Source organism: Actinomyces urogenitalis (genome assembly GCF_002861525.1).
Lineage (GTDB): Bacteria > Actinomycetota > Actinomycetes > Actinomycetales > Actinomycetaceae > Actinomyces > Actinomyces urogenitalis.
In genome coordinates this window covers 114,577-172,247 of record NZ_PKHA01000005.1, presented here as the reverse complement: position 1 = coordinate 172,247, position 57,671 = coordinate 114,577, and the positions used below count along the sequence as shown (strand labels likewise).

Sequence of the window (57,671 nt, the reverse complement as noted above, 5' to 3'; positions counted from 1 at the left end):
TGCCACCTATGCCGGAGCAGTGACTGGTCTGCGCCGTCGTCCCCTGCGCTCGGCCCTGTCCTCGCCTGCCGACGACGTCCTCGGGCCTGCGCGTGTGGCGGCGGGACTGCCCGTGGCCGGTTTCGGTAACGCCCTGCTCACGCGTCTGCCCGTGGAGTCCTGGTCCGTGCAGCGGCTCGGGCGCGGACCAGCACTGGTGACCCGACGCGGTGAGCCGTGGTGGGACCCACGCTCCTACAAGGTCTTCACTGCCACGGCGCGGGGTCAGCTGGCTGCCACGGTTCGGGTGCCGGGATGGCGTGAGCCTCTGACCGTCTCGACCGCCCACCTGGCCACACGCGGGGACGTCGCCGCGCGTCAGCTGGCCGCTGCCTGGGCGGCACTAGCGACGCGTCCGGGCGCGCACGTGCTGGCCGGCGACCTCAACCTGCGCAGCTCCCGGCTGCGAGAGCTGGGCCTGGCGCGCGAGGTCGGAGAAGGCCCGACCTATCCCTCCGGTCGGCTGAGCCACCGCATCGACCACCTCCTGACCGATCCCTGGCCGGTGGGGGCTGACGGGAGCCCGCTGACGGCGTCGCACCTTGGCGGGGCCGGAGGGGCACAGTCAGGGGCCGGTGAGGCCGGGGCTGTGGGGGTAAGGCCGGTGCTGCGCGCGGTGGCCTGGAGCGTGCGAGAGCTGGTCGTCTCCGATCACGCAGCAACCTGGGTAGACCTGGAAGCGGCGGGGACACGTGCTTGAGGTCGTGACGGGACTGGCCGTCTTCGCCGTCGTCATCGCCGTGGGCTGGCTACTCGTACGAACCGGGGGCGTGCCGGCTGGAAGCGACACGGTGCTCACCCGCGTGTGCTTCTACGCCGCCACCCCGGCGCTGCTGGTGACCACCATTGCCGGTGCGGACCTGGCCACCGTCGTCTCGCGTGACACCCTGGCCGGGCTGCTGGCCGAGGTCATCGGCGTCCTGAGCGCCTGGGCGGTGCACCGCCTCGTCCTGCGTCGCTCGGTCGCCGAGTCCACGATCGGGGCGCTCGCGGCCGGCTACGTCAACGCGGCCAACCTCGGGATCCCGGTGCTCATCGTCCTGCTAGGAGACGCCACCGCCATCGCCCCGATCCTGCTGCTGCAGCTGCTCATTCTCGCTCCCGTCTCCTTCGCGATCCTGGACTGGAGCACCCAGGCCGGGCAGGACGGCGTCTCGCGAGCCTCGTTGTGGGCGGCGCCGCTGCGCAATCCCCTGCTGATCGGTGTGCTCACCGGGCTCGTCATCAACCTGGTGGGCTGGGACATGAGGCCGTGGCTCGGCGGACTGGTAGTGAGCAGCCTCCACTCCCTGGGCGCGTTGGCGGTGACCGTCATGATGCTCTCACTGGGCATGAGCCTGGCGGCTTCCTCGCCCAAGGTCACCCGGCGACTGACAGTCCAGCAGGTCACCCGGCTCACGCCGTCGGCGCAGGGACCGTCGGGCGAGGCCGGGGCGCGGCGTGTGGCGCCACCCGCCACCGACGAGTTCGATGACGTCAGTGAGCGGGGCGCTGCGCTGTGGGTCTCGGTGGGCTGGAAGCTCGTGCTCGTGCCGCTGCTGGCTGCAGCCCTGGGATGGGCGCTTGGGCTGCGCGGCGAGGCCCTGCTGACTCCGGTGACCACCGCCTCGCTGCCCTGCGCCCAGAACGTCTTCATGTACGCCACCCGCTACGGGGCAGCCAAGCCACTGGCACGCGACTGCTGCCTCATCACCACGGCGGGCTTTGTGCCGGTGGTGCTGCTGGCCGCCGCCATCCTGCGCTGAGTGACCGGTTGTGAGCTTTGAGCGCTCAGTGGGGGCTCCGACCCGGGGCAGGCCGTGAGCGAGAATAGGGACGTGGAGAGACTGATCTCGCGCCTGGGTGCGCACCTGCGCCGGCTGCCGGCACCGCTGCTCGTCATCGGCTCGGGTGTGTCCAGCTACATGGGTGCAGGCTTCGCCGTCGCCCTGTTCGCTCTGATGCCTCCGACGACGGTGGCGTGGTGGCGAGTGACGATCGGCGCCCTGGTCCTCCTGGCGTGGCGCCGGCCGTGGCGCAGGGCGTGGACACCCCGCACACTGGTTGTTGCCGCGCTTTTCGGGGTCGCGATGGCCACGATGAACGTCATCTTCTACGCCACGATCGACCATCTGGCGCTGGGGACGGCCGTCTCCCTGGAGTTCCTCGGCCCGGTTGCCGTGGCTCTGGCCACCGGGCGCGGATGGCGACCCCGCGTGGCAGCCGTGCTGGCGCTGAGCGGGGTGGCGGCGATCAGCGGTCTGGGGCTGGACCTGAGCGACCCGCGCCAGCGGGTCGGCGTCGTGCTCGCGATCGGTGCCGGCCTGGCCTGGGCCGCCTACATCCTGCTGGGGCGGCGCGTGGCCTCGGCAGGATCAGGCCTGGACTCCCTGGCTGTGGCCTCGGTGGCCGGTTCTCTGGTCTACCTGCCCCTGGCTGCCTCGACGGCGGGGGCGGCGTTCAGCTCGGCGGGGACCTTCCTCAAGGTGCTCGGCGTGGCGGTCCTGTCCACCGTGGTGCCCTATGTCCTGGACCAGGTCAACCTGGGCCGGCTCAGCTCGGCGGCCTTCTCGCTGCTGTCGGCTTTGATGCCGGCGACCTCGCTCGCCGTCGGGATCGTCATGCTGCGGCAGATGCCGAACGTGTGGGAGGTGGCGGGGCTGGTGCTGGTCTCGGTGGCTGTGGCCCTGGCCGGATCCGGCAGCGGAACAGGACGGGTGCGCCGTCACCTGCCCCGGCGCCGGCGCCCTGAGAGCGACTGACCCTCTGGCCGGGCCCCCGGCCTTGGCCCCTCGCGAGGGTGCAGGTGGGGCAGGCCTGGGTGGTCGGGGCTCGCGACGGGTGAGGCATGAGGGCTGGCGTCGATTTTGTGATCGTGGCTGGCGCTGGCACACTCAGGTACCTGGTCCGGCTCCCGCCGGCCTGGCTGGTGCCCTGGCTCCGGCGTCCCCTGAGCTCTCTCGGGCGGTCCATACGGGCCGGTGCGTCGTCGAGCCTCGAACGCCGGCACCCACGCACCGTCGCGCAGACCGCTGGCTGGCTCGCGCCGGAGCGGTCAGCGCACGGATCTGACTGACAGGACCCTTGTGGCTACCACGACCTCTGCGCCGCGCGCGCCTTTTACCTCCTCCCGGCTTGCTGGCGAGGACGGCCCGACCTTCGCCTCGCTCGGGATCGACCCCGAGCTTGTCTCGGACCTCGACTCCCGTGGCTTCACCACTCCTTTCCCCATCCAGGCTGCGACGCTTCCTGACACGCTGAAGGGGCGTGACGTGCTCGGGCGCGGACGCACCGGCAGTGGCAAGACGCTGGCATTCTCCCTGCCCCTGGTTCAGCGTCTGGCGGATGAGGACACGCCGCGTCCGGGGTACCCGCTGGGCCTGGTCCTGGCGCCGACGCGTGAGCTTGCTCTGCAGATTGCTGACACCATCCGCCCCCTGGCCGGTGCGCTTGATCTCAAGGTCACCACCGTCTTCGGTGGGGTGTCCCAGAAGCCGCAGGAGAAGGCGCTGGCGGCTGGTGTCGACATCGTCGTAGCGTGCCCTGGGCGCCTGCTGGACCTTATGGGGCAGGGCGTCGTCCGCCTCGACGACGTCGCGATCACGGTCCTGGACGAGGCTGACCACATGGCGGACCTCGGCTTCCTGCCCAACGTCCGTCGGATCATGCGCGCCACCCCGCCCCGTGGTCAGCGCATGCTCTTCTCCGCCACCCTGGACAACGGCGTGGACAAGCTCGTGACCGAGTTCCTGCACAACCCGCTTCGCCACAGCGTGGACCCCGCCAGCTCCCCGGTGCGGGACATGGACCACCGGGTGTGGATGGTGGCGGACAAGACCGCCAAGGACGGCCTCGTCATCCGTCTGGCCTCGGGAACGGGGCAGCGGATCCTGTTCACACGTACCAAGCACCTGACTCGTCGGCTTGCCCGCAAGCTGGTCGCAGCCGGGATCCCCGCCGTTGAGCTGCAGGGCAATATGAGCCAGAACGCGCGCGAGCGGGCGATGGGCGCCTTCTCCGCGGGGCAGGCGCACGTCATGGTCGCCACTGACATCGCGGCGCGTGGTATCGACGTCTCCGGCGTCGAGCTCGTGGTGCACGTGGACCCGCCGGCTGAGCACAAGGCCTACCTGCACCGCTCGGGACGCACCGCCCGTGCTGGGGCCTCGGGCACTGTGGTGACGCTGGTCCTGCCTGAGCAGAAGCACGACGTCCAGGTGCTGCTGAAGAAGGCCAAGATCAAGGCAGATATCGAACGGGTGCGTCCGGATGACGACGTCGTTGCCGCGCTGGTGGGCGAGGTGGCTCCGAAGGTGGCGGTCGAGGACATGCCAGAGGGTGTGGCGATCAAGGGGGGAGCCCCTGCGGCCCGTCGCGGTGGAGCACGTCAGGCAGGCGGGGCCGGGAAGGCTGGCGGTGCCGGCAGGTCTCGCGGCGGCCGCCAGTCGGCCTCACGAGGCTCGGGGCAGCGGGCCTCCGCTGGCTCGGGAAGGCGGCAGGCGCCGGTGGGCACGACCTCACGGCGCGGTTCTCGCGGGCGCCGTCGGTCAGCCTGAGACGGCGTAACGCATTAGAGGCATCTCTTCAAATTGGGTCATCAACAAGGGCCTGCTATAATTTGGGGAGCAGTTGCGCTCGCACTGCCGTGGAGCTCCGCGGACCTCGCGTCGAGCCCTCGTTTGTCTTGAGTTAAGGAGATCGCATGTTTGAACTGATTGGCATGCTCGTCTTTGGAGGCGTCATCGGCGCCCTGGCCCGCCTGGTGATGAAGGGGGAGCAGGACCTGTCCATCGTGTGGACCATCATCCTGGGCGCGATCGGTGCGTTCCTCGGCGGTTCGATCGCCGGCCTGCTCGGTGTTGCTCAGACGCCCGGCATCGACTGGATCCGCTGGATCGTCTCGGTGGTCTGCGCCGTCGGCGTGATCAGCGTCTTTGAGACCGTCACCGGCCGCAAGAAGTAACGCCTTCATCGCTACCCCTTCGCCTCGGTGGCTACCCCAGAATGCAGGTTCTTGGGGTAGCCACCGAGGCGAAGGGGTAGCGGCAGTTGTCAAGGGGTAGCGGTCAGGGGCGCAGTGCGGCGGCCCGACGAGCCAGCTCCTCGATATGGTCCCAGTCACCCGCCTCAACGGCGTCGCGAGGCGTGAGCCACGAGCCGCCGACGCAGGCGACGTTGCCGAGGGACAGGTAGTCGCGCGCGTTGGAGGGGCTGACCCCACCGGTCGGGCAGAACCGCACGTCGGGGAAGGGACCGCCGAGCGCACGCAGCATCGCTGGGCCGCCGACGACGCTGGCCGGGAAGAGCTTGGCCCGGGTCAGGCCTCGTTCCAGGACGCTCATGAGCTCGGCCGGGCCGCTCACGCCGGGCAGCACCGCGAGTCCTGAGGTCACCATGGCGTCCAGCAGCGCCGGGGTCGTGCCAGGGCTGACGAGGAAGGTCGCTCCCACCTCGGCGCAAGCCTCGACGTCGGCCGGGCTGAGCACCGTTCCGGCGCCCACCCGAGCCTGGGGTACCTCGGCCGCGACGGTGCGGATCGCCTCCAGGCCCGCCGGTGTGCGCAGCGTGATCTCCAGGGAGGTGATGCCGCCGCGCACGAGAGCCTGTGCAAGCGGGACGGCCCGGTCGGCGTCGTTGACGACGATCACCGGGATCACCGGCGCGGCGCTCATGACGGCGTCGACGGTGCTGGTCGCCGCATCTGACGCTGAGGGCTGGACGGGCTGGGGGGACTGCTTGGACTGAGCGGACATGGTTACTCCTGACGGTGAGAGGGGGATGAGGGTGCGTGACGGTGTGGGCAGGAGCGGTTACAAGGCGGTCTGCAGGGCCGCGGTGCCCACGCCGGCGCCCTGCTCGGCCGGTGCGAGGGCGGCGCGCAGGGCCCCCATGAGTTCGCGTCCGACGCCGTAGGCCACTCGCTCGGCTCGCCAGCTCAGCTGGGGCGTGCGGGAGGAGAGCTCTGCCTCAGGCAGATCCACCTCTAGCGTGCCGTGTACGGAGTCCACCCGGATGAGGTCCCCGTCGCGGACCAGGGCCAGCGCGCCGCCGTCGGCCGCCTCGGGACTGACGTGCATGGCGATGGGCACGCGCCCGGAGGCGCCGGACATCCGCCCGTCGGTCACGAGCGCGACGCGGTGGCCGCGACGCTGCAGGATCCCGAGCAAGGGCGTGAGCTTGTGCAGCTCGGGCATGCCGTTGGCGCGTGGTCCCTGCTCGCGAACCACTACGACGACGTCGCGCTCCAGCTCCCCGCGGGTGAAGGCGGCGTGGACCTGCTCCTGGTCATCGAAGACGCGGGCCGGGGCCTGGATGACGTGGTGGTCCTCGTCGAGCGAGGAGACCTTCATGACGGCGCGGCCGAGGTTGCCGCCAAGGATCTTCAGCCCGCCCTCGGCGGTGAAGGGGTTGGTCACCGGACGCAGGACCTCGTGGTCCAGGCTTTGGGTGGGGGCCTCCACCCAGGCCAGGGCGTCACCGTCGAGCCGAGGCTCGTAGCGGTAGCGGTCAAGGCCCGCGCCGGCCACGGTGAGCACGTCGGGGTGGAGCAGCCCGGCGTCGAGCAGCTGGCTGATCACGAAGCCCAGACCGCCGGCCGCCTGGAAGTGGTTGATGTCCGCGCCGCCGTTGGGGTAGACGCGGGCCAGCAGCGGCACGGCGGTGGACAGGGCGTCGAAGTCGTCCCAGGTCACGCGGATGCCGGCGGCGGCCGCTACGGCAACCAGGTGCATCGTGAGGTTGGTGGAGCCGCCCGTGGCCAGGAGGGTGACGATCCCGTTGACGATCGCCCGCTCGTCCACCAGGCGTCCGACGGGAGCGAAGTCGGGGGAGGAAGGATCGGCGATCTCCACCGCGCGCCGACCGGCACACTCGGTCAAGGCCTGGCGCAGGCAAGTTCCCGGGGTGATGAAGGTGGATCCGGGCAGGTGGAGACCCATGGCCTCCAAGACCATCTGGTTGGAGTTTGCCGTGCCGTAGAAGGTGCAGGTTCCCGGCGAGTGGTAGGCCTTCGACTCAGCCTCAAGCAGCTCGCGGCGGCTGACCTCGCCGGCGGCGAAGTGCTCGCGGATCCGAGTCTTCTCGGCGTTGCCGAGCCCAGAGGGCATCGGGCCGGAGGGGACGAACAGGGTGGGCAGCTCGCCGAAGGACAGGGTGCCGATCAGCATACCGGGGGCGATCTTGTCGCATACGCCCAGCAGGAGGACGGCGTCGAAGAGCTCGTGGGACAGGGCTACCGCGGTGGACATGGCGATGATCTCGCGGGACAGGAGCGAGAGCTCCATCCCGCGGCGCCCCTGGGTCACGCCGTCGCACATGGCCGGTACGCCTCCGGCCACCTGTGCCACGCCGCCGGCCTGAGCTACTGCCTGGCGCAGGATGGCGGGATAGGTCTCGAAAGGCTGGTGGGCGGACAGGACGTCGTTGTAGGCCGTGACGATGGCGACGTCGGCCGCGGGCGAGTCCGCCATGAGCAGCTTGTGCTCGGGGGAGCACGCTGCCATGCCGTGGGCGAGGTTGGGGCAGCCCAGTCCTGATCGACGACGTCCCTGGCTGGCGCGCTCCAGCTCGCCGTCGAGTCGTTCCAGGTACGCGGCCCGCGTCGTGGTGGAGCGGGCTCGGATCGCCTCGGTCACCGTGGCCACGGTGGCATTGAGAGGTGCCGTGGTGCGGTGGGTCAGAGGTGGGTGGGTGGTCGAGATAGTGAAGGACGGCACGAGATTCCTTGAATCAAATGACGATAGAACTAATGAGGTAGTACTTAAGGGGGTAGGGGTTGGCTTTGCTGCGGGCTTGCTGCCGCTATGCTGGTCCCTGTCGCTGCCATGGCGGCGCGCCCCCTTAGCTCAGTTGGTCAGAGCTGCGGACTTTTAATCCGAAGGTCGTGGGTTCGAGCCCCACAGGGGGTACCAGTCGCGAGGGCTGGGAAGCTTCTAGAGCACCCCGAGGATCAGGGCGAGCACGGTGATGACCGCCAGCGCCACCACGGACAGGATGGTCTCCATCAGCGACCAGGTCTTGAAGGTCTGGCCCACGCTCATCCCGAAGTACTCCTTGACCAGCCAGAATCCGGCGTCGTTGACGTGGGAGAGGAAGACTGACCCGGCTCCGATCGCCAGTACGAGCAGGGTGGACTCGGTGGCCGGCATCGACGCCGCCAGCGGGGTCATGATGCCCGCCGCGGTGATGGTGGCCACCGTCGCTGAGCCGGTCGCCAGGCGCACGGCCACGGCCACGAGCCAGCCGGCGATGATGGCGGGAACTGCCGCCTGCTGGATCCATGAGGCGATGACGGTGGCGATCCCGGAGTCCACCAGGGTCTGCTTGAAGCCTCCCCCGGCCCCCACGATGAGCAGGATGCCGGCGATCGGTGCCAGCGAGGCCCCTACGCGCTCAGAGACCTCCTGGGGTGAGCTGCCCAGGCGCGTGCCCAGGGCTGCCATGGTCACTAGCACCGTGAGCAGCAGAGCGACCACGGGCTGGCCCAGGAAGAGCGCGACGGTCGTCAGTGCGCCGTCGTCTCCCGGTAAGGCGGTCTCGACCACGGTGCGCGCCAGCATGAGGATGACCGGCAGCAGGATGACGCCGATCGCGCAGGCGAAGGACGGGCGCCGCGCGCTGGCCTCCTCCTCGCTGGCTCCCAGCGGCTCGGGCGCGGGGATCGGCGCCCAGCGCACCATGAGCCGGGCGGCCAGCGGTCCGGAGACGATGACGGTCGGCACCGAGACGAGCAGGCCGAAGGCGAGTGTCAGGCCCAGGTTGGCGCCGACGGCGTCGATCGCGATCAGCGGACCGGGGTGCGGTGGCACCAGGCCGTGGAGGGCCGAGAGCCCGGCCAGGGCTGGGATGCCGACGAGGACGAGGGGTTGGCGGGAGTGACGCGCCACGATCATGACCACCGGGATAAGCAGGACGATCCCCACCTCAAAGAACAGCGGGATGCCGATGAGGAAGGCTGCCAGCGCCATGGCCCAGGGCAGTCGTGCCGGCGCGGTGTGAGCCAGGATCGTGTCGACGATCTGGTCCGCGCCGCCGGAGTCGATGAGCAGCCGCCCGATGATCGCTCCGAAGGCGATCAGCAGACCGACTCCACCAATGGTCGAGCCCAGTCCGTCAATGAAGGGCGTGAAGGTCTGAGCCAGTGGGATCCCGGCTACGACGGCGAGCACGGCTGAGCCGAGCGTGAGAGCCAGGAAGGGATGAAGCTTCTTCCAGGCGATGAGGATGATGATCGTCGCGATGCCCGCCAGTGCGGCGGCGACCAGGCGCACGGGGGTGTCAGAGTGCGTGATCGCCTCAGTGGCGGTGGCGAGTGCTGTCAGAGCGGTGGGGTACGTCATTGTGGTTCTCCTCCGGACGGGTGGGAGAGGTGGGGGCGTTGGAAGGTGGGTTCAGGTGCAGGGTGGGGCCTCAGCGAGGCTGGGAGGCGTGCTCCAGCGCGGCCAGGATGGCGTCCAGGGTCTGCTCGGGCGTGGGCTGGGAGACCACGGTCACGCCGTCCTCGTCTAAGGCCAGCGGCTCCAGCGTGGCCAGCTGAGAGGGCAGGAGGGTCGTGGGCATGAAGTGGCCGTCGCGGTGCTGCATCCGGTCCGCCAGCTCCTCACGCGGGGCCACGAGGTGGATGAAGAACACCCGCCCCTCGGCGGTGCTGAGCAGGTCGCGGTAGGAGCGCTTGAGGGCGGAGCAGGTGACGATCGTCTTGGTGCCCGAGGCGGCCTGCGAGCTCATCCAGTCACGCAGGGACTCCAGCCACGGCCAGCGGTCCTCATCCGTCAAGGGCGTGCCGGCGGTCATCTTGTCGATATTGGCCTGGGGGTGGAAGTCGTCTGCTTCGGCAATGGGCCATCCCAGCGCCTGGTGCAGGTTCTCAGCCGCCGTGGTCTTGCCGCAGCCGGCAACTCCCATGAGGACGAGGTGCTCGACGGACTGGGGGGTGGTGCTCATCTCGGGCCTCCTGACGTCGTTGTCTTGGTATGTGCTACGAGAGTAGCAGTTACATAGTACGTAATGGGTGGGTATGAAGTCCCTGACGTGATTGAGGCCTTCGTCTCGTTAAGATCAGGTGTCTTGGGTCGGGACCGCGCCCTCGTGCCTCAGCGCCTGGCCTGCCGGTCTCACCCGCCAGATACGCTGACCAACCCCTCCCTTCGGAGTACCTATGCCTACGCCAGCCTTACGCACCGACGTCCTGGACGCCCTCGGACGCGAGATCGTCTCCGGCCGGCTGCGTCCGGGGCAGGCGCTGACGCTGGAGGAGGTCCAGAAGCAGTACGGCGTCTCGCGCACCCTGGCTCGTGACTGCGTGCGCACCCTGGAATCGCTCCACCTGGTCCGCTCGCGTCGCAGGGTCGGCATCGTCGTGCTGGAGCGCGAGGACTGGTCCGCGCTGGCCCCCGAGGTCATTCGCTGGCAGATCCAAGAGGACCCGCAGGGTCCCAAGATCGGTGGGCTGACCGAGCTGCGCGCCGCCGTCGAGCCAGTGGCTGCCGCTGCCGCAGCGCGCCGGGCCACCGAGGCTCAGCGCACCCGTCTGCTAGAGCTGGCCGCCTCGATCCGCAGCGTGGGGGAGGAGGGGAGCGTCGCCTCCTACCTGGAGGACGACGTCGCCTTCCACTGCCTCATCCTCCAGGCGAGCCAGAATGACGTCTTCGCGGCGCTGTCCGGCGTCATCGCCGAGGTCCTGGCCGCGCGGGCCCGCATGGGCGGGGCCAGCGACATCCCCAAGTCCGAGGCTCTCGACCTGCATGACCGCGTGGCTCGGTGCATCGCCGCCGGTGACGCCGCAGGGGCCGAGGAGGCGATGCGCGCCCTGGTCTCCGAGGTGCGCCGGGTGCTGCTGGAGCGAGGCCTGCGCGGTTACCTGGAGGCCTGAGCCGGCAGGCCGCTGCCGGCGGGCCGGCTCAGAAGCCGCGGGTGCGCTCAATGAGATCGGCTCGTGAACGGCGGGCGGCGGCCTCGGCGAGCTCACGCGGCGCCACCCACACCAGGCCCTGCTCGTGGGCCGACGCCGCAGCCTCCCTGGTCCTCGTCCCGCCCCTTGCCCCGTGGCCGGGCTCCAGGTCCGCCAGCGCGCGGTCGAGGGCTGCGAGCAGCTGTGGCAGAGCCGTGAGGTTCTCGCGGCCTCCCGCAGCACGCAGGACACGCGCGATCATCGTCATGCGGCCGTGTGCCCAGCCTGCCGAGGCTGTATGCCGTACGCGCAGCAGCGCTGGGCCTCGGCGCGGGGCGAGTGAGCCGGAAGCGGGGCCGCCGGGCATCTGCACCGCTCCGGTGGCCACCACGTGCAGATGCGCCCCTGTGGGCCACTGGCTCGCCAGCTCGGTGAGGAAGCCCTCCCAGCGGGCATTGACCTCCTTGGCGAGCTCCTCGGCGTGATGAGGCGTGGCCGGTTGCCGCGCGGGCTCGGCCAGGTAGTGCGCACGCAGCAGGTCCACGGCGCCCATGGCGGCCACGAGGCCACCTGGGCAGGAGCCGCGCATGTGGGGGCCTCGCCGTGAGCGCAGGAAGACCGCGTTCGTCGCCGGGTCCAGCGCCACGGCGACGGCGGCGAGCTCGCGCGCCACGAGCACCCCCACCACCTCCACCAGGTGGTGGCGCGGTGGCGGAGACGATCCCTGGCCAATGCGCAGGTCGGCCCGCACCCGGGTCAAGGTGGAGGCGGACACCCCGAGGCGGATGGCGAGGGCCCGCGAGGACAGGGGCTGGCGTGAGTGCTCGTTGCGGGTCAGGGCGTCTGCGACGCGGGCCAGCTCCAGCCCAGGGATCGATCCGGGCCGCCCGCTGCCGGAGCGGCGCAGCGCCAGGCTGGCCAGACCATCGGCAGCCATCTGGCGGCGCCAGGCCAGGGTCGTCGTCGGCGAGGCACCTGTCTGGCGAGCCAGGGTCGCGTTGCTCACACCCTGGGTGGCGAGCAGCAGCGCGCGTGCGCGCCGGGCGTCACCGGCACGGGTAGCTTCCTCGTTCGCCACGTGCTGGAGCACCTCGGCCTGGAGGGTGGAAATGCCTGCGATTGCGGGGGTCTTGGTGTGGCGCGGTGTCATCGAGGCCCCAGGGGTGCCGAGCCAGGAGAGGCGGCCAGTCTGGTGCTAGGTGACCAGTTTTTTGCCATGCATCCGACCCTACGCTTCTTTTTTCGTGCTCACAGTTCACGCACCTGCTGCCACCTCGGTCCGCGACCGGCTCGCCCCGGGCGAGCGCGCCTCCTACGACGCCCTCGCCCAGGCCCTGCGTACAGGTATGGCCGGGACCCAGCGCCTGGGAGTGGCCTACTCCGGGGGCGTGGACTCGGCCCTGCTGGCCGCCGTGGCCGCCGAGGTCCTTGGCCGCGAGAACGTGGTCGCCCTGCTCGGCGTGTCTGCCTCACTGGCCGCCTCCGAGCACGCCATCGCCCGTAAGGTCGCCACGCTGATCGGCGTCGAGCTCGTCGAGTTCGATCCGGGCGAGCAGGACCTTCCCGGATACCGCGCCAACGGCCTGGACCGCTGCTACTACTGCAAGTCGGCCCTGTTCACCGCCATTGACGAGCGCATCGTCGCCGAGCACCACCTGGACGCCGTCGCCTACGGAGAGAACGCTGACGACTCGCGCCGCCCGGACCGCCCCGGTGCCCGGGCGGCGACCGAGCACCGCGTGCTGCGCCCGCTGGCTGACGCCCACCTCGCCAAGCCGCAGGTCCGTGCCCTGGCCCGCGCCCTCGGCCTGCCGGTGGCGGACAAGCCGGCGTCCCCGTGCCTGGCCTCGCGCATCCCGCACGGCGAGGAGGTCACGCCCACTAAGCTGCGCCAGATCGAGGACGCCGAGTCCGTGGTCCGCGCCCAGGGCTTTAGCGACTGCCGCGTGCGCCACCACGGCACGGTGGCCCGCATCGAGGTCCCGGTCGCCCAGATCGGTTGCCTGGCTGATGAGGAGGTGCGCCACGCCCTCATCGCCGGGGTGCGCGAGGCGGGCTTCCTCCACGTCGCGCTGGACCTGGCCGGGCTGCAGTCCGGTCTGTTCAGCCTCTCGCTCCTGCGGCAGGTGCCCCGTGACTGAGACGCAGCCAGGAATGCCGACGCCGACCCCGCGCCCGGGTGGACAGAGCGCGCCTGGGACCACGGCGAGCAGTCGGACGCAGGCGAGCGACGGCGTCGTCCAGCTCGACCTGGACCGCGCCCAGCGCCGCGGCTATCCCGAGGCCATCTACTGCGAGGGCAAGTCACCTGCCGACCTGCGCACTATCGCCGCCCTCGTGCGTGAGCACCCGCAGATGCCGCACCTGTTTACGCGCGCTGACTGCGAGCGCGCCGAGGCGGTGCTGACCGAGCTGCCTGACGCCGCCTATGACCCTGTGGCGCGTCTGGTGGCCTGGCCGCCCCAGGTGCCTGAGCCAGCCGGGGAGAAGGTCGTCGTCGCCTGCGCCGGGACCTCCGACCTGCCGGTGGCCCGTGAGGCGCTGCTGACCGCCCGCTACCTGGGGCGCCAGGCCGAGCTCGTGGCCGACGTCGGCATCGCGGGTCTGCACCGCACCCTGGCCAGGCTGGAGACCTTCCGCTCGGCCGGCGCCATCGTCGTGGCGGCCGGGATGGACGGGGCCCTGCCAGGCCTGATCGCAGGGCTGGTGTCCTGCCCGGTCATCGCCCTGCCGACCTCGGTGGGCTACGGCGCCGCCTTCGAGGGACTTGCCCCGCTGCTGACCATGCTCAACTCCTGCGCCCCCGGCGTGGGCGTGGTCAACATCGACAACGGCTACGGGGCTGCCCACCTGGCAGCGCAGATCACCGCCCCGCGACCAGCCAGCTAGCCCGGCCCACCGCGCGCGGCGCCGCCTGGCTGCGCCGTCGTCCTCGCCCCAGACCTCACCACCCTGACACGAAGAGAAGGAACCATGCCCACCTTCAAGCTCCCCTACGACCACGGCACCATCGAGGCCACGATCCCGGAGAAGAGCTTCGCCGGCCTCATCCAGTCCGGGGCGGAGGACTACCACAACCCGCTCACTGAGGCACAGACGGTCGAGAAGTCGCTGGACAACCCCATCGGCTCTCCCACGCTGGAGGAGCTGGCCCGGGGCAAGAAGGACATCGTCCTCATCTCCTCCGACCACACCCGTCCCGTCCCCAGCCACATCATCACCCCCATCATCCTGCGTCGTATCCGCTCCGTCGCCCCCGACGCCCGCGTGCGCATCCTCGTGGCCACCGGCTTCCACCGCCCCTCCACCCGGGAGGAGCTGGTGAGCAAGTACGGCCAGGAGATCGTCGACAACGAGGAGATCGTCATGCACGTCTCCACCGACGACGACGCCATGGTCAAGATCGGCCAGCTGCCCAGCGGCGGGGACGCCATCATCAACCGCATCGCCTACGAGGCTGACCTCCTTCTGGCTGAGGGCTTCATCGAGTCCCACTTCTTCGCCGGCTTCTCCGGCGGGCGCAAGGCCGTCCTGCCGGGCGTTGCCTCCTACAAGACGATCATGGCCAACCACTCTGGGGAGTTCATCAACTCGCCCCAGGCCCGCACCGGCAACCTGCAGAACAACCCCATCCACAAGGACATGGAGTGGGCCGCGCGCACCGCGGGCCTGGCCTTCATCGTCAACGTGGTGCTGGACGGGGAGAAGCACATCATCGGCTCCTTCGCCGGGGACATGGTCGAGGCTCACAAGGTCGGATGCGACTTCGTGCGCGAGCTGGCTTCCGTGCCGGCTGTGCCCTGCGACATCGCCGTGTCCACCAACGGCGGCTTCCCCCTGGACCAGAACATCTACCAGGCGGTCAAGGGCATGACCGCGGCCGAGGCCACCAACAAGGAGGGCGGCGTCATCATCATGGTCGCCGGCTGCGCCGACGGCCACGGGGGCGAGGGTTTCTACCACAACATCGCTGACGTCGCCGACCCCAAGGAGTTCCTCGACGCCGCGATCGCCACCCCGCGTCTGGAGACCATCCCGGACCAGTGGACCAGCCAGATCCTGGCCCGCATCCTGGTCCACCACCACGTCATCGTTGTGTCCGACCTGGTCCAGCCCAACCTCGTCACGGACATGCACATGGAGCTGGTCCCCACCTTCGAGCAGGCGCTTGCACGTGCCCTGGAGATCGAGGGACCTGACGCCAAGGTCGCCGTCATCCGCGACGGCCTGAGCGTCATCGTCCAGTAACCCACCCCACCACAAGCGCGGGTGCGTCCGGCAGACCAGTTCCCTGGCCGGCCCTGACCGTCCCCGGCAGCTCCCTGACTGGGCTGACCGGGCGCACCCGTCCCGACCCACCACCCTCACCCTTCCACCTCCAACCCACAGGAGTACCGCCATGTGGCAGCACCTTCTCTTTGAGTTCCTGGGAACCGGCCTGATGATCCTGTTCGGCGTCGGCGTCCACTGCGACGACGTCCTCAAGCGCACCAAGTACGCCGGTTCTGGTCACCTCTTTGCCATCACGACCTGGGCCTTTGGCATCAGCGTGTGCCTGTTCATCTTCGGCGGCGTGTGCATCAACCCTGCCATGGCTCTGGCCCAGGCCATCCTCGGCATGATCCCGTGGTCCTGGTTCGTGCCTTACGTCATCGCCGAGTTCCTCGGCGCCTTCGTGGGGGCCTGCCTGGTGTGGTTCATGTACGCCGACCACTTCCGCGCCTCCGAGCAGGAGGTGGACCCCATCAAGATCCGCAACATCTTCTCCACCAACCCCGGTGAGCGGAACCTGCCGCGCAACTACCTCGTGGAGGTCGTGGCCACCACGATCTTCCTCACCGCCATCTTCGCCGTGGCCAAGAACTACGAGTCCCAGCTGCCCATCGGCGTGGGCCTGATCGTGTGGGCCATCGGTATGGGTCTGGGCGGTACCACCGGATTCGCCATGAACCAGGCTCGTGACCTGGGCCCGCGCCTGGCCTACCAGGTCCTGCCCATTGGCAACAAGACGGACAACGACTGGGCCTACGGGCTCATCGTGCCGGGGACCGCTCCCTTCGTCGGTGCGGCGCTCGCGGCCCTGGCCGCCTCTGCCATGCACTTCGCCTGACCCTCACTGTCGGGTGACCGCTTCGTCGCTACTGTCCAAGGAGACCTCATGACCACGCTCTGGATCGATGCCACCGCCGGAGTTGCCGGCGACATGCTGCTGGGTACCTTGATTGACGCCGGCGCCCCGGTGGAGGGGATCCAGGCGGCCCTGGACGCCGTGGCCCCAGGAGCGATTCAGCTGCGGCGCGAGGAGGTGGTGCGTGGTGCCATGCGCGCCACCCATGCTCGCGTCATCCAGGTGGGGGAGCAGACGGTGGAGCGGACCTGGTCCGCGATCCGCTCGTTGCTGACTCGCGCCGCGCTCGCCGAGGTCACCCGACGTCGTGCCCTGGCTGCCTTTGAGCGCCTGGCCGTGGCGGAGGCCCATGTTCACGGGATGAGCGTGGCAGACGTCCACTTCCACGAGGTGGGCGGCCTGGACGCGATCGGGGACGTGGTGGGTGTGTGCGAGGCGCTGCGCCTGCTGGGAGTCGATGAGGTCGAGGCCTCCTGGGTCGCCCTGGGCAACGGCCGGATCAAGGCCGCCCACGGCCTCATGCCGGTGCCGGCCCCAGCCGTGCTGGAGCTGACCCGAGGCTGGCAGGTGCGCTCACTCCCGGGGGAGTACGACCCGGCGGCGCACCACCACTCCCACGACCACGGTCATACGCACGCGCACGACCATGCCCACGATCACGATCACGGTCATGGCCACGTGCACGACGCGGCCCAGGCCGGTCACGAGCACGCCCATACGCACGGGCACGAGGAGGGGCCGGCCGCCGTCGCCGACCGCCGCGATATCGGCGAGCTGGCCACGCCGACGGGGCTGGCGCTCATCCGGGCCCTGGCCTCACGCTGCACGGACATGCCAGCCGGTGTGCCCTCCGTGGCTGGCGTGGGCGCCGGCGGCAAGGACTTCCCCGGCTGGGCCAACGTGGTGCGGGCCGTGCTCACGGACACGACCGCGATCGCACCGGCTGACCGGCCCCAGGACGTCCCGGCAGGCGGGCAGGGGCAGGTGAGCTCCGCCGTCGGCCCTGACGGGACGACCCCCACGGTGCTCACCGAGGTCGCCGCCAACGTCGACGACCTCGACCACCGGCTCGTTCCCGGCGTCATCGACGCGCTCCTGGCGGCAGGCGCCGTCGACGCCTGGGCCACCGCCATCCACATGAAGAAAGGGCGGCCGGCCCTGACCCTGAGCGCGCTGACCGACGCCGGCCACCGCGACGCCGTCGTCGAGGTCCTGCTGACGCGCACCACGACGCTGGGCGTGCGTGAGACGGCCGTGACCCGCACGGTCCTGAACCGCACCTGGGCCACCGTCAGCCTGGACCTGCCCGGCGGGGCCCAGGCGCTGAGCGTCAAGATCGGTCACCGTGACGGGCGGATCGTCCATGCCCAGGCCGAGTGGTCCTCACTGGCCCAGGCTGCGGCCGCCAGCGGTCTGACCGAGCGCGACGTCGAGCAGCGTGCCGCCGCCGCCATCGTGGCCGCCGGGTGGGTCGCCGGTGCCCGGGTGCCTGCCGACCAGTCCTGACTCAGCCCCTCCAACCTAACCCGCCTGCGCACCAGAAAGCCATCATGACTCGTCCCAAGCACCTGCCCACGATCCTCGTCGTCGTCGGCGTCCACGCCCTGGCTGTCCTCTTCCTCGTCATCGGCCACGCCAGCGGTGCGATCCCGGTGGCACTGGCTGGCTTCGCCTACACCCGCGGCCTCCTCCACGCCTTGGACGCTGACCACCTGTGCATGATTGACGGCTCCACGCGCAAGCTGCTGGGCGAGAAGCGCAACGCCAACGGCGTGGGCCTGGCTTTCAGCCTGGGGCACTCCACGGTGGTGCTTGTGGCGGGCCTGGCGGTGGCGATGGGGGCCAGCTGGATCCGCACCGCTCTTGACCCCAGCTCACGCGCTGCCACGATCCTGGGGCTCACCGGCGCCGGGGTCTCGGCGGTCTACCTGCTGGCCGTGGCCGCGGCCAACGTCCCCAACCTCACCCACCACCACGACCTTCAGGGCCCCAAGGGCCCGTGGGCTCGCCTGCTGACCCGGCCGCTGTCCCACGTGCGCCACGCCGGACACATCTACCTCTTCGGCATCCTGTTCGGGCTCGGCTTCGACACTGCCTCGACCATCAGCCTGCTCATGATCACCGCCCTGGCGACCACCTCTGGAGCCAGCCCCTTCGTCCTCATGGCGCTGCCGCTGGCCTTCACCGCCGCCATGACGCTGGGCGACTCGGTCAACGCCAACCTCATGCTGCACGTGTACACCTCGGCCGCGGCCTCAACCCGCGCCCGCTTCAACACGGTGGTCACGGCCATCTCGATCTGCTGCGCGGTCCTGGTGGCCACCGGCACGGCCCTGGAGATCCTGGGCGAGGTCACCGGCCGTGAGGTCGCCTCCTTTGACACCGAACCCATCGGCTGGGGGCTGGTGGCCCTGGCGGTGCTGGGCACGCTGGCGATCGCCGTGGTGCGGCGTCGTCAGGCACGTGCCGCCCACGCCGCCGCGCACGCCGAGGTGGCGCGTCTGGCCTGAGGCAGCCCGCCGAGGGTGCGCGCAGGTGCGAGACAATAGGGGCCTGCCGCGGCTGCGCCGTCGGCCAGCGACCGCGAAGGAGACGCTATGACCCGCCAGTTCCACCGCCCCGCCCGGCTGGACCCTGAGGCTGCCGAGAACATCGAGGGCAGCCAGGACACCGCCGTCGCCTCTGAGCTCGCGCACCTGGCGGCCCAGGCGCTCATCGGCGGCTTCGCGACTGCCTCGGGAAAGGACGAGGGCGGCGCGCCGCACGAGGAGCTCACCGGTCCCCTCACCCGCGAGGGCGTGGTGCGGGCGGTGGCGAGCCACGGCGTTGACGACGTCGCTGAGCTGTGGGCGGACTCCCCGGCCACGACCCTTCCCGGCACCCTGTGGCGCCTGTTCCTGGTACGCGAGTGGATCCGGCGCGATCCGGCGCTGGTGGAGCGCCGTTATGCCACGACGGTGGACCTGACGGAGGCTGACGACGCCGCTACGGCACGTGCGCAGGCGGCCCTGGCCCAGGCCCAGCCGGCCCCCTCGCCCGCGCAGGTGCGTGAGGCGATCGACGCTGTGCTCGCGGGGCAGGTGGAGGGCTCGGTGCCAGCGATCGCGGGGCTGCTGCGCGTGGTGGCGCGGTTCTTGCGTGCGCTCGCGGCCGGCTCGAGCCCGGTGTGGATCGAGGACGACGCCGACGCCCTGGCTGACCGGGTGACGCGGCGTGACTCTGCGCTCCTGGCTACCGCAGCGGAGTTGGACGAGGCGGCGCGGCGCGCTGGGGCCGGCCTGCTCGACTGAGGCCTGGCTCCCCTCGCGTTCTCTGCGGCGCGACCGACCACCTACGTTGCGATGGACCACCTGTTGCGCCACCGACCACGGTAATCGCGCGAATCACGTGGTCGATGGCGCATTGCGTGGTCGGTGGGGGAGTGTGTGGTCGGTCGTTGGTGGTCGGTCGGCACATAGGTGGTCCGTCGGGGAGTGCGTGGTCGGAGGCGGAACTAGTGGTCGGGCCGTCGCGCTGGGCAATGTCGCCCGGTGTTCACCTGGTCGTGGGACCATGCCCCTATGACCACTCCCGACGCCGTGCCCGCGCCCGACCCTCAGGCCGCCTCCTCCGCCCCAGGTGCCGCACCCCTGTCCGCCTTCCTGGGCGGGTGGGCGCGTGCTCAGCAGAGCCGGCCCCTTCCTTCTCACGCCGCCGGTGGCGGTCCGGCCTCCCAGGTCCCCCAGGCCGACGGCGCACACGCCCAGGCCGAGCAGCCCCAGGACACTGTGCTGGATGAGGAGCACGTCTTCGAGGTTGCCGATCCGCGCGACTTCGCAGACGACGCCGGGCCCCAGTACGAGGACGAGGACTTCGACGCTCCCGGGGAGGGCGACGGCGTCGCGGCGGGCGCGCCCTCGGCTCGCCTGGCACCGGCCGAGGCCCCGGCAACCACCCCGGCTCCGGCTGAGGCGGAGCCGGCTTCAGCGCCGTCACCGGCGGCCGCCGCCCCGAGCGCCTCGGCCCCCTCGCCGCAGAGCCTGGTGCATGAGGACGAGGACCTGCCGCCTCTGGAGGACTTCCCCCACCGCTTCACTGACCGTGAGCTGACGTGGATGGACTTCAACGAGCGCGTCCTGGAGCAGGCCGAGGACCAGGACCTCCACCTGTTGGAGCGTGCCTGGTTCCTGGCGATCTTCTCCTCCAACCTCGACGAGTTCTACATGGTGCGCGTGGCCGGGCTCATGCGCCGCATCAAGGCCGGCATCACTCCGGTGCGGGCCTCCGGGCTGGACGCCCATCAGGTGGTCGCCGAGATCACCCGCCGCGCCAAGGAGCTCACGGCCCGCCAGGCCGCGATCTGGCAGGACGACATCCGCCCCAAGCTCGCCGAGCACCACATTGAGATCAAGAGCTGGCAGGAGCTGGACGAGGCACAGCAGGAAGGTCTCACCCGCACCTTCCGCCACCAGATCTACCCGGTGCTCACGCCGCTGGCCGTCGACCCCTCCCACCCCTTCCCCTACATCTCGGGTCTCTCCCTCAACCTCGCGGTGCTGCTACGCAACCCCAAGTCGGGCAAGGAACACTTTGCCAGGGTCAAGGTGCCGGCCTCCCTGCCCCGTCTCATTACGGTCCCCGGCCGCGAGCTCGACACCGTGGACAAGGCTGCGGGCGCGGCCTTCATCCCGCTGGAGGAGGTGGTGGGCCAGCACCTGGACCACCTCTTCCCCGGCATGGAGATCCTGGAGCACCACCTCTTCCGCGTCACGCGCAACGAGAACCTCGAGGTCGAGGAGGACGACGCCGAGAACCTCTTGGCCGCCATGGAGAAGGAGCTGGAGCGGCGGCGCTTCGGTGACTGCGTGCGCCTGGAGGTGGCTGACACCATCAGCCCCTTCGTGCGTCGCTACCTCGTGCGAGCCCTTGGCCTGCGTGACGACGACGTCTTCGCCCTGCCCGCCCCGCTGGACCTGCGCTGCCTCAACCAGCTCCACGACCTGGACGTGCCGGCACTGAAGTACCCGCGCTACGTGCCGGTGACGGCCGCCGGGCTCGGGGAGACCGAGACCGCGACCCCACGCGACGTCTTTGCGGCGATGCGCGAGCACGACGTCCTGCTCCACCACCCCTACGACTCGTTCTCGACCTCGGTCCAGGAGTTCGTGCGCCAGGCGGCTGCTGACCCCAAGGTGCTGGCGATCAAGCAGACCCTCTACCGCACCTCGGGAGACTCCCCGATCGTTGACGCCCTCATCGAGGCGGCCGAGGTCGGCAAGCAGGTCGTGGCGATCGTGGAGATCAAGGCGCGCTTCGACGAGGAGAACAACATCTCCTGGGCCCGCAAGCTGGAGCGGGCCGGCGTCCACGTGGTCTACGGCATGGTGGGGCTCAAGACTCACTGCAAGCTGCTGCTCGTGGTGCGCCAGGAGGCTGATGGCCTGCGTCGCTACTGCCACGTGGGCACGGGCAACTACCACCCCAAGACGGCCCGAGGCTACGAGGACCTGGGCCTGCTCACCACGGACCGGGACGTGGCCCAGGACCTGACGACCCTGTTCAACTTCCTGTCCGGCTACGCCCCTCGCGCCCGGTTCCGCCGTCTCCTCGTGGCCCCGCGCACGGTACGCAGCGGGCTGATCGAGCGCATTGACCGCGAGATCGAGAACAAGCGTGCCGGCAAGGACGCCTGGGTGAGGATCAAGGTCAACTCGATCATTGACGAGAAGACCATCGACGCCCTCTACCGCGCCTCGCGCGCCGGGGTCAGCGTGGACATCGTGGTGCGCGGTATCTGCGGCATCCGCGCCGGCATCCCGGGGCTGAGCGAGAACATCCGGGTGCGCTCGATCCTGGGACGCTACCTGGAGCACTCGCGCATCTACGCCTTCTGCAACGACGGGGACACCGACCTGTTCATCGGCTCGGCCGACCTCATGCACCGTAACCTCGACCGGCGTGTGGAGGCCCTGGTGCGTATCACCGATCCAGAGATGGTCGCGCACCTGACTTGGTTCGTCACCCACAGCGCCAGCGACGAGGTCACCAGCTGGTGGATGGAGCCGGACGGCTCATGGACCCGCCACGTCACCGGCCCTGACGGTGAGCGTCTGGAGGACATCCAGGACACCCTCATGTCCCTGGCCTCCAAGCGTGTCAAGGGCCGGGGCTGAGGATGGCTGAGAGCAAGAAGGCCGTCGTCCGGGCGGCCGGCGCGCTGGTGTGGCGCCAGGAGGGCAAGGACCTCCAGGTGCTGCTGGTCCACCGGCCGCGCTACGACGACTGGTCCTTTCCCAAGGGGAAGGTTGAGCCGGGGGAGTCCTTGCGCGCTTGTGCCGTGCGGGAGGTGGAGGAAGAGACCGGTGCGCGCATCGCGCTGGGTCAGCCCCTGTCCGCCCAGCGCTACAAGCTGGCCGACGGGCGCCGCAAGGAGGTGCGCTACTGGGCCGCCCGCGAGCTGGAGGGTGACTTCCCTGCGCTGACGGCACGCCAGGAGGTGCGTCCGGCCTCCCCGGAGGAGATCGACGACGTCGTCTGGCTGCCGGTGGGGCAGGCCCGCGGGCGGCTGACCCGCCAGGCCGACCGTGACCTGCTGGGCGAGCTGGTTGACCTGTGGGAGGACGACAAGCTTGACACCTGGACCCTGGTCCTGGTCCGTCACGCCCGGGCTGTCAAGCGCTCGGTGTGGAACCGTCCGCGCTCGCACAGCCAGGAGGAGGACGAGGCCACGCGTCCCCTCACCGCTGACCAGGGCGAGGTCCGAGCCCGCGCGCTGGTCGCCGTCCTGTCCGCCTATGGCGTGGCCAGACTGGTCACCAGTCCCTGGAAGCGTTGCTACGACACCCTGGCTCCCTACGCCGAGGCGAGCGGGGTGGCGCTGGAGACCGAGCCGGCGCTGACCGAGCACGCGCACGCCGCCCATCCCAAGCGCGCGCGAAAGGTGGCCGAGCGGGCTGTGCGGTTGCGCGAGGTCCCCCTGGCCCTGTGCCTGCACAGGCCGGTGCTGCCCACCATCATGGACGTTATCGCCGAGCACGCCCCGGGCAAGCTGCTGCGCTCGGTCCCCGACCGCGACCCGTGGCTCAAGACCGGCGAGATCATGGTCATCCACATGGCACGCCGCTCCCACGGCAAGATCCGGGCCGTGGCGATTGAGAAGCAGCGTCCGGTCCTGTCCGAAGGACGCTGAGGACCAGCGCTCCACGCCCCGCCACAGCGACGACGGCGCAGCCCCCGGCCAGCGTGAGGCGCTGCTGCGCCGTCGTCCGGGCGTGAGGGAGGGACGGCGTGTGTGAAGCCTCTCAGGAGTGTTTACCGACCGTTTACCTCGCCCACCCTCCCGGGTCACCCGGTCTCCCTATGTTCAGTCATGTCGGCCACCAGGTCGACGAAACTGCGGGCCGACCTGCACGGCGGCCCATTGGACTGAATGAGGACGGTCTCCAGTGCTTCTCACCCGTCGTAGCGCGATCTCTGCGCTCTCCGTCGCCGCTCTCGCCACCCTTGCCGCCTGCGGCTCGGACGCCGGCGGTTCCAGCTCGTCGAGCTCCAGCTCCACGGACTCGGCTGCGCCCGCCACTGACCTGACCGGTCAGATCAAGGGTGCCGGCGCCTCCTCCCAGGGTGACGCCCAGGACGCGTGGATGAACGGCTTCCTCGCCGCCAACTCGGGTGCCTCGGTCGAGTACGCCGCCGAGGGCTCGGGCGCGGGTCGCGAGAAGTTCATCGCCGGCGCGGTCGACTTCGCTGGCTCGGACTCCTCGATGAGCGAGGAGGAGCTGGCCAAGGTCGACGCCGTCATCGAGGTCCCGCTCTACATCTCGCCGATCGCGGTGGCCTACAACGTCCCCGGCTTCACCGGTGAGACCCACATCAACATGACCCCGGACACCATCGCCAAGGTCTTCTCCGGCACCATCACCAAGTGGAACGACGCCGCCATCGCCGCGGACAACGAGGGCGCTGAGCTGCCCGACCTCGACATCGTCGTCGTCCACCGCTCCGACGAGTCCGGCACCACGAAGAACTTCACCAAGTACCTGGGCAAGGTCGCGGCGGACGTGTGGACCTACGAGGCCGAGGAGACCTGGCCGATCGAGGGTGGCCAGTCCGGTGACGGCACCTCCGGCATGATCGCCACCATCAAGGGCGCCGAGGGCGCGATCGGCTACGCCGACGCCTCCAAGGTCACTGACGAGCTGGGCACCGTGGCCGTGGGCGCGAACGGCAGCTTCTCTCCCTACTCGGCTGAGGCCGCCGCCGCGACCCTGGACGCCTCCGAGCTCAGCGACAAGGCCACCGACACCCAGATCGTCTACGACATCAACTACACAGCCGAGGGTGCCTACCCGATCATCCTGGTGTCCTACCTCATCGCCCACCAGAAGTACGACGACGCGGACATCGCCGCCACCGTCAAGGGCTACCTGGAGTACGCCGCCAGCGAGGAGGGCCAGACCGCCGCCTCCGAGGCCGCCGGAAGCGCCCCGATCTCGGACGGCCTGCGCGAGAAGGTCCTGGCCGCGGTGGGCACGATCGCCTGACCCAGCTCCAGGCTCACGCTCGGGCCCCGTCTCTGCCGCAGGGGCGGGGCCCGAGCGCGGGACCAACCGGGGGTCGGCGCCGCCGTCGCCCGGACAGATCTCAAGGAAGGTCGTTGTGGCCACACGCAACCCAGACGCTACGGACACGGGCGTCGCCATCACCGCCGGCAAGGCTCCCGGGCGCACGGGCAACCGCGTCTTCTCGGTCCTGTCCTTCGGCGCTGGCATCTTCATCATGATCGTCCTGGCCCTGGTGACGATCTTCCTCTTCCGTGACTCCTTCCCTGCCTTCGTCGCGGACCAGGCGCAGCTGGACGAGGACGTGAGCTTCATGCGGGGCAAGAGCTTCCTCTCCTACGCCGCGCCGCTCATCTTCGGCACGCTGCTGTCCTCCCTCATCGCGCTGGCCGTGGCCGTTCCCTTAAGCATCGCCGTCGCCCTGTTCATCTCCCACTTCGCCCCCAGGCGCCTGGCACAGGGCCTGGGCTACCTCGTGGACCTGCTGGCCGCCATCCCCTCCGTGGTCTACGGCCTGTGGGGGTTCCTCTGGCTCGTGCCGCTGATGAACCCCATCTACCAGTGGCTGACCACCCACCTGGGCTTCATCCCGCTGTTCGCGGACTACCAGGCGCCGGCCAAGAACATCATGACCGCCTCGCTGGTGCTGGCCGTCATGATCCTGCCCATCATCACCGCGACCGTGCGCGAGGTCTTCCTGCAGACCCCCACCCTCCACGAGGAGGCATCCCTGGCCCTGGGCGCCACGCGCTACGAGATGGTGCGTCAGGCGGTGCTGCCCTTTGCCCGCTCCGGCATCATCTCCGCCTCCATGCTGGGGCTGGGTCGCGCCCTGGGTGAGACCATGGCCGTGCTCATGATCATGTCCTCCGGGCTGTTCATCAACCTCAAGATCCTTGCCCCCGGCCAGCACCAGACGATTGCGGCCAACATCGCCAGCCAGTTCCGTGAGGCCTTCGGGCTCTCGCGCGAGGTCCTCCTGGCCACCGGCTTGGTGCTGTTCGTCATCACCTTCCTGGTCAACTCCTTGGCCCGCTGGATCATCGCCCGTCGCGCCGAGTTCTCGGGAGCCAACTGACATGAGTGCACGCAACACTTCTCCCACTGCCGTCATCGACCCCTTGGCTGACCCCTCCGAGGTCTTCGAGGGCGTGCCGCTGACCTCCTACCGGCTGCCGAGCTGGTTCATCTGGGCGGTGCTCGGCGGCGTGTTCGTCCTCATCGGGGCGATCGGCATCCCGCTGGGGTGGTCGCCGGTGGCCATGATCGTGCTCACCGCGCTGGTCTGGGTCGTGGTGTCCACCATCGTGTCCTGGGTGCGTGAGGGCGAGCGCTGGGGCAAGAACACCTTGCTGACGACGCTGGTCTACCTGGCCTTCGCGATCGTCATGGTGCCCCTGGTCTCCCTGGTGTGGATGGTCGTGGTCAACGGATCGGCCCGTTTCAGCCCGGAGTTCCTGCTGACCAATATGCGCGGCTACTCCGAGGACACCGGAGGCGTCTACCACGGCATCGTGGGGACACTGGAGATCACGGGGCTGGCCACCCTCATCTCGGTTCCGCTGGGCATCTTCACCGCGATCTTCCTCGTGGAGTACAACGGCGGCTGGATCGCTCGGGCCGTGACCTTCCTCGTGGACGTCATGACCGGCATCCCCTCGATCGTGGCCGGTCTGTTCGCCTACTCCTTCTTCCTGCTGGTGGCGGGACCGCGTTACCAGGCGGGCATCATCGGCGCTATCGCGCTGAGCGTGCTCATGACCCCGGTCGTGATCCGTGGCGTGGAGGAGATGCTCAAGCTCGTGCCCAACGAGCTGCGTGAGGCCTCCTACGCCCTGGGCGTGCCCAAGTGGCTGACGATTATCAAGGTGGTGCTGCGCACCGCGATCGCCGGCATCACAACCTCAGTCATGATCGCGATCGCGCGCGTCATCGGTGAGACGGCCCCGCTGCTCATCACTGTGGGCCTGCCGCAGACCACGAACTTCAACCCCTTCAAGGGGACGATGGCCACCTTGCCGACCCTGGTCTACAACCAGTACTCCCGCGCGGACGCGGCGGCCTTCGAGCGTGCGTGGGCTGGAGCCCTCACCCTCATCATCATCGTCATGCTCCTCAACCTGCTGGCTCGAGCCGTGTCCTACTACTTCAGCCCCAAGGGTGGCCGGCGATGAGCACTCGCTCGCCACAGCCCACCGCCACCGCCTGACTCAAGGAAACCCAGTGTCTAAGCGAATTGATGTCAAGAACGAGAACATCTACTACGGCGACTTCCTCGCCGTGAAGGATGTCAACGTCACCATCGAGCCCAAGTCCGTCACGGCGCTCATTGGTCCCTCCGGCTGCGGGAAGTCCACCTTCCTGCGCACCCTCAACCGCATGCACGAGGTCATTCCGGGCGCTCGGGTAGAGGGCGAGGTGATCGTCGACGGCGTCAACCTCTACGGCCCGGGTGTGGACGCCGTGCAGGTGCGGCGGGCCATCGGCATGGTCTTCCAGCGGCCCAACCCCTTCCCGACGATGTCGATCGCCGAGAACGTCCTGGCCGGGGCCCGGCTGAACAACCGACGCATGAAGAAGTCGGAGGCCGAGGAGCTGGTCGAGCGATCGCTGCGCGGGGCCAACCTGTGGGACGAGGTCAAGGACCGCCTGGACCGTCCCGGCTCCGGCCTGTCCGGCGGCCAGCAGCAGCGTCTGTGCATCGCTCGTGCCATTGCCGTCAAGCCTGCCGTCCTGCTCATGGACGAGCCCTGCTCGGCCCTGGACCCGATCTCGACCCTCGCCATTGAGGACCTCATCCACGAGCTCAAGGCGGACTACACGATCGTCATCGTCACCCACAACATGCAGCAGGCCTCGCGCGTGTCTGACATGACGGGCTTCTTCAACCTGGAGGCCACCGGGCAGCCGGGCCAGCTGGTCGAGTTTGATACCACGGACACGATCTTCTCCAACCCGCACGAGAAGGCGACCGAGGACTACATCTCCGGCCGCTTCGGGTGATTCTCGGGCCTCACGCGGCTCTCGCTACCCCTTCGCCTTGTTTGCTACCCCGTAGCCGCGCGCTACCGGTAGCGGACAAGGCGAAGGGGTAGTGACGCTCATGAAGGGGGAGCGGCAGGCCGGGCAGGGGTAGCGAGCACCCGCCATCAGCCGGCGATGAAACCGCCCATGAGACGGGCAATGGCGTAGACCGGACCGCCCACGGCCAGGATTGGCACGATCGCGCTGGCCACGGCGGCGCGACCACCGGGAACCCAACGGTGCGTCCACAGCACCCGGTTGCTCGCCGCCATGAGGATGCCAGCGACGAATCCGCACAGCAGGCACGCTCCCGCGGACTGGAGAGCCGCCGTGGTGCCCGTATGGGCTGGGCCAAAGAATCCGACGGCGGCCAGCACGCCTCCGGCGATCCCTGCCGCCAGGGCAGGCACCGTGACCGTGAGGGTCTCCAGGACCAGCGCGCGGACCTGGAGCGTGGTGAGGATGGCGCCCAGGAGCAGGGCCAGGCAGCACGGGACGATGACGGCGGGGTCCGCAACCCCGGGCTCCAAGGCGCACCACCCGGCTCCGCACACGACGACGAGGTTGCCGGTCACCGTGGCAGACAGGTCCTCCACGAGCCCGGGACGGCCGTCATGGCGCAGCATCTGGGCCACGAAGGCTGCCAGGATGCTCAGTCCCATCACGAGGCCGGCGCTGCCGAAGTCCTGGGTGAGGGCGACCGCTGCCACGGCGGCGATCCCGGTCAGCGCCACGACCACGGTGGCACGCCGGTGATGGCGTGAACGCACCAGCGCAGGCCAGCCCTGGGCGGTCAGCGGCACCAGGATCAGGACGATCACCAGGCGGACCCAGGTGGGTAGCGAGGCCGTGATCGCCAGCAGGATGGGAACCAGCCCGGCCATCGCCAGTCGGGTCCACGCAGGATCGGCCAGGCCGACCTGGGTCGGTACGCGACCGCCAGTGCGGGTCCCATAGGCCCGGTGACGACTGGCGGGCGGCGTCGGGGACTCGTGGCGAGGGTCGGGAGCAGGTGTACTCACAGTCGGCATCGTCGCATACCTGAAACGCCTGGTGTGGAACACTGGAGGGCGACACAGGACGAACCCGCCGTGGCGCGGGGAGGAGGTCGTCGATGCGCATCATCATGCTCACCCGCCACGAGCAGGCTGCCCAGGTGCTCCCCTCCGCCTCCTTCCTGGACTCCGAGGTCCTCTGCCTGTCCCCGGTTCCCTCCTCCTACGCCGCCGTCGAGGATGCCGACGTCGTCCTCGTCGATGCCACCGGGGACCTCACGCGAGCCCGGGCGCTGTGCCAGCTCCTGTCGGGTCCCATGGACTGTCCCCCGATCCTCCTGGTCCTCCAGGACGGCGGTGCCGCCGTGGTGCAGGCGGACTGGGGCGCGAGCGACTTTGTCCTCACCGGCGCGGCTCCAGCCGAGCTGTCGGCGCGGCTGCGGCTGCTGCGCACCCGTGAGCCGGCGCCACGTGCCGAGGAGGGTGGAGACCGCATTGAGGTCGGTGACCTCGTGATCGACGTCAACGCCTACACCGCCCGCCTGCGCGGCCAGATCATTGACCTGACCTACAAGGAGTTCGAGCTGCTGAAGTACCTGGCGGCCAACCAGGGACGAGTGCTCACCCGCGAGACCCTGCTCGACGAGGTCTGGGGCGAGGACTACATCGGCGGCTCGCGCACGGTCGACGTGCACGTGCGCCGCCTGCGCGCCAAGCTCGGCACCGAGCACGATCACCTCATTGGGACGGTGCGCAACGTCGGATACCGGCTGGACGCGCTGGTCGAGTAGACTAGGGCCGACGTCGGGCCGTGTGGGCCCCGGGCTCCAACTCAAGCCGCCGCGAGCGGCATTCGCGCCGACTGGCGCTCTACGGCCCGACGTCCTGATCTCTTGGCGGTGCCGCGGCGCAACAGCAACGTTCCCGCTGCTGGCCCTGGCCTTCCATGACAGCACCGGCCGCTTTCCCCATGGCCTCGCCTGGCGCCCCAGCCAGGAGGGTCAGCCCGTTTACCTCGATGAGCTAGTCTGTCGGCTCGCTGCGGGTTTCCGCCGCCGTTGACCAAAGGAGAACTGGTGCGTCTGCGTCCGCGCAACAATAATGCCGACCTCCTGGCCGCTCTCAGCGCCTTGGCAGACCGCCTGGTGGCCGGCTGCGACCTCGTAGGACGGATCGTCACCGCTGACTTCGCCTCACGGGCCCAGCTGCGTGACGAGCTCCACGCCGTCGAGCATGAGGCCGACGAGATCCACCACCGCTTCCTGCACCTGCTCTCTCACACCTTCGTCACCGCCATCGACCGTGATGACCTGCGCCGCATCGCCGGGCTGCTGGACGACTGCCTGGACGCTGTGGACCAGGCGGGCGATGCCATCGTGCTCTACCAGGCCGGCGCCTTGCCGCAGGCCTGCACCGAGCAGGTCGAGATCCTGCGGCGGGCCGCCGAGCTGACGGCTGGTGCCGTGCCCCGCCTGCGGGCGGCCTCATCGCTGCGTGAGTACTGGGTGCAGGTCAACTCTCTGGAGAACGCCGCGGACACTCTCTACCGCGCGACCATCGCCGAGCTGTTCGCCACCGAGCGTGACGCCATCCGCCTGGTCAAGGTCAAGGAGGTCGTCGAGCGCCTGGAGGAGGCTGCTGACGCCTTCGAGGCCCTGGCTGACGGCGTGGAGCTGCTGGCCATGCGCGAGGGCTGAGTCCCATGACGGGACTGACTGCGGTGCTCCTGGCGCTCGTGCTGGCCCTCGCCCTGGGCTTCGCCTTCACCAACGGCTTCCACGACGCCGCGAACTCGGTGTCTACCACCGTGATGACCCGGGCCGTGACCACGCGACGTGCGCTGGCCATGGCGGCGGCGCTCAACCTGCTCGGCGGGCTGCTTGGCACGCGGGTCGCCGTGGCCATCGGCTCAGGGGTGCTCTCGCGTGAGGACGTCGTGGCCGCCTCGGGGGCGGGCACCGCAGGGGTGGGGCTCGCCGTCGTCGCCGGTGCGCTGATGGGAGCAGTGACCTGGAACCTGGCGACCTGGTGGGCGGGGTTACCGTCCTCCTCCTCTCACGCCCTCATCGGCGCGCTGGCGGGCGCGGGCCTGGCCGGAGGGATCACGGTCCACTGGGAGCTGCTGGCGGGCCTGGTGCTGGTGCCGATGCTCCTGTCCCCGCTCATCGGGGTCCTGGGGGCCTGGGGACTGACGCGCCTGATCCGCTGGCTGGCAGCCGCGCGCCCCTACGGGCGTACCACGCGCCAGTTCCGGCTGCTGGAGACGGTGGCGGCCGCGGCCACGGCATTGGGGCACGGCCTGCAGGACGCCCAGAAGACGATGGGCGTCATGGTGCTGGCGCTGGCGGCCGGCGGAGTCCTGGGGCAGCCTGGTACGGCGCAGGAGCTGGCAGGCCTGGAGGCCGGGACCGTTCCTGTGTGGGTGCGCCTGACGGCCGCGCTCGCGCTGGCCGCGGGCACAGCGGCGGGAGGCCTGCGCATCATCCGGACCCTGGGCTCTGGGATCGCCGAGGTTGACCCGGCCCAGGGCTTTGCGGCCCAGTCCGTGTCCGCCGTCGTCCTCTACGCCACGGCACTGACCTCCGGAGCGCCGGTGTCCACCACCTACACGGTGGCCTCCTCGATCACCGGGGCGGCGCTGGTGCGCGGCCGACGGCGGGTGAACTGGGGGACCGTGGGGCGCATCGCGATGGCCTGGCTCGTGACCTTGCCTGCCGCGGCGTTGCTGGGAGGCGTGGCGACCACGCTGCTGGTAGGACTGGCGCGGCTGGCTGGCTGAACCAGCCAGGAGCGAAGCGCGGTGTTTTTGTCCCAGGGGCCACGTACCCTGCGGCTATGGCGTTTACCTTTCCTGAAGACCTGGCTCCCGAGCTCTACCCCTTGGCCTGGCTCGTGGGCACCTGGCGCGGCTACGGCATCCTGACCTACGGCGAGACCGTGCCGGAGCAGGCGGTGTACCAGGAGATGACCTTCGACCACGACGGCGGCCCCTACCTGCGTCAGACCACCACCATCTGGACGCTGGACGCCACGCGGTCCCAGAACCTTGACTTCGAGACCCCGGGCCTGGAGGGCGCGCAGAAGATCACCCCGGCCCAGATCTGGTCCACGGAGACCACCTACTGGCGGCCCGTCGGCCAGGAGCAGCCTGACGCTGACGATGCCGACACCAAGACCCCCATCACCAGCCTGGAGCTGGTCTCCACGGACCCGGCAGGGCACGTGGGCGTGTGGGAGGGATGGATCCAGGGGCCTCGAGCCCAGGTGGGGACCCAGGCGGTGGGCCGCACCCGCACCGCTGCTGAGGTCACCCAGATGTCCCGCATGTTCGGGCTCGTGGGCGGGGACCTCATGTGGACCCAGGACATGGCTGCCTTCGGCCGCGAGGAGATGACCTCCTACGCCTCCGGGCGCCTGGGGCGGGTGGATGCGCCGGAGGAACCCTCCCAGGACGGCGTGGTCCGCGTTGATGACGCTGCGGCATCGACGCCGGTGGCTGAGCCTGGCACCGAGAGCCGCTGATGCGCCGCTCACCTCTGCTGGACCTGGACGGGGCCGTGGGAATCGATTCCCCTGACCCTGCTGGGGAGCCGGATCTCCTGGTCCCCGCCCACTTTGGCAACCCTCTGCGCGAGCAGGCGCTCCTGGCTGAGGGACGGGCCGTGGTGGCACTGGCCAGGGACGTCGTCGCCGTCAGCGGGCCGGATCGGCTCAGCTGGCTGACCACCCTGTCCAGCCAGGTCCTCACCGGGCTGGCCCCCGGCGACGGCGGAGCCGAGGCCCTGCTCCTGGATGCGCAGGGGCACATTACTCACGCCCTGGCGGCGGTGGATGACGGCGAGACCCTCTTCCTGGTCACGCAGGCTGGAGACGGACCGGTGCTCGCGGACTTCCTGGACTCGATGCGCTTCATGTTGGCGGTGCAGGTGTGCGAGCGTGAGGAGCTGGCGGTGCTCGGTGCCCACGCCAGTGGTCTGGCGGCGCTGGAGACCGCGGCTGAGCAGGCCGGGGCCGGGATCGCCACCTGGCATGACCCCTGGCCCGGCGTGGTCCCCGGCGGCACAAGCTACGACGTCGGCCTGGGCAGCCAGGACCACCCCTACCGCCATCCCGGTGAGCTCTACCGAGCTGGCTACGTCATCGTGGCGGCGGACCAGGTTCGCGCGCTGGTGACGGGTCTGGCTGAGCAGGGCCTGCGGCCAGCCGGTGTCCTGGCGTGGGAAGCGCTGCGTGTGGAGGCGGGGCGCCCACGGTGGGCCCGTGAGGTGGATGCCCGCGCCATCCCTCACGAGCTGGACTGGCTGCGTACGGCGGTGCATCTGACCAAGGGGTGCTTCCCTGGCCAGGAGACCATTGCGCGCACGCTCAACCTGGGCCGTCCGCCGCGCCGGCTGACGATCCTCCAGCTCGACGGGCTGTCCGGTGAGCTGCCGAGCCCGGGGGACCGGGTACTCATGGGTGAGCGTGCGGTCGGGGCGGTCACCAGCGTCGTGCGCCACCACGACTACGGGCCGATGGCCCTGGCACTGCTGCGCCGGGCCGTACCGGTTGAGGCTGCGTTGACGGTTGAGGTCACTCAGCCCGTCTGCCAGGAGGCGACGAGTGAGGCCGGGTCCGCTCTGGGCGGCGGTGAGGAACCAGGGGACGGTGGCCGCGTCGTCGTCGGCCGTGTTGACGCCGCGCAGGAGCTGCTGGTGGGTCCGCAGGGCAAGGCGCAGGCCAGTCCTGCTGAGCGGCCGGGAGCCGGGCTGCGCACGTCGCTGCTGCGCCGGCCAGGCTCGGATCGATAGGCTGATGACGTGAGCGTTCTCTATCTCGTTGCCCACTACACCCAGTACGCCGTGCTGATGGCCTGGCGGTTGTTCCAGTTCGCCGGGCTGGCACTCGGGCTGTGGGCGCTGGTGGATACCCTCATGCAGCGCCCCGAGCACTTCGTCGCCGCGGGCAAGCGCACCAAGGGCTTCTGGATCGGTGTCAACGCCGCAGGTCTGGCCGTCGTCGCCCTCATGGGATCGGCCTCGATGCTGGGGCTGCTTGGTTTCGTGGCCAACGCCGTCTACCTCACGGACGTGCGCCCGGCGCTCAACCTCTACAAGCCGGTGCGGGTGCGTTCTCAGATCCGGCGTCCTGAGGGTCGAGACGGCCAGGACCCCAACCGCTGGAGGCGCTGATGCGGGCGGTTCTTCAGCGGGTCAACCGCGCGGCGGTGCGGGTCGACGGCGAGGTCGTCGGGGAGATCACCCGGCCCGGACTCATGGTGCTCGTCGGTGCCACGCACGACGACGGTCCCGAGCAGGTGGCCACGGTGGCCCGCAAGATCGCCGAGCTGCGGCTGTTCGACGGCGCGGCGAGCGAGGGTGAGCGCGGTAGTGAGGTCTCAGTGTCGGACCTGGGGGCACCGGTCCTCGTGGTCTCCCAGTTCACCCTGTACGCGGACGTACGCAAGGGGCGGCGTCCGTCCTGGAACCAGGCGGCGCCGGGTGAGGTGGCTGAGCCGCTGGTGGACGCCGTCGTCGCGGACCTGCGCGCTCGCGGCCTGGAGGTGGCCACCGGCGCCTTCGGCGAGCACATGGTCATCGACATGGAGGCTGACGGTCCTGTGACCATCCTCGTGGAGGCGTGAGCGGGCGGGCCGGTGAGGACGCGCTTGGCTACCATCCGCGTCGCTCGTTCCTCGTGCCGCTCCCGCCAGACCCGCCACGCCTGCGCGCTCCACCCGCCCCGCATTCGGACGCCGCGGCTCAGTTTCCGCTGGCCAGTCTGACCTCCGCTGGCCAGTCTGACTTCCGCTGGCTCAATTCACGCAATTCCGACCAGCGGTATTCCGACTGGCCAGCCAAACTCGCGAGTGGCCAGCCAAACTCGCGAGTGGCCAGCCAAACTCGCGACTGGCCAGCGGAGAAACCGATCGGCAGGCCAGACTGTCCGGCCGGGGTCAACCGAACGGTGGACACGGGTCAGCCGACCTGCCGCTACCGGCGCTGCCTGTGAGCCATGACACTGGAGTCATGGATGAGAGCACTGTCATCGAGGTCCGCGGCCTGACGAAGTCCTACGGCGGCACACCCGTGCTCCGCGGGCTTGATCTGACCGTGCGCGCCGGAACCATCTTCGCCCTGCTCGGCCCCAACGGCGCGGGCAAGACCACCGCCGTCGAGATCCTCCAGGGCCTGCGGCGCGCCGACGGCGGGACGATCCGCGTGCTCGGCGAGGACCCGGAGCGCTCCTTGCGCGAGTGGCGCGCGCGCATCGGCGTCGTCTCCCAGAGCTCCGCGGACCTCGGCGACCTCACCGTCCGCGAGGCGGTGGCCGGCGCTGCGAGCTTCTTCGAGGACCCGATGCCGATTGAGGACGCCCTCGATCATGTCGACCTCGGCGGCGAGGCCTCGCGCCGCGTGGGCAAGCTGTCCGGCGGCCAGCGGCGCCGCCTCGACATCGCCATGGCGATCGTGGGACGCCCCGAGCTCCTCTTCCTCGACGAGCCCACAACCGGCCTCGACCCGGAGGTGCGGCGCCGCCTGTGGAGCATGATCCGCGGACTGTCCGACGGCGGCACCGCGATCGTCCTCACCACCCACTACCTCGACGAGGTCGTCCAGCTCGCCGACGAGGCGGCCATCATCCTCGGCGGCCGTATCGCCCAGCACGGCGCGATCGACGAACTCACCCATCCGCGCGATGGCAAGACCACCGTGGCGTGGCTCGAGGATGGTCGCCGTCGCGAGGAGGAGAGCTCGACACCGACGGCGGTCGTGCGCCGTCTGCTGGCCCGTCTGGCCCCGGACGGTGGCGAGGTGCCGGAGCTGACGCTGACCACGCCCACGCTCGAGGAGCGCTACCTCGCCCTGGTCGCCGCGCACGAGGCGGGCGAATCGATCGAGCCGGCTGCGCCGTCGTCGGGACCGAGCCCCCTTGCAGGTGGGACGACGGCGCAGCGGTCCGCCCCGTCGTCATCGCGACGCTCCCGGGGCTCCCGTCCGGGCCGGGACTGGTCGGCCATCGGATGGCTGACCCGGTCGAGCCTGGTGTCCTTCGTGCGCGAGCCGGTCGGCTTCGTCATGCAGTTCCTCTACCCTGCCTTCATCCTGGTGATCTTCAACGCCGTCTTCCCCGGCAAGGTCTTCGAGGACATGACCTACGCGACCTACCTCCTGCCCGCCATGGTCACCACCGGAATCCTCACCACGTGCCTGCAGAACCTCGCCGTGTGCGTGGCGGGGGAGCGGGAGACGGGATTCCTCAAGCGCCTGGCGGTTCTGCCCGGGCCGGCGACGGCGCACGTGCTGGGCAAGATCCTGTCCAACCTCGTGCTCGCCAGCACCAACGTGGTGCTCCTGCTGTGCCTCGGGCACTTCGCCTTCGACATCGACCTGCCCAGCGGCGCAGGGTCGTGGGGGCTGCTCCTGCTCACGATCGTGCTCATGACCGCGACCTCGACGGCGCTGGGCATGGCGATCGGGCGGGTGCGGCCGAGCGCGCGGGCGGCCTCGGCGCTGGTGACCCCGATCGTGCTGGTCGTGCAGTTCACCTCCGGCATCTTCTTCCCGCTCGCGCAGCTGCCGGACTGGATGGTCGGCACCTTCTCGATCCTGCCGGTGCGCTGGTCGGCCGAGCTCATGCGCCAGGCCATGCTCCCCGACTCCTTCCAGGTGATGGAGCCGACCGGGAGCTGGGAGACGGCGAAGGGACTTGCCATCGTCGTCGCCTGGTTGATCGGCGGCATCGTGGCGGCGGTCGTGGTGGCCCGGCGCGATCGGGTCGACCGCTGAGCGGTCAGCGTGCGGGTGGCCGAACTGAGCGGCGAGGCGGGTGAGAATATGACGGTGAGCACATCCCTTCCCCTCTGGCAGCCCGCGCCTCGACGTGCAGAGCGGTCGTGGGTATGGGCGGCGAAGCTCGGGGTGCTCGTCCTGGTGATCGCCGAGCTCGTCCTCCTGGCCTGGACCCCGATGGCCCAGTTCGGCTTCTTCCTCGTGTGCCCGCTGCTGTGGGTGGTGCACGACTCCATGCGCGGCGGCATGATCGCGACTCTGAGCTTCGCCGCTGCCGTCATCGTGGTCGCGCTGCTCACCTGGCCCGAGCCGTGGGATGCGGTGGTCATCGCCGTGATCACCTCGGGCTACTCGATGTTCATGGGCCTGTGGATCTGGCGCGAGTCCCAGGCGCGCGAAGCGGCGACGGCGGCCCTGGCGGCGAAGAACGACGCCCTCGACCGCTTGGCGCAGGCGCAGGAGGGGCTGGCCGCCGTCGAGCGCGAGGCCGGCCGCCAGGCGGAGCGCGAGCGCTGGTCCCGCGACGTCCACGACACGCTGGCGCAGGGCTTCGTCAGTGTCATCACCCTGTCCGAGGCGGCGCGCGCCGAGCTCGGCCCGCGGGCCCCGCAGCCGGTCCTGCGCCGCCTCGATGAACTCGAGCAGGTCGCGCGCGAGAACCTCGCCGAGGCTCGCGCGCTCGTGGAGGGCAGCGGTCCCAGCCGCCTGCGCTCGCACGGGCTCGAGGCGGCGCTTCAGCGCCTCGGTGCCGCGCAGGAGGCGCACGGCTGCAGCACGGAGATGACGCTGCGCCTGCCGCCCCACCTGACGCAAGCGATCCAAGTGGTCGTCCTGCGCACGGTCCAGGAATCGTTATCGAACGTGGCGCGCCACGCCCGCGCCCGCACGGCCCGCGTGCTCGTCGAGCAGGAAGCGACGCCCGGCGGCGTCGAACTCGTCGTGCGCGTGAGCGACGACGGCGTCGGCATCGGCGGGCGCCCCGAGGGCGTGGGCCAGTCCGGCATGCGCTCGCGGGTGGAGGCCGTGGGCGGCAGCCTCACCATCGATCCGCTTCACGCCCCGGACGACGGCGGACGCACCGGCACCGTGGTGGAAGCGAGGATCCCGCTGTGACGGACTCTGCGGCTCGGACGACGGTGCGCCTCCTCGTGGTCGACGACCACCCCGTGGTGCGCTCGGGAATCATCGGCATGCTCTCGCGCGAGCCCGACCTCGAGGTCGTCGCGGAGGCGGGCGACGGCCAGGAGGCGGTCGTGATGGCGCAGCGCTGGCGGCCCGACGTCGTCCTCATGGATCTGCGGATGCCGGTCATGGACGGCGTGGAGGCCACACGGCTGATCACGGCGGAGGCCGATGCGCCCAAGGTCGTCGTGCTCACGACCTACGACACCGACTCCGACATCCTCCGGGCGGTCGAGGCCGGTGCGACCGGCTACCTCGTCAAGGACTCGCCCCGCGAGGACATCGCGGGCGCCGTGCGCTCCGCGGTGCGCGGCTACAGCGCCATGAGCCCGGCGGTGACCACCCGCATACTCGCCGCGACCAGGAGAAGCGCGGCTGCGCCGTCGGACACCGCGCCGGCACTGTCCCCGCGGGAACGGGAGGTGCTCGCCGCGGTGGCGCGGGGGATGTCGAATGCGCAGATCGCGCGGGAGCTGCTCATCAGTGAGGCGACGGTCAAGACGCACCTGCTGCGGGTCAACAACAAGCTCGGCGTCGACTCGCGCACGGGCGCGGTCATGGAGGCGCTGCGCCAAGGGCTGATCGAGCTGGATTGACGACGACGGAGCTCGCCTCGCGTCGTCGGCGGAATCCTGCGGTGGTCGCCAGTGTTGAGTCGATGCGGCTCAACCTTGCTCACGCCCACTGCGAACAGTGGCATGAGCGGGGGACTCGCGCGGTTAGCCTTACCAGCACGTGCCAGCGCCAGGCCTCCCATCGTGTCGGCCTCCCGATCTCGGGCGACCGCCGCGCAGGAGGGCAGCCGGGCGCGACAGACCGACTTGCACGTGCCGAGGAGAAGAACCAGCGATGTTCGAACGCTTTACCGACCGCGCCCGCCGCGTCGTCGTCCTGGCCCAGGACGAGGCTCGGGCGCTCAACCACAACTACATCGGCACTGAGCACCTCCTTCTCGGCCTCATCCACGAGGGAGAGGGAGTGGCCGCCAAGGCGTTGGAGTCGATGGACATCTCCCTGGACGCGGTGCGCGGCCAGGTCGTCGAGATCATCGGCGAGGGCCAGGCCGCCCCCAGCGGGCACATCCCCTTCACTCCGCGCGCGAAGAAGGTTCTGGAGCTCTCGCTGCGAGAGGCCCTGCAGCTGGGCCACAACTACATCGGCACCGAGCACATCCTCCTCGGCCTCCTGCGTGAGGGTGAGGGCGTGGCCGCCCAGGTGCTGACCAAGCTCGGGGCGGACCTGTCCACGGTGCGCCAGACCGTCATGCAGATGCTCTCCGGCTACGAGGGCAAGGAGGCGGTCACCGCCGGCGGCCCCTCGGACAAGGGCACCCCCTCTGGCTCCGCCATCCTTGACCAGTTCGGGCGCAACCTCACCGCCGCTGCCCGCGAGGGCAAGCTGGACCCGGTGATCGGGCGCCACAAGGAGATGGAGAGGGTCATGCAGATCCTCTCCCGGCGCACCAAGAACAACCCGGTCCTCATCGGTGAGCCCGGCGTGGGTAAGACCGCCGTCGTGGAGGGCCTGAGCCAGGCGATCGTCCACGGTGACGTGCCCGAGACCCTGCGCGACAAGCAGCTCTACTCCCTGGACATGGGCTCCCTCGTGGCTGGCTCGCGCTACCGCGGTGACTTCGAGGAGCGGCTGAAGAAGGTCCTCAAGGAGGTACGGACCCGCGGGGACATCATTCTGTTCATCGACGAGATCCACACCCTCGTGGGCGCCGGTGCCGCCGAGGGTGCGGTGGACGCCGCCTCCATCCTCAAGCCCATGCTGGCTCGTGGCGAGCTCCAGACCATTGGTGCCACCACCTTGGAGGAGTACCGCAAGATCGAGAAGGACGCCGCGCTCGAGCGCCGTTTCCAGCCGGTCACGGTGGACCAGCCCTCCATCGAGGAGACCATCGGGATCCTCAACGGCCTGCGTGACCGCTACGAGGCCTTCCACCGCGTGGTCATCACCGACGACGCCATTGAGGCCGCTGCCAAGCTCGCCGACCGTTACATCAACGACCGCTTCCTGCCGGACAAGGCCATCGACCTCATTGACGAGGCGGGCGCGCGCCTGCGCATCCGCCGCATGACTGCTCCGCCGGAGCTGCGCGCCATCGATGACAAGATCGCCGAGGTCAAGCGCGAGAAGGAAGCCGCGATCGACGACCAGGACTTCGAGCGCGCCGCCGCCCTACGTGATGATGAGCGCCGCCTGGCTGAGGAGCGCGAGACCAAGGAGGCCGCCTGGAAGTCCGGCGAGGTCGAGCAGGTTGCCGAGGTCAACGAGGAGCTGGTCGCCGAGGTGCTGGCCATGTCCACGGGTATCCCGGTGGTCAAGCTCACCGAGGCTGAGTCCGCCAAGCTGCTGGGCATGGAGGCCGAGCTCCACAAGCGCATCATCGGCCAGGACAAGGCCATCGAGGCCCTGTCCAAGTCGATCCGGCGTACCCGCGCCGGGCTCAAGGACCCCAAACGTCCTGGCGGCTCCTTCATCTTCGCCGGCCCGACCGGTGTGGGTAAGACCGAGCTGGCCAAGGCGCTGGCGGAGTTCCTCTTTGACGACGAGGACGCCCTCATCCAGCTCGACATGTCCGAGTTCGCTGAGAAGCACACGGTCTCGCGCCTCTTCGGTGCTCCTCCGGGCTACGTCGGCTACGACGAGGGCGGTCAGCTCACCGAGAAGGTGCGGCGTCGTCCCTTCAGCGTGGTCCTGTTCGACGAGGTCGAGAAGGCCCACCCGGACATCTTCAACTCGCTGCTGCAGATCCTGGAGGACGGTCACCTCACCGACGCCCAGGGCCGCGTGGTCGACTTCAAGAACACGGTCATCATCATGACCACCAACCTCGGCTCGAAGGACATCGGCAAGGCCGTGGCCACCGGCTTCCAGTCCACCGAGGGTGGGACCATGGAGTACGAGGAGATGAAGGCGCACGTCAACCGTGAGCTCAAGTCTCAGTTCCGCCCGGAGTTCTTGAACCGTGTGGACGACCTCATCGTCTTCCCGCAGTTGACCAAGGCTGAGGTCCGTCAGATCGTCGACCTCATGATTGCCCGCCTGGACAAGCGCCTGGTGGAGCAGGAGATGACGATCGAGCTGACCGACGCCGCCAAGGAGCTGCTGGCCGAGCGTGGCTTCGACCCGGTGCTTGGTGCCCGTCCGCTGCGTCGCGCCATCCAGCGCGACATTGAGGACGCCCTGAGCGAGAAGATCCTCTTTGGTGAGATCGAGCGGGGCCAGAAGGTCATCGTTGACGCGCAGGGCGAGGGCATCCTGGGTGAGTTCACCTTCCGCGGTGAGCCCTGGGACCCCAAGATCGGCTCCGACCCGCTGAGTGCCGAGATCGCCGCCGAGCAGGAGGCTGAGCGGACCGTTGGCAGCGTCGAGGGCTCGGTGGTCTCCGAGGCTGAGGCCACAACAGAGGCTCACAGCGCCTGACCGGCACGCGCTGGCTGGTGACATACGGACCGGGTGGTCTGGCACGCAGGTGCCAGGCCACCCGGTCCGTCGCAATGTGGGCGTCCTGGTGGGGCTGTGACCAGGGGTGGGCGACGGCGTCGGGCTGGTCGGGCCGAGGGTGGGCGACGGCGTCGGCGAGCCCACACAGGCGTGAACTGCCCCACCTGAGCGACCAGAGCCATGATGAAAATGTTATGATTAACGGCGATTCGGAGTTTTGTCTGATAAGTCGCGGCTCGGTGGCACCCGTTCCGGTTGTGCCCGGCCGTGCTGTCAGGCGGCCCCACTCCCCACGGTCCCGAGTCGGCCGAGCCTCATGGCTTGGCTGCGGCGGTTCGTTGGTTGAGGTGCTGGACCCTCCGAGGTGCCGCTAGCTGCGGCGCCGACTCGCAGCGGCCCTGACCCGAGGGGTCGCGTCAGGATCGGAAGCAGCGTGGACAAGACCACACCTTCGTCCGTCACGACGGGCACCCGTGCCGACCGGGCACGAAACAAGGCTGAGAAGAAGGCCGCCAGGAACCAGCACAAGAGCGAGGCTGCCGAGCGTAAGGCAGCGATTCGTGCCGAGCGCCGTCGCCTGCGCCAGCTGCGCCAGCGTCGGCGGCTACGGGTCGATGACGTCACGGTCGTCGAGGAGTCGGCACTGAAGAAGGCCGTCCTGGGCTCGGTCGTCGGCAACCTCATGGAGTGGTACGACGTCGGTGTCTACGGCTACGTCGCCGTGATCCTGGGAAAGGTCTTCCTCCCCGACGTCGACGGTCACATCCAGAACCTCTTCTCGCTCGGCGTCTTCGCAGTGACCTTCATCGCCCGCCCGCTGGGTGGCGTCATCCTCGGACAGCTCGGTGACCGCCTGGGGCGCAAAGAGGTCCTGGCGTACACCCTGCTCATGATGGCGGCAGCCACCTTCCTCATCGGCGTACTGCCGACCTACGCGGCTGCCGGTGTCATTGCCCCGATCCTGCTCATCGCCTTGAAGCTGGTCCAGGGCTTCTCCACCGGTGGTGAGTACGCCGGCGCCACGACCTTCATCACCGAGTACGCCCCTGACAAGAAGCGTGGTTTCTACGCCTCGCTGCTGGACTGGGGCTCCTACATGGGCTTCGCGGCCGGTGCGGCCGTGGTCTCGGTGCTGCAGCTGACGCTCAGCGAGGACTTCATGCAGTCCTGGGGCTGGCGCTTCCCCTTCATGGCCGCTTTGCCGCTGGGTCTGATCGCCCTGTACTTCCGGACGCATATCGAGGACACCCCGGCCTTCGTCGAGGCGCAGAGCGAGCAGGGCGAGGACTCGCAGGAGGACGAGGGTGCCTCCCCGCGCTCTGGTTCCGTGGGTGACATCGAGGCCGCGATCCAGGCTACCGACGAGGGCCCCAAGGGCCTCAAGGCGCTGATCGTGACCTACCGCCGTGAGCTTGCGACCGCCTTCGTGCTCGTGGCAGCGGCCAACACGGTGGCCTACGCGCTGACCTCTTACATGCCGACCTACCTGACGACGACGCTGCACTATGACGCCGTCCACGGCAACCTCCTCACCCTGCCGGTGCTGGTGCTGCTCGCCTTCTGCGTGCCGGTGGCCGGTTGGATCTCCGACCGCGTGGGCCGCCGCGCGATCCTGTTCACCGGGGCCGGCACCGCGGTGGTCCTGGCTGTCCCGGCCTTCATGCTCATGGCGCACGGAGCGATCTGGTCCACGCTACTGGGCCTGGCCATGCTGGCCCTGCCGGTGGCCCTGTACGTGGGTAACCAGGCCTCGTCCCTGCCGGCGCTGTTCCCCACCTCCTCGCGCTACGGCGCCATGGGGATCGCCTACAACGCGGCCGTGGCGATCTTCGGTGGTACGGCCGGCTTCATCATGGAGGCCCTCGTGACCGCGACCGGCAGCGCGCTGGCTCCCGCCTTCTGGGTGATCGCCACCTCGGTGGCAGGATTCATCGCCGTTACCCAGATGCCGGAGTCCGCCCGCCAGCCGCTGCCGGGCTCGATGCCCTCGGTGGCAAGCGAGGAGGAGGCTATCGAGCTGGTCGAGACCCAGGAGGACAACCCCGACCTGGACGTGGCTGAGATGTTCGCCCAGGCCCCGGTCCACCTGCTGGACCAGGAGCCCACGGCGGAGGAGGCTCGTGCCGAGGTCGAGGTGGCTCTGGCTGCCGAGCAGGAGGTCCGTGAGGAGCTCGCCCGGGCCCAGCGGGCGACGCAGGCTGCTCGCGAGGCGGTCGTCGCCGCTGAGCAGCGCGAGCGTGAGCAGGGCGAGGAACGGGACGACGCGGAGGACGAGGCGTGAGCCCGACGGAGCAGGAGACCGCGCGCAGGCGCGAGCGGGAGGCGGCCAGGCGCGCTGAGCGTCAGGCGGAGAAGGCCGAGCGTGCCGCGGCTCGCGCCGAGCGCAAGGCGGAGAGGATTCGGCGCGAGCAGCGCAGGCTCGCCTTCATGCGTCGTCGCCGCCGTCTGCGTGCCGACGACGTGACGGTGGTTGAGGAGTCGGCGCTGCGCAAGGCCATCCTCGGCTCGGTGGTCGGCAACATCATGGAGTGGTACGACGTCGGCGTCTACGCCTACGTCGCTGTCCTCGTGGGCCAGGCCTTCCTGCCCGCGGCCTCAGACACCACCCAGAACCTCTTCTCGCTCGGTGTCTTCGCCGTGACCTTCATCGCCCGTCCGCTGGGCGGCGTCATCCTCGGACAGCTCGGTGACCGCCTGGGGCGCAAGGAGGTCCTGGCCTTCACCCTGATGATGATGGCCGTGGCGACCTTTGGTATCGGTGTGCTGCCTCCGGCCTCGGTGCTGGGCGTCTGGGCGCCGATCCTGCTCATCGCCTTGAAGCTGGTCCAGGGCTTCTCCACCGGTGGTGAGTACGCCGGTGCCACGACCTTCGTCACTGAGTACGCCCCTGACAAGAAGCGTGGTTTCTACGCCTCGCTGCTGGACTGGGGCTCCTACATGGGTAACGCACTGGGTGCGGGCCTGGTCACCGTCCTCATGCTCACGCTGCCCGACGACGTCATGGCCACCTGGGGATGGCGCATCCCGTTCATGCTCGCCCTGCCGATGGGCGCGATCGCGCTGTACCTGCGCTCGCGCATCGAGGACACGCCGGCCTTCCGCGGCGCGCAGGCGGAGGACGACGAGGAGGAGCCCGCCGACCTGGCCGCCGTCGAGAGCGACATCATGAAGCCCGAGGGGCCGCTCGGCCTGCGCGACATGGTGCGCACTTACTGGCGCGAGCTCGCCACCGCGATCGTGCTGGTCGCCGGCGCCAACACGGTCGGCTACGCGCTGACCTCCTACATGCCCACCTATTTGACGACGACGCTCGGCTACGACGAGGTCCACGGGCCGCTGCTCACGCTGCCGGTGCTCGTGCTCGTCGCCTTCCTCGTGCCCGTGATCGGCTACTGGTCCGACCACGTTGGCCGCAAGCCGGTGCTCTTCTCGGCCGCCGTGAGCGCCGTCGTGCTCGTGGTGCCCGCGTTCATGCTCATGGAGCACGGCCAGATGTGGTCCACGCTGCTGGGTCTGCTCCTGCTGGCCTACCCGGTGGCCGCGTACGTCGGCAACCTGGCCGCCTCGCTGCCCGCGATCTTCCCGACCTCCTCGCGCTACGGCGGCATGGGCATCTCGTACAACTTCGCGGTCGCCGTGTTCGGCGGTACCGCAGCCTTCATCATGGAGGCCCTGGTGACCGCCACGGGTTCGGCCCTGGCGCCGGCCTTCTGGATCATGGCGACGTCGCTGGCCGCCTTCGCCGCGCTCTTCGCCCTGCCCGAGACGGCGCGCCGTCCGCTGCCCGGCTCGATGCCGGCCGTCGCCACCGAGGAGGAGGTGGCCGAGCTCGTGGAGACCCAGGAGGAGAACCCCGACCTGGATGTCGCCGAGCTCTTCGCCCAGGCGCCGGTGCACCTCGTCGACCAGCAGCCCACGGTTGCCGAGGCGCAGGCCGAGGTCGAGGTGGCATTGGCCGCTGAGGCGGAGGCGCGTGAGGCCGTCAAGCGCGCGGTGGTGGCGACCGCCGCAGCCCGGGCCGCCGTCGTCCAGGCCAAAGAGGCCGAGGCGCAGGCCGAAGCGGACGCCGACGCCGGGGCTGAGGCTGATGAGCCGAAGCCGGTGGAGGAGTCGGCCGCGGCGGGCGAGGACCTCGCGGAGGCCTGAGGCCGCCGTCCGGGACCGGCGCGAACCGGCCACGGCGCCCCGAAGGGCGGCTGTTGGTCGCACGGCGTTGAGGTCGACAGTTCTGAGTCGAGGCCACCAGATATCTGCGGATGATCTGGTGGCCTCGACTCGGAACTCTCGACCTCGCCTACTAGTCCGAAGTGATGGCCGCGTTGATCCTTTCGCGCATTCGTCGATACTCGTCGGCGTCGTAGTTGAAATGGTCGAAGGTGAGCGAGCCGTCCGGGTCGATGAGCTGCAGGACGGCGGCGCGACCGCGGAGGCTCTCCAGCAGAGCCATCGCCTTGAGATCATTCATCGCATTGGCGAGCACGCGGTACCGGATCGACTCAAGTGGAATACCGCCGTCGCCGGGGTAGACGATGAAGGAGTCTCCTCCTGGGAAGGCGCCGCCGGCGGTCGTGTCGTGGAACGGGTCGATGAGAGACGCGGAGAGCTCGGAGTAGTAGAAGTTGAAGCCCCAATGCAGGAAGCCGCGAACGTTCTCCTTGAAGATCTGGGGTGCCAGAATCCGATTGCGCACCGAAGGCAACGTGATGAATCGATTCGACACCTCCTGTTGCTGAGCGACGCAGTAATAGGTCCAGAGAGGATCGGCGCTGGCCTTCAGGAACGGTGAGATTGCGTTGTTAGCGACGACTGGGGTGCGCACGAGGCCTTCGGTGTAGAACTCGATGTCGGACAATGCGTCGACCACCCGCAGTCCGCGGAGCAGAGGCGCGACGATTGCTCGCGCCTTACGGTAACTGGCGCGCTGCTCATCCCCGTGGGGTTCGTCGGAAATGTGGAAGCAGACGCGGGTCAGGTTCCACTCCTCGGACAGCATCTCGACCAGGCAGGGGATCAGAGCACTGAGGAAGTCCTGGTATCGAGGGTCATCCGCGGGCACGTCCCAACCGAAGATGCGCCGCATCTGGCCATCGACCGTGGCGTAGATCGCGGGAGTCGCCGTTGCACCCCACTGGCTGAACAGATGCGCGATCTCGAGCGTGACGATTCCGTGGGAGCGGCACAACTCGATCCACCGCCGCAGGCGTGAGAATTCGAAGCTCCAGCGTCCGTCGGTCTTCGTGATATCAACCAGCTGCACCGGTGTGCGGTAGGAGCCGACAGCGGTGTCGAGCGGCGGTGTCCACACGGGTGTGAGCATCGTGTTGACGCCCAGGCGCTCCGCGGAGGCCATGAACCTCTCGATGATGCGCCAGTGCTCCTCCGAGAAGACCGGCACATCGTAGTAATCGGCGAGAGCATCGAGATGGAACCACTGGGTGTGCTCGATCGGCAGATCGGGCAGATGCCGCGGCAAGACATTGATGAGCACGGTCTGCTCGAATGCGACCTCGCCGCCGACGCTCGCAGTCACCGTGACGGGACGGGGCCCGGCCTCCGAGATCGCGTTCGTGCGCATCTCGACCCATACGGAATGCCAACCCGGGCTCGCCGCCTTCACTCGTCCGTGCTCAAGCGGACGCAGAAGATCGGGGTAACGACCGGTGTCGGTCTTGAGATAGTGGGCGTCGAACTTCTGGGATACCGCCTGACAGGGGACCGCGACGACCTCGCGCAAGACGCACGCGTTCGAGGAGGCCTCGTCAACGCAGACCTCGACGTCGGCGGGGCCGGCATCGTCAGGGACGTTGAAGGCGAGCTGGAAGTCGGCGGATTCGCCGAGGAACACGGAGAAGCCGATTGCGGCGTTCATCGGTCGAGGAGGCGCGTCGATGAACACCTTCTCGAGGGAATCGCAGACCATGAAGTTCCAAGAGGTGGCGGAAGGTGCCGGGGACACGGTGGATGCTCCTTGTGAAGATGCGATTGAGGGGCGCTTAGCCCTTAAGACCTGTGGCGGCGACACCTTCAACGAACTGACGTTGGAGGAGAAGGTAAACGCCGAGTGGTATGAGGAACGAGATCGTCGCTCCGGCCATCACGAGGCCATAGCGCTTGGCGAAGGCCCCTTGCAGGTTCGATACGGCGAGAGTGACGGTCGTCATCTGCTGATCCGAGATCGAGACCAACGGCCAGAGGAAGTCGTTCCACACGGTGAGGAAGGTGAAGACGGTGAGAGCGACGAGCACCGGACGAATGAGCGGAATGATGATCGACGTGAAGATACGGCGATCACTTGCTCCGTCAATCCGGGCGGCCTCCATGAGGTCGTTGGGGACCCCTTTGATGAACTGGTAGATGAGGAAGACGCCGAATGCGTTGATGACGGGAAGTGACAACGAGATATGCGTGTTCAGCAATCCGAGGTCCCGCATGATGATGAATAGAGGGATCAGCGTGATCTGTCCCGGAACCATCATCGTCGCCAGATAGATCCAGAAGAGTGCTCCGGACCCGGGAAAGGGCTTCTTCGCGAATGCGAATGCGGCCATGGAACACACGATGGCGTTGATCACGCATGACAGGCAGACGATCACAGTGCTGGTCGCAAGAGCGCGACCGAATCCGTACGTGCTGAATAGCACCGAGAAATTGTGGAAGCTCACATCTGACGGGTTGAGGCTCCATGACAACCGGTCGGCGGGCTGAAGCGCGTTGATCACCATGAGAATGAAAGGAAGGAGCGCGGTGACGACGAATGCCAGCAGGATGATCGCCGTGATCGCCTTCCAGACCCTGTTCATCGCGGACATGGTCAGTCCTCCTTCTCAAGGACGCGGCGCTGGATGATCGAGATCGCCAGGACGATGAGGAACAGGATCATGGCCATAGCGGAGGCGTAGCCGAACTGGTAGTTCTTGAATCCGGCCTGGTAGATGACCATCACCAGAGTTGACGTTGCACCGCCTGGACCGCCTCCGGTAAGTGAATAGACCAGGTCGAAGACCTGAAAGGACCAGATCGTTCCCAGGATGACGACCAGCAGCGTGACCGGGCGGAGTCCGGGAATTGTGATGTGGCGGAACTGCTGGGCGGAGCTCGCGCCGTCCAATGAAGCCGCTTCGTACAGCTCTCGAGGGATCTCCATGATTCCGGCGTAATAGATGACCAGGAAGTAGCCGACGTTCTTCCACACCGTCACCAGTGCCACCATGACCAGGGCGAGTTTCGGCTGTCCGAGCCAGGAGATGTTGTCGATCCCGAATACTCCGAGGAGCTGATTGAGGAGGCCGTCCTCTCCGCCGAGGAATACGCGCCATACGGCACCGACGAGCACCATGGAGCTCATCACGGGGATGAAAAGGGTTGATCGGACGAGGCGACCGAATATGCCGGGGAACGTGCGTGCGACGGAGTTCGCGATCCACAGCGAGAGGATTGTCTGCAACGGGACCGCTATAGCGGTGTAGACCGCCGTGACGAGTACGGAGCGCTTGAATGAAGCATCTGAGATCAGGCGGGAGTAATTGTCCAGCCCGCTGAATTGGGGGCTGTCGAGCACTGAGTACTGCGTGAAGGAGAAGTAGGCCGACATCGCGATGGGGATGATCATGATGACCATGAGGATGGCGAAGCTCGGCAGGATGTAGAGCGCTCCGGAGAAGTCGGCGCGGTGTCTCGATTGTGAGCGGGTCGACGCGCGAGGTGATGGCATGGGTGGTCCTCGATCGAGGGTGTGAGTGTGTGGAATGGAGGCGGCGAGCGCGTCCACGCACGACGCGCGGAGCGCTCGCCGCACTCGCTATCAGCTGGCAGCCAGAGCCGCATCTCCGGCCTCGGCGGCGTCCCGCAGGCCATCTTCGGGCGTCTTCTGGCCGAGCATGACCAACTGGAGGTTCTTGTAGAGCTCGTTGTAGGCCGCGGTCGAGTTCTTCACGGCGGGCAACGATTGGAAGATGTCGGTCTGGTTGGTGTAGAGGTCCTGGAACCTCTCATCGCCGGTGTATGTCTCGTCGTGAGCGATCGGCGGGAATGGTGCCCAGGTGTGGAACTCGGCCATCTGGGGGCCTGCCTCGATGAACTTCACCAGCTCCGCGCAGAGTGCGGCATCCTTGGCTCCCTTGAGCATGACCATCGAGTCTGCTGCGACGAAGGTCTTCGCCTGAGTCTTCGTGAGCGCCGGTACGAATCCGACCTCGTTGGCGCCGTCATTGGTCAAGTTCTCGTACCTCGACGTGCTCATCATGCAGAAGGCCGCCTTGCCCTGGCGGAACATGTCCTCAGCCTGCTCCGCCGTCATTCCCGTTGTGGAGTCGGGCATAAGGCCGTCGTTGAGGAGGTCGCGGATGTAGGTGACAGCCTCCACCGCCTCGGGAGTGTTGAAGGCGGTGGCGGTGCCGTCCTCGGAGAAGAGCTCCCCGCCGTTCTGCCAGAGGAACGGGAAGTAGATCTCGTCCATCGCCCCGCGGTGAGGGGCGCCCCATGGCGCGACATATGCGGCCGTGCCGATGGCCTTGACCTTCTCGCATGCCGCGCGGAACTCGTCCCACGTCGTGGGCGGTTCGGTGACGCCGGCTTCGTCCAGAATCGTCTTGTTGTAGAAGAGCACGCGCGCAGCACCGACGACGAGCGGCATGGCGTACTGCTTGCCGGAGAAATTGCCCTTGTCGAGGTAGAGGAAGTTCTCGCGTTCGGAGTCGGTGAGGTACTCGTCGAAGGGAATGAGCTGATCGCGCGCGATGTAGTCACCGATCATCTCCAGATACATGTAGCCGACGTCGGGGCCCTGGCCTGAGGAGATGCCGGTGAGGTATTTCTCCTCGTAGCTGTCCCACGGCACGATCGTGACGTTGACCGTGACGGAGTGCTCCTTCTCGAAGGCGTCCAGGATCTTGTCCCAGCCCTCTTTGTCGGAGACGTCGGTGGCCGAGTTCGGTGGCATCCACATCTCGATCGTCTTGGAGTCCGATGAGCTGGAGTTTCCGCAGGCCGTGAGGCCGGCTGCGGCGAGGCTGGTGAGGACGAGGGTGTTGAAGTCCCTGCGCTTCATGGGTCTCTCCTTTGAGTGCGAAGCGGGCAACGAGTCGAGGGTTTTGCAACGTTTCCAAACACCGTAGGAGTTCGTGATCTCCGTGTCAAGCATCACTAATCGGAGCTCGGTGGTGCGGATCCCGCGCTCTGGAGGTCGATCGTGTGCCTGCGCGCGGGCGGCGCTACTTGTGCAATGCGTAAGGAATAGTGACGATCTGCGAGGCGGGGGCACTCCCGGTGAGGGTATCGACGACGGCGGTCGCGAGAGAATCGACGTCGGGGTGCGTTGCAATGATGTCCGGGTGCTCCGAGAGCTGGATCGCCGGGCTTCGTAACGTGGCAATAATCGGATCGCGATCGATTCCGAGGCTGCGGAGACCGGACTGCAGGCCGCTGGCGAGTGAAGCGTCCACACAGACCACGGCGTCAGGGCGGGGGTTCGGCAGGCGCCGGGCTAGATCGAGTCCGCCTCGATAGTCAGCTGAATGTGCCAGCAGCGCGGCACCTGCGCCAGGTGTTGCTCCATGGTCTTGGAGGATCTGAACGAATAGGTCCAGGAATGGGGCCGTATGTGTGCGTCCTGCTGCGAGTGCGATGTCGTGTGCGCCCTGCGCGGTGAGCTCGTCGACGATGCTCGAGATCTCCCGGTGGAGGTCAGTGGTCACGGCAATGCTCTCATGCCCGCGGTCCTCTGCCGTGATGACGACGAGAGGCGCAATTGTCGCGACCGCGCTCGGAAGGGATGCCGGCTGTGTGCCGATCGTGATCGTCCCGTCCCTGCGGGACGAATGGCTGTGCTCCATCACGCGCTGCACCTGTTCGGGGTCGTCTGCAGCTGTCTCGATGATGGTCGTCTGCCCGCGAAGCCTGCATTGGGTGATCACTGCCTCGGCGATCTCCGCATTGAGTCGGTGAGTCAGTGGAGCGACGAGAAGGTGTGCGGTGCCGGTGGTTCCTCGCCGGAGATTACGTCCTGCCGGATTGGGTTGATAACCCAGTGCCTCGATGGCTTCCTCCACCTTTGCCCGCGTCTGCGGCCGAACGTTCGGATGGTTGTTGATGACGTTGGAGACCGTCGACCAGGACACGCCGGCGAGTGCGGCGACGGTCTTGATCGATGGTCGGTGCTGTCTGGGGCGTGTGGAGGGATTGCCCATTCCGACATCGTGGAGCAATGCGGGCGTGATCGCAACGACTTCGGCATGGTTCAGAGTATGCGGGTCCATGTCGACGGAGTCGGCGGCCTGGAAATCCGGTCGTGTCGTGAGTTCGACACCGAGGCCGCCATGTGCACGTGCTGCGGGTGGCGTCCGCGGCGTCCACCTGACGACCTCGAGCGCAGGGAGATGCGATCTCGAGCGCGCGATCGCGCGGCAGGGCGGCTGCAGACGGCGGCTCTCGCCATCTGCGGCCGGGAATGACCTGACAAACGGCTCGTTTGAATATAGGACCTCGGTCACACTAGAGTGCCTGTGTGGTGGCGCACAGTCGCGCCGCTGAGTCCTATGAGTGATCACGGCTGGCCGTGACTGCATGAGAGCTGAGAGAGGCGACGATGCCCAAGTACGTGTACCGCTTTAGTGAGGGCGACAAGGACCAGAAGGACCTCTTGGGCGGCAAGGGAGCCAACCTCGCCGAGATGACCCGTCTGGGTCTGCCCGTTCCCCCGGGTTTCACCATCACCACTGACGCCTGCCGCGCCTACCTCGCTGACGGCGCCGTCCCTGATGAGCTGGCCGTCCAGGTGACCACCGCTCTGCGTGAGATGGAGGAGGAGCTGGGCCGCCAGCTCGGCGCCCCCGAGGACCCGCTGCTCGTCTCCGTGCGCTCGGGCGCGAAGTTCTCCATGCCCGGCATGATGGAGACCGTCCTCAACATCGGCCTGAACGACGAGTCCGTCCTCGGCCTGGCCGAGGCCTCCTCGGACGCGCGCTTCGCCTGGGACTCCTACCGCCGCCTCATCCAGATGTTCGGTAAGACCGTGCTGGATATCGACGGCGATCACTTCTCCGAGCGCCTGGACGCCAAGAAGGCCGAGCGTGGGGTCACGCTGGACTACGAGCTTGACGTCGAGGCCCTCAAGGAGCTGGTGGCGGAGTACAAGTCCGTGGTGCTGGAGTACGCCGGCATCGAGTTCCCCCAGGACCCGCGCGCTCAGCTGGACATGGCCACCGAGGCGGTCTTCCGCTCCTGGAACACCGAGCGGGCCCACATCTACCGTCGCCGCGAGAAGATCCCGCACGACCTGGGCACCGCCGTCAACGTGTGCACCATGGTCTTCGGCAACATGGGCGAGACTTCCGGCACGGGCGTGTGCTTCACCCGTGACCCCTCCACCGGCCGTTCCGGCGTCTACGGTGACTACCTGGTCAACGCCCAGGGTGAGGACGTCGTGGCCGGTATCCGCAATACCCTGTCCCTGGCGGACCTGAAGACCCTGGACCGCACGAGCTACGACGAGCTGCGCAGCGCCATGCGCCGCCTGGAGACCCACTACCGCGACCTGTGTGACATCGAGTTCACCATCGAGCGCGGCAAGCTGTGGCTCCTGCAGACCCGCGTGGGCAAGCGCACCGCGGCGGCTGCCTTCCGCGTGGCCACCCAGCTGGTCGACGAGAAGCTCATCACCATGGATGAGGCCCTGACCCGCGTCACCGGTGACCAGCTCACCCAGCTCATGTTCCCCCAGTTCGAGCACACCGGGGACAACGAGGTCCTCACCCGCGCCATGCCCGCCTCGCCGGGCGCCGCCGTCGGGCACATTGCCTTCGACAACGCCGAGGCCATCGCCCGCACCGAAGCCGGTGAGTCCGTCATCCTCGTGCGTCGTGAGACCAACCCGGATGACCTTCCTGGCATGGTCGTGGCCGCCGGTGTGCTCACCGCGCGCGGTGGCAAGACCTCCCACGCCGCCGTCGTCGCCCGTGGCATGGGCAAGACCTGTGTGTGCGGTGCGGACCAATTGGAGGTCGACGCCGCTGCCCGTACCGTGCGCGTGGCAGGGCGCGACGACCTGGTGCTGACCTCCGAGGACGTTATCGCCATCGACGGCCAGACCGGTGAGGTCTTCCTCGGCGAAGTCCCCGTCTCCGACTCCCCGGTCATGACCTATCTGCGTCGTGGCCTGGAGGAGGCGCTGGACGCTGCTGGCAACGTTGACACCCGCGAGCTGGTCACCAGCGTGGACCGCCTCATGCGCCACGCGGACAAGGTGCGCCGCCTGCAGGTGCGTGCCAACGCGGACACCCCCGACGACGCCCGTCACGCCATCCACCGCGGTGCCGAGGGCGTGGGCCTGTGCCGCACCGAGCACATGTTCCTCGGTGAGCGCAAGCAGTTCGTCCAGAACCTCATCCTGGCCTCCACCGAGGAGGAACGGAACAACGCCCTGGTCGCCCTCCTGCCGCTGCAGAAGGGCGACTTCATCCAGATGTTCGAGACGATGAACGGCAAGCCGATGACGGTGCGCCTCATCGACCCGCCGCTGCACGAGTTCCTCCCCGACCTCACCGAGCTCAGCGTCAAGGTGGCCCTGGACCGCGAGCGCGGCACCCTGGACCCGGCTGACGAGGAGCTGCTCGCCGTCGTGCGTCGCAGCCATGAGGCCAACCCGATGCTGGGCCTGCGTGGTGTGCGCCTGCTGCTGACCATGCCGGGATTGATCGAGCTGCAGGTGCGGGCGATCGCCGAGGCCGCCGTCGAGCGTCTCAAGGCTGGCGGGGACCCGCACCCGGAGATCATGATCCCGCTGGTGGGCTCGGTGCGTGAGCTCCAGATCGCTCGCGAGCGCGCTGAGGCCGTCCTGCGTGAGGTCTCGGGCGAGTCCGGCTACAAGCTGGACTTCCCGATCGGCTGCATGATCGAGCTGCCGCGTGCCGCGGTGAGCGCGGACACGATCGCCGAGGAGGCGGACTTCTTCTCCTTCGGTACCAATGACCTGACCCAGACCACGTGGGGCTTCTCGCGTGACGATGTTGAGGGAGTCTTCTTCAAGGAGTACCTCGACTACGGCGTCTTCGGGGTCTCTCCCTTCGAGACGGTGGACGAGCGCGGTGTGGGCCGCATGGTGCGCCTGGGCGTGGAGCACGGCCGCGCCACGAAGCCGAACCTGAAGATGGGTGTGTGCGGTGAGCACGGTGGCGACCCGGAGTCCATTGACTTCTTCCACCGGGTGGGCCTGACCTACGTCTCCTGCTCGCCCTTCCGCGTGCCGGTGGCGCGGCTGGAGGCTGGGCGCGCGGCGATCTTCTACCCCTCCTCCCAGGAGGACTGAACGCCGGTCCTGCACTGACCTGCTGACGAGCTCGCCCGGTCCCCGGCGCCCCGCTGCTGCGGGCGGCGGGGACCGGGCGAGCCTGGCTCAGGCAGGGGCGCAGGAGCACCCAGGTGAGCGTGAGAGGATGACGGGCGCCGAGGCGGTGTCCGACGGGCGAGTGTTGCCTCGGGTGGGCCAGCCACGCAGGGGATGAGGAAAGGTGAGGACCGCGATGACGTTCCTTCAGCTCACGCAGGGTCGGCTTGAGGCCACGAGCATCGGCCACCAGGCGGACGAGGAGGCCCACGTCGCGGCCCTGGCGGCCGTGCGCCGCCAGCTCATCGACGTCCTGGGGCTCCCGCTGCTGCCCCTGGAGTGGACGCCGATCGACCACGGGCACGCGCTCACGGCGCTGGACCCCACCGGTCAGGTGGTGACGGTCGAGGTTCTGCGGGAGCTGGGACCGGCCGGACTGTTCGCCGCGCTGGCCCGGCAGCATCAGGCCGGTGGTACCGCACGCGCCGATCTGGCCGCGAGGTACCCCGGTGGAGCGGCCGCCTTCTCCCAGGACTGGAACGAGTTCCGTGAGGCCCTGCCGGTTCACCTCGAGGCGGGGCCGAGCCTGGTCCTGCTGACCTGCGCGGTCTCGCCGGAGGTACACGCCAGCGCCAGCCTGCTGCGTGGATCGGGCGTGGAGATGTCCCTCATCGACGTGCGGGAGCTGGAGGAGGCCTCGGGCACGCGGCTGCTGGTGGGGATTGAGCGCGTGCGCAGCGACGGCGTGACCGGTGGCGGCCCGTTGCTGGTGGCCCGGGCGCCGCGGCGCCGGCTGCCTGCGGCTTCGACACCGACGCCGGCAGGCCAGGTGCTGGCGGAAAGCGGTGAGGACTCGACGCGCATCGTGCCGGTGCAGCCCTTGGCGCACGCGGCGCAGCCGGATGCGGGCCCGGTGGCAGACCCGAGGCGTGCCGCTCTCCTGGCCTCAGCGCCCACGACCCCCTCGGGGCCGACGGCGCCCTCAGCGCCGAGCCCGCAGGAGCCGGGGGAGCACGCAGGCCCAGGCGCCGGCGTCACTCACCGCTCTAGCGCCCCGGTGCTGGGCGCGCAGCCCACGGTGGCTGCCGGTCAGGCCTCCGCCCACGCCCTGGCTGCGGTAGCCTCCGTCGTCACCACGCCGGCGCCGCTGGTGTGGCGCAGTCTGCGTCGCGGCATCAACCACGAGGCCGTCCTGGAGGCCGAGGGGCGGATCCGGCTGGCGGACGGCCGAGTCTTCACTGATCCCAGCCTGGCGGCCAACACGGTGCAGCACACTCAGGACGTCGACGGCTGGCGGGTGTGGCGAGTGGGCCAGGGTGGACCGAGCCTGGGCAGCCTGCTGGCCGCCGGCTCGCCGCAGGACTGAGTCACCGCGGCTGGCTGCCTGCGCGGCGCGGGATCAGGCCTCGGCCAGAAACCCGCGCAGCACCCGGTCCATCTGCTCGGCCTCGATGAGGAATCCGTCGTGGCCGTGCAGGGAGGTGATCGTCTCGCGGTGGGCCCCGGGGATACATCGCGCCAGCTGCTCGGCCTGGGCGGCGAGGAACAGACGGTCGGAGTCGACGTCGACCACGAGCGTGCGCGCGGTGATCCGCCCCAGCGCCTCCTGGGTCCCACCGCGGCCGATGCCGACGTCGTGGACCATCATCGAGTGGGTGACGATGAGGTAGGTGTTGGCGTCAAAGCGTGCCAGCAGCTTGCCTGCGTGGTAGTCGAGGTAGGACTCGATCTGGTAGCGCCCGCCCACCGCCGGGTCCTCCTGCCCCTGGTGAGCGCGTCCGAAGCGCGCGTCGAGCTCGGCGGCGCTGCGGTAGGTGGTGTGGGCGATGGCCCTGGCCAGTCCCAGTCCCTGGACCGGTCCGACGGGGTGGGAGTAGTAGTCGCCGTCGAAGAAGTAGGGATCGGCGACGATCGCCAGCTCCTGCAGGTGACACCAGGCGAGCTGGTCCGCCGTGGTTGAGGCCCCGGTTGCCACCAGCGCGAGGTTGCGGACGCGCTCGGGGTGGCTCGCCGCCCACTCGATGGCGCGGTGCCCTCCGAGGGAGGCTCCCAGCACCAGATGGAAGGACTCGATGTCCAGGGCGTCGGCCAGGCGCGTCTCGGCGGCGACCTGGTCGCGCGTGGTCAGCCACGGGAAGCGCGAGCCCCAGGGGCGTCCGTCCGGCGCGGTGGACGAGGGGCCGGTCGAGCCTTGGCACCCACCCAGGATGTTGGCGGCGACGACGAAGTAGCGCTCGGTGTCGATCGCGCGCCCGGGACCGACGAGCTCGGACCACCATCCTGGGCTCGGGTGACCGGGACCGGCCTCGCCGGTGACGTGGGAGTCTCCGGTCAGGGCGTGCAGGACGAGGACGGCGTTGTCACGCTCGGGGCTCAGCCTGCCCCAGGTCTCGAATGCCAGCACGGTGCCAGGCAGGACCTCGCCGCACTCCAAGGGGAGGTCCCCGATCTCCACGAAGTGCCGGTGGCCGGGGTCGTCGCCAGGGCGCCAGGCGCCGGTGGGGGATCCTGCGCGACGCTCGACCAGCTTGGCGGAGGCGGAGCCTACGCCTGGCCAGGGGGAACGGGCTGCCTGCGAGGGGTGGGTGGGAGGCAGAGTGTGCTCAGTCATCGCTGGTCCTTGGAGCCGTGGCGGTGGCGACGGCGCAGCATGCGAGGCAGGGGCGCCGTCGGTCTCCTCGTCTGGTAGCGGGAGCCGGGTTCTCCGGCGACGCGCGCGAGGGCCGCAGGCTCTGGGAGCCGTGACAGGCAGGGCGGGAGGGGCCCTGGTGGCTGGCTACGGCGGCGCACGCGTCAGCGGGGCATTCGACGGCGCATTCGGCTCGCGGGGATGAGCATGGAAGGACCATAGCGCGCAGGGCCCGCGACGAGGCAACTCGGCCCGGAGAACGGAAATGACATCGATGTCGTGTGATAACTCACAAATCGAGGGTTATGGCGTCATTCTGCGAGCGACGGTCAGTGGTCGTGCAGGAGGGGCGCGTGGGGCGCCTGTGAATCATGTTGTTTATGTGTCAAAAAGTGCGTGGAGTGACTAGTGTGTTCGAAGACCTCGGTGCGCTCGTCAAGCAGGCGCGCCGCATGACGACGGAGGACTTGTGAGTCGTATCCCTAGCTCCCGGCTGCGCTCCCGCCAGAGCGCAGGCCTGCGCGGTCACCTCATGCGTGCCTCGGCCACGACGGCGGGCCTGGCGGTGGCAGCCTCCCTGCTTGTTCCCGGCGCCCTGGCTGATCCTGTCTCCCAGGATGACATCAACCGCTCCAAGTCCGCCGAGGCCTCGACCTCGGCCTCGATCGCCGACCTGGAGACCCAGCTGTCCCAGCTCAGCGCCGACTCCGACGTCGCCGCGGTC

47 protein-coding genes and 1 tRNA gene (2 of these 48 only partly in view) are annotated in these 57,671 nt (G+C 69.0%); 36 read left to right on the top strand and 12 right to left on the bottom strand.

What is annotated here, in order from left to right:
- The 5 genes from CYJ26_RS06515 to CYJ26_RS06495 all read left to right on the top strand — a co-directional run.
- Positions 1-739, top strand: the 3' portion of a protein-coding gene (locus CYJ26_RS06515; protein WP_034236427.1) for an endonuclease/exonuclease/phosphatase family protein. 269 nt of this gene lie to the left of the window's left edge; 739 of the gene's 1,008 nt are visible here — the last part of the coding sequence; its start codon lies beyond the left edge, outside the window; its stop codon occupies positions 737-739.
- The gene (locus CYJ26_RS06510) at positions 732-1,784 is read left to right on the top strand and encodes an AEC family transporter (protein ID WP_034236428.1); all 1,053 of its coding nucleotides are present in this window, start codon (positions 732-734) and stop codon (positions 1,782-1,784) included. The genes CYJ26_RS06515 and CYJ26_RS06510 overlap by 8 nt, the downstream gene beginning before the upstream one ends.
- A gap of 72 nt (positions 1,785-1,856) precedes the next feature.
- Entirely contained in the window at positions 1,857-2,780 is a 924-nt protein-coding gene (locus CYJ26_RS06505) for an EamA family transporter (protein ID WP_231550229.1), read from the top strand.
- Between the two features lie 324 nt (positions 2,781-3,104).
- Complete coding sequence (locus CYJ26_RS06500) at positions 3,105-4,574, top strand: DEAD/DEAH box helicase (RefSeq protein ID WP_034236429.1); 1,470 nt, start codon at positions 3,105-3,107, stop codon at positions 4,572-4,574.
- Between the two features lie 146 nt (positions 4,575-4,720).
- Positions 4,721-4,981 carry a GlsB/YeaQ/YmgE family stress response membrane protein gene (locus CYJ26_RS06495; RefSeq protein ID WP_006548169.1) on the top strand — a complete coding sequence of 87 codons (261 nt, stop codon included), beginning with the start codon at positions 4,721-4,723 and terminating at the stop codon, positions 4,979-4,981.
- A gap of 103 nt (positions 4,982-5,084) precedes the next feature.
- Here CYJ26_RS06495 and CYJ26_RS06490 read toward each other — a convergent pair whose 3' ends face one another.
- Together CYJ26_RS06490 and edd are read right to left on the bottom strand one after the other, a co-directional pair.
- The gene (locus CYJ26_RS06490; protein WP_101638155.1) at positions 5,085-5,771 is read right to left on the bottom strand and encodes a bifunctional 4-hydroxy-2-oxoglutarate aldolase/2-dehydro-3-deoxy-phosphogluconate aldolase; all 687 of its coding nucleotides are present in this window, start codon (positions 5,769-5,771) and stop codon (positions 5,085-5,087) included.
- A gap of 57 nt (positions 5,772-5,828) precedes the next feature.
- Positions 5,829-7,733 carry a phosphogluconate dehydratase gene (gene edd, locus CYJ26_RS06485; protein ID WP_219619539.1) on the bottom strand — a complete coding sequence of 635 codons (1,905 nt, stop codon included), beginning with the start codon at positions 7,731-7,733 and terminating at the stop codon, positions 5,829-5,831.
- 118 nt (positions 7,734-7,851) lie between these two features.
- Between edd and CYJ26_RS06480 the strand changes: the two genes are divergently transcribed.
- Positions 7,852-7,928 (top strand) — tRNA-Lys (locus CYJ26_RS06480).
- A gap of 21 nt (positions 7,929-7,949) precedes the next feature.
- On the opposite strand, the gene CYJ26_RS06475 is transcribed toward CYJ26_RS06480, so the two are convergent.
- On the bottom strand, positions 7,950-9,356 hold the full coding sequence (locus tag CYJ26_RS06475; RefSeq protein ID WP_034236430.1) for a GntP family permease: 1,407 nt from the start codon (positions 9,354-9,356) through the stop codon (positions 7,950-7,952).
- 70 nt (positions 9,357-9,426) lie between these two features.
- On the bottom strand, positions 9,427-9,960 hold the full coding sequence (locus CYJ26_RS06470; protein ID WP_034236431.1) for a gluconokinase: 534 nt from the start codon (positions 9,958-9,960) through the stop codon (positions 9,427-9,429).
- Positions 9,961-10,174: 214 nt separating this feature from the next.
- Here CYJ26_RS06470 and CYJ26_RS06465 point away from each other — a divergent pair, with 214 nt between their 5' ends.
- Positions 10,175-10,888 carry a FadR/GntR family transcriptional regulator gene (locus CYJ26_RS06465; protein WP_006548226.1) on the top strand — a complete coding sequence of 238 codons (714 nt, stop codon included), beginning with the start codon at positions 10,175-10,177 and terminating at the stop codon, positions 10,886-10,888.
- 28 nt (positions 10,889-10,916) lie between these two features.
- Here the strand turns inward: CYJ26_RS06465 and CYJ26_RS06460 are convergent, their stop codons facing one another.
- Positions 10,917-12,056, bottom strand: a complete 1,140-nt coding sequence (locus tag CYJ26_RS06460) for a helix-turn-helix domain-containing protein (RefSeq protein WP_101638154.1) — start codon at positions 12,054-12,056, stop codon at positions 10,917-10,919.
- 94 nt (positions 12,057-12,150) lie between these two features.
- Here CYJ26_RS06460 and larE point away from each other — a divergent pair, with 94 nt between their 5' ends.
- The 13 genes from larE to pstB all read left to right on the top strand — a co-directional run bounded on the left by larE (position 12,151) and on the right by pstB (position 27,577).
- Positions 12,151-13,047, top strand: coding sequence for an ATP-dependent sacrificial sulfur transferase LarE (gene larE, locus CYJ26_RS06455; protein ID WP_050765636.1), 897 nt, complete (start codon positions 12,151-12,153; stop codon positions 13,045-13,047).
- Entirely contained in the window at positions 13,040-13,795 is a 756-nt protein-coding gene (gene larB / locus CYJ26_RS06450) for a nickel pincer cofactor biosynthesis protein LarB (RefSeq protein WP_231550230.1), read from the top strand. Before larE ends, larB begins: the two co-directional genes overlap by 8 nt.
- 84 nt (positions 13,796-13,879) lie before the next feature.
- Positions 13,880-15,154 carry a nickel-dependent lactate racemase gene (gene larA / locus CYJ26_RS06445; protein WP_034236432.1) on the top strand — a complete coding sequence of 425 codons (1,275 nt, stop codon included), beginning with the start codon at positions 13,880-13,882 and terminating at the stop codon, positions 15,152-15,154.
- Positions 15,155-15,305: 151 nt separating this feature from the next.
- Complete coding sequence (gene larD / locus CYJ26_RS06440) at positions 15,306-16,016, top strand: D/L-lactic acid transporter LarD (protein ID WP_024036705.1); 711 nt, start codon at positions 15,306-15,308, stop codon at positions 16,014-16,016.
- A gap of 48 nt (positions 16,017-16,064) precedes the next feature.
- Positions 16,065-17,540 (top strand): nickel pincer cofactor biosynthesis protein LarC, encoded by a 1,476-nt coding sequence (gene larC, locus CYJ26_RS06435; RefSeq protein ID WP_101638153.1) that lies wholly within the window; start codon positions 16,065-16,067, stop codon positions 17,538-17,540.
- Between the two features lie 44 nt (positions 17,541-17,584).
- The gene (locus CYJ26_RS06430) at positions 17,585-18,544 is read left to right on the top strand and encodes a HoxN/HupN/NixA family nickel/cobalt transporter (RefSeq protein ID WP_101638152.1); all 960 of its coding nucleotides are present in this window, start codon (positions 17,585-17,587) and stop codon (positions 18,542-18,544) included.
- 87 nt (positions 18,545-18,631) lie between these two features.
- A complete protein-coding gene (locus CYJ26_RS06425; RefSeq protein ID WP_101638151.1) occupies positions 18,632-19,324 on the top strand; it encodes a hypothetical protein in 693 nt (230 codons plus the stop codon).
- Between the two features lie 270 nt (positions 19,325-19,594).
- Positions 19,595-22,186 carry an RNA degradosome polyphosphate kinase gene (locus CYJ26_RS06420; RefSeq protein WP_101638162.1) on the top strand — a complete coding sequence of 864 codons (2,592 nt, stop codon included), beginning with the start codon at positions 19,595-19,597 and terminating at the stop codon, positions 22,184-22,186.
- Between the two features lie 2 nt (positions 22,187-22,188).
- Positions 22,189-23,202 (top strand): NUDIX hydrolase, encoded by a 1,014-nt coding sequence (locus tag CYJ26_RS06415; protein ID WP_101638150.1) that lies wholly within the window; start codon positions 22,189-22,191, stop codon positions 23,200-23,202.
- A gap of 256 nt (positions 23,203-23,458) precedes the next feature.
- Positions 23,459-24,556, top strand: coding sequence for a phosphate ABC transporter substrate-binding protein PstS (gene pstS / locus CYJ26_RS06410; RefSeq protein WP_101638149.1), 1,098 nt, complete (start codon positions 23,459-23,461; stop codon positions 24,554-24,556).
- Between the two features lie 115 nt (positions 24,557-24,671).
- On the top strand, positions 24,672-25,652 hold the full coding sequence (pstC, locus tag CYJ26_RS06405) for a phosphate ABC transporter permease subunit PstC (RefSeq protein WP_006548239.1): 981 nt from the start codon (positions 24,672-24,674) through the stop codon (positions 25,650-25,652).
- 1 nt (position 25,653) lies between these two features.
- Entirely contained in the window at positions 25,654-26,748 is a 1,095-nt protein-coding gene (gene pstA, locus CYJ26_RS06400) for a phosphate ABC transporter permease PstA (protein WP_006548240.1), read from the top strand.
- A gap of 49 nt (positions 26,749-26,797) precedes the next feature.
- Positions 26,798-27,577, top strand: coding sequence for a phosphate ABC transporter ATP-binding protein PstB (gene pstB / locus CYJ26_RS06395; protein ID WP_006548241.1), 780 nt, complete (start codon positions 26,798-26,800; stop codon positions 27,575-27,577).
- Positions 27,578-27,723: 146 nt separating this feature from the next.
- Here the strand turns inward: pstB and CYJ26_RS06390 are convergent, their stop codons facing one another.
- Positions 27,724-28,620 (bottom strand): tellurium resistance protein TerC, encoded by an 897-nt coding sequence (locus CYJ26_RS06390; protein WP_231550231.1) that lies wholly within the window; start codon positions 28,618-28,620, stop codon positions 27,724-27,726.
- A 92-nt stretch (positions 28,621-28,712) separates the two neighbouring features.
- On the opposite strand from CYJ26_RS06390, the gene CYJ26_RS06385 reads away from it, so the two are divergent.
- The 13 genes from CYJ26_RS06385 to CYJ26_RS06325 all read left to right on the top strand — a co-directional run bounded on the left by CYJ26_RS06385 (position 28,713) and on the right by CYJ26_RS06325 (position 45,146).
- Positions 28,713-29,384: a winged helix-turn-helix transcriptional regulator gene (locus CYJ26_RS06385; protein WP_006548243.1), complete on the top strand. Its 672-nt coding sequence runs from the start codon at positions 28,713-28,715 to the stop codon at positions 29,382-29,384.
- A gap of 285 nt (positions 29,385-29,669) precedes the next feature.
- A complete protein-coding gene (locus CYJ26_RS06380; RefSeq protein WP_065425893.1) occupies positions 29,670-30,290 on the top strand; it encodes a DUF47 domain-containing protein in 621 nt (206 codons plus the stop codon).
- Positions 30,291-30,295: 5 nt separating this feature from the next.
- Positions 30,296-31,372, top strand: coding sequence for an inorganic phosphate transporter (locus CYJ26_RS06375; protein WP_024036255.1), 1,077 nt, complete (start codon positions 30,296-30,298; stop codon positions 31,370-31,372).
- Positions 31,373-31,428: 56 nt separating this feature from the next.
- Positions 31,429-32,115, top strand: coding sequence for a heme-binding beta-barrel domain-containing protein (locus CYJ26_RS06370; protein WP_006548246.1), 687 nt, complete (start codon positions 31,429-31,431; stop codon positions 32,113-32,115).
- Positions 32,115-33,383, top strand: a complete 1,269-nt coding sequence (ygfZ, locus tag CYJ26_RS06365; protein ID WP_024036254.1) for a CAF17-like 4Fe-4S cluster assembly/insertion protein YgfZ — start codon at positions 32,115-32,117, stop codon at positions 33,381-33,383. The genes CYJ26_RS06370 and ygfZ overlap by 1 nt, the downstream gene beginning before the upstream one ends.
- A 9-nt stretch (positions 33,384-33,392) precedes the next feature.
- The gene (locus CYJ26_RS06360) at positions 33,393-33,764 is read left to right on the top strand and encodes a DUF2516 family protein (RefSeq protein ID WP_024036253.1); all 372 of its coding nucleotides are present in this window, start codon (positions 33,393-33,395) and stop codon (positions 33,762-33,764) included.
- Positions 33,764-34,216, top strand: coding sequence for a D-aminoacyl-tRNA deacylase (gene dtd, locus CYJ26_RS06355; protein WP_006548249.1), 453 nt, complete (start codon positions 33,764-33,766; stop codon positions 34,214-34,216). Before CYJ26_RS06360 ends, dtd begins: the two co-directional genes overlap by 1 nt.
- A 385-nt stretch (positions 34,217-34,601) precedes the next feature.
- A complete protein-coding gene (locus CYJ26_RS11045) occupies positions 34,602-36,362 on the top strand; it encodes an ABC transporter ATP-binding protein/permease (protein ID WP_101638148.1) in 1,761 nt (586 codons plus the stop codon).
- A gap of 54 nt (positions 36,363-36,416) precedes the next feature.
- Positions 36,417-37,478 (top strand): sensor histidine kinase, encoded by a 1,062-nt coding sequence (locus CYJ26_RS06345; RefSeq protein WP_145990771.1) that lies wholly within the window; start codon positions 36,417-36,419, stop codon positions 37,476-37,478.
- Positions 37,475-38,143 carry a response regulator gene (locus CYJ26_RS06340; protein ID WP_006548253.1) on the top strand — a complete coding sequence of 223 codons (669 nt, stop codon included), beginning with the start codon at positions 37,475-37,477 and terminating at the stop codon, positions 38,141-38,143. Before CYJ26_RS06345 ends, CYJ26_RS06340 begins: the two co-directional genes overlap by 4 nt.
- 253 nt (positions 38,144-38,396) lie before the next feature.
- Entirely contained in the window at positions 38,397-40,979 is a 2,583-nt protein-coding gene (locus CYJ26_RS06335) for an ATP-dependent Clp protease ATP-binding subunit (protein ID WP_006548254.1), read from the top strand.
- 454 nt (positions 40,980-41,433) lie between these two features.
- Positions 41,434-43,281, top strand: coding sequence for an MFS transporter (locus CYJ26_RS06330; RefSeq protein ID WP_006548255.1), 1,848 nt, complete (start codon positions 41,434-41,436; stop codon positions 43,279-43,281).
- Positions 43,278-45,146 carry an MFS transporter gene (locus tag CYJ26_RS06325; protein ID WP_101638146.1) on the top strand — a complete coding sequence of 623 codons (1,869 nt, stop codon included), beginning with the start codon at positions 43,278-43,280 and terminating at the stop codon, positions 45,144-45,146. The genes CYJ26_RS06330 and CYJ26_RS06325 overlap by 4 nt, the downstream gene beginning before the upstream one ends.
- A gap of 151 nt (positions 45,147-45,297) precedes the next feature.
- Here the strand turns inward: CYJ26_RS06325 and CYJ26_RS06320 are convergent, their stop codons facing one another.
- From CYJ26_RS06320 to CYJ26_RS06300, 5 genes are all read right to left on the bottom strand, one after another.
- Positions 45,298-46,956 carry a DUF4091 domain-containing protein gene (locus CYJ26_RS06320; protein WP_081944961.1) on the bottom strand — a complete coding sequence of 553 codons (1,659 nt, stop codon included), beginning with the start codon at positions 46,954-46,956 and terminating at the stop codon, positions 45,298-45,300.
- 37 nt (positions 46,957-46,993) lie between these two features.
- On the bottom strand, positions 46,994-47,809 hold the full coding sequence (locus CYJ26_RS06315) for a carbohydrate ABC transporter permease (RefSeq protein WP_024036812.1): 816 nt from the start codon (positions 47,807-47,809) through the stop codon (positions 46,994-46,996).
- 2 nt (positions 47,810-47,811) lie between these two features.
- A complete protein-coding gene (locus tag CYJ26_RS06310) occupies positions 47,812-48,711 on the bottom strand; it encodes a carbohydrate ABC transporter permease (protein WP_034236442.1) in 900 nt (299 codons plus the stop codon).
- A gap of 90 nt (positions 48,712-48,801) precedes the next feature.
- The gene (locus CYJ26_RS06305) at positions 48,802-50,046 is read right to left on the bottom strand and encodes an ABC transporter substrate-binding protein (protein ID WP_024034400.1); all 1,245 of its coding nucleotides are present in this window, start codon (positions 50,044-50,046) and stop codon (positions 48,802-48,804) included.
- A gap of 163 nt (positions 50,047-50,209) precedes the next feature.
- On the bottom strand, positions 50,210-51,253 hold the full coding sequence (locus CYJ26_RS06300) for a LacI family DNA-binding transcriptional regulator (protein WP_024034399.1): 1,044 nt from the start codon (positions 51,251-51,253) through the stop codon (positions 50,210-50,212).
- A gap of 329 nt (positions 51,254-51,582) precedes the next feature.
- Between CYJ26_RS06300 and ppdK the strand changes: the two genes are divergently transcribed.
- Both ppdK and CYJ26_RS11040 read left to right on the top strand, forming a co-directional pair.
- Entirely contained in the window at positions 51,583-54,300 is a 2,718-nt protein-coding gene (gene ppdK / locus CYJ26_RS06295) for a pyruvate, phosphate dikinase (protein ID WP_034236444.1), read from the top strand.
- Between the two features lie 214 nt (positions 54,301-54,514).
- Positions 54,515-55,684: a restriction system modified-DNA reader domain-containing protein gene (locus tag CYJ26_RS11040; RefSeq protein ID WP_101638145.1), complete on the top strand. Its 1,170-nt coding sequence runs from the start codon at positions 54,515-54,517 to the stop codon at positions 55,682-55,684.
- Positions 55,685-55,717: 33 nt separating this feature from the next.
- On the opposite strand, the gene metX is transcribed toward CYJ26_RS11040, so the two are convergent.
- Positions 55,718-56,929: a homoserine O-acetyltransferase MetX gene (gene metX, locus CYJ26_RS06285; RefSeq protein WP_024035479.1), complete on the bottom strand. Its 1,212-nt coding sequence runs from the start codon at positions 56,927-56,929 to the stop codon at positions 55,718-55,720.
- 550 nt (positions 56,930-57,479) lie between these two features.
- Between metX and CYJ26_RS06280 the strand changes: the two genes are divergently transcribed.
- On the top strand, positions 57,480-57,671 hold the 5' end (the start) of the coding sequence (locus CYJ26_RS06280; protein WP_101638159.1) for a C40 family peptidase. 1,125 nt of this gene lie beyond the right edge of the window; 192 of the gene's 1,317 nt are visible here — the first part of the coding sequence; the start codon lies at positions 57,480-57,482; the stop codon falls past the right edge of the window.

Coding starts and splice junctions, on each gene's coding strand:
- CYJ26_RS06495 (WP_006548169.1), top strand. CDS start 4,721: ATGTTTGAACTGATTGGCATGCTCGTCTTTGGAGGCGTCATCGGCGCC.
- CYJ26_RS06490 (WP_101638155.1), bottom strand. CDS start 5,771: ATGTCCGCTCAGTCCAAGCAGTCCCCCCAGCCCGTCCAGCCCTCAGCG.
- CYJ26_RS06475 (WP_034236430.1), bottom strand. CDS start 9,356: ATGACGTACCCCACCGCTCTGACAGCACTCGCCACCGCCACTGAGGCG.
- CYJ26_RS06470 (WP_034236431.1), bottom strand. CDS start 9,960: ATGAGCACCACCCCCCAGTCCGTCGAGCACCTCGTCCTCATGGGAGTT.
- CYJ26_RS06465 (WP_006548226.1), top strand. CDS start 10,175: ATGCCTACGCCAGCCTTACGCACCGACGTCCTGGACGCCCTCGGACGC.
- CYJ26_RS06460 (WP_101638154.1), bottom strand. CDS start 12,056: ATGACACCGCGCCACACCAAGACCCCCGCAATCGCAGGCATTTCCACC.
- larA (WP_034236432.1), top strand. CDS start 13,880: ATGCCCACCTTCAAGCTCCCCTACGACCACGGCACCATCGAGGCCACG.
- larD (WP_024036705.1), top strand. CDS start 15,306: ATGTGGCAGCACCTTCTCTTTGAGTTCCTGGGAACCGGCCTGATGATC.
- larC (WP_101638153.1), top strand. CDS start 16,065: ATGACCACGCTCTGGATCGATGCCACCGCCGGAGTTGCCGGCGACATG.
- CYJ26_RS06430 (WP_101638152.1), top strand. CDS start 17,585: ATGACTCGTCCCAAGCACCTGCCCACGATCCTCGTCGTCGTCGGCGTC.
- CYJ26_RS06425 (WP_101638151.1), top strand. CDS start 18,632: ATGACCCGCCAGTTCCACCGCCCCGCCCGGCTGGACCCTGAGGCTGCC.
- CYJ26_RS06420 (WP_101638162.1), top strand. CDS start 19,595: ATGACCACTCCCGACGCCGTGCCCGCGCCCGACCCTCAGGCCGCCTCC.
- CYJ26_RS06415 (WP_101638150.1), top strand. CDS start 22,189: ATGGCTGAGAGCAAGAAGGCCGTCGTCCGGGCGGCCGGCGCGCTGGTG.
- pstA (WP_006548240.1), top strand. CDS start 25,654: ATGAGTGCACGCAACACTTCTCCCACTGCCGTCATCGACCCCTTGGCT.
- CYJ26_RS06385 (WP_006548243.1), top strand. CDS start 28,713: ATGCGCATCATCATGCTCACCCGCCACGAGCAGGCTGCCCAGGTGCTC.
- CYJ26_RS06375 (WP_024036255.1), top strand. CDS start 30,296: ATGACGGGACTGACTGCGGTGCTCCTGGCGCTCGTGCTGGCCCTCGCC.
- CYJ26_RS06370 (WP_006548246.1), top strand. CDS start 31,429: ATGGCGTTTACCTTTCCTGAAGACCTGGCTCCCGAGCTCTACCCCTTG.
- ygfZ (WP_024036254.1), top strand. CDS start 32,115: ATGCGCCGCTCACCTCTGCTGGACCTGGACGGGGCCGTGGGAATCGAT.
- dtd (WP_006548249.1), top strand. CDS start 33,764: ATGCGGGCGGTTCTTCAGCGGGTCAACCGCGCGGCGGTGCGGGTCGAC.
- CYJ26_RS11045 (WP_101638148.1), top strand. CDS start 34,602: ATGGATGAGAGCACTGTCATCGAGGTCCGCGGCCTGACGAAGTCCTAC.
- CYJ26_RS06335 (WP_006548254.1), top strand. CDS start 38,397: ATGTTCGAACGCTTTACCGACCGCGCCCGCCGCGTCGTCGTCCTGGCC.
- CYJ26_RS06315 (WP_024036812.1), bottom strand. CDS start 47,809: ATGTCCGCGATGAACAGGGTCTGGAAGGCGATCACGGCGATCATCCTG.
- CYJ26_RS06310 (WP_034236442.1), bottom strand. CDS start 48,711: ATGCCATCACCTCGCGCGTCGACCCGCTCACAATCGAGACACCGCGCC.
- CYJ26_RS06305 (WP_024034400.1), bottom strand. CDS start 50,046: ATGAAGCGCAGGGACTTCAACACCCTCGTCCTCACCAGCCTCGCCGCA.
- CYJ26_RS06300 (WP_024034399.1), bottom strand. CDS start 51,253: ATGGACCCGCATACTCTGAACCATGCCGAAGTCGTTGCGATCACGCCC.
- ppdK (WP_034236444.1), top strand. CDS start 51,583: ATGCCCAAGTACGTGTACCGCTTTAGTGAGGGCGACAAGGACCAGAAG.
- CYJ26_RS11040 (WP_101638145.1), top strand. CDS start 54,515: ATGACGTTCCTTCAGCTCACGCAGGGTCGGCTTGAGGCCACGAGCATC.
- metX (WP_024035479.1), bottom strand. CDS start 56,929: ATGACTGAGCACACTCTGCCTCCCACCCACCCCTCGCAGGCAGCCCGT.